Source organism: Stenotrophomonas sp. GbtcB23 (genome assembly GCF_019091045.1).
GTDB classification, from domain to species: domain Bacteria; phylum Pseudomonadota; class Gammaproteobacteria; order Xanthomonadales; family Xanthomonadaceae; genus Stenotrophomonas; species Stenotrophomonas rhizophila_A.
This window is the reverse complement of the sequence record NZ_JAGXKC010000011.1, coordinates 57,672-104,291: the sequence shown is the minus strand read 5'-3', so window position 1 is coordinate 104,291 and position 46,620 is coordinate 57,672. Positions and strand designations below refer to the sequence as shown.

General features: G+C 66.9%; 36 protein-coding genes (1 of these 36 cut by a window edge). 17 read left to right on the top strand and 19 right to left on the bottom strand.

What is annotated here, in order from left to right; genetic code table 11:
* Positions 1–754, top strand: a 754-nt coding sequence (locus KVS69_RS06840; RefSeq protein WP_302675361.1) for an SGNH hydrolase domain-containing protein, incomplete at its 5' end; no start/stop codon positions are given.
* Positions 755–791: 37 nt separating this feature from the next.
* Here the strand turns inward: KVS69_RS06840 and KVS69_RS06835 are convergent.
* Genes KVS69_RS06835 through KVS69_RS06820 form a run of 4 tightly spaced genes read right to left on the bottom strand, consistent with a single transcriptional unit; the run spans position 792 to position 6,699 of the window.
* Positions 792–1,976 carry an MFS transporter gene (locus KVS69_RS06835; RefSeq protein WP_217537570.1) on the bottom strand — a complete coding sequence of 395 codons (1,185 nt, stop codon included), beginning with the start codon at positions 1,974–1,976 and terminating at the stop codon, positions 792–794.
* Entirely contained in the window at positions 1,973–4,660 is a 2,688-nt protein-coding gene (gene metH / locus KVS69_RS06830; RefSeq protein ID WP_217537569.1) for a methionine synthase, read from the bottom strand. The genes KVS69_RS06835 and metH overlap by 4 nt, the downstream gene beginning before the upstream one ends.
* Positions 4,657–5,757, bottom strand: coding sequence for a homocysteine S-methyltransferase family protein (locus KVS69_RS06825; protein WP_217537568.1), 1,101 nt, complete (start codon positions 5,755–5,757; stop codon positions 4,657–4,659). The genes metH and KVS69_RS06825 overlap by 4 nt, the downstream gene beginning before the upstream one ends.
* 12 nt (positions 5,758–5,769) lie before the next feature.
* Complete coding sequence (locus KVS69_RS06820; protein ID WP_068852932.1) at positions 5,770–6,699, bottom strand: metalloregulator ArsR/SmtB family transcription factor; 930 nt, start codon at positions 6,697–6,699, stop codon at positions 5,770–5,772.
* 146 nt (positions 6,700–6,845) lie between these two features.
* Between KVS69_RS06820 and KVS69_RS06815 the strand changes: the two genes are divergently transcribed.
* Positions 6,846–7,994 carry an acyl-CoA dehydrogenase family protein gene (locus KVS69_RS06815; protein ID WP_093532534.1) on the top strand — a complete coding sequence of 383 codons (1,149 nt, stop codon included), beginning with the start codon at positions 6,846–6,848 and terminating at the stop codon, positions 7,992–7,994.
* A gap of 566 nt (positions 7,995–8,560) precedes the next feature.
* Here the strand turns inward: KVS69_RS06815 and KVS69_RS06810 are convergent.
* From KVS69_RS06810 to KVS69_RS06800, 3 genes are read right to left on the bottom strand one after another with little or no spacing between them, the layout of a single operon-like run.
* Positions 8,561–11,731: a multidrug efflux RND transporter permease subunit gene (locus KVS69_RS06810; protein ID WP_217537567.1), complete on the bottom strand. Its 3,171-nt coding sequence runs from the start codon at positions 11,729–11,731 to the stop codon at positions 8,561–8,563.
* A 14-nt stretch (positions 11,732–11,745) separates the two neighbouring features.
* Entirely contained in the window at positions 11,746–13,038 is a 1,293-nt protein-coding gene (locus KVS69_RS06805) for an efflux RND transporter periplasmic adaptor subunit (protein WP_217537566.1), read from the bottom strand.
* Positions 13,038–13,697, bottom strand: a complete 660-nt coding sequence (locus tag KVS69_RS06800) for a TetR/AcrR family transcriptional regulator (protein ID WP_184127090.1) — start codon at positions 13,695–13,697, stop codon at positions 13,038–13,040. The genes KVS69_RS06805 and KVS69_RS06800 overlap by 1 nt, the downstream gene beginning before the upstream one ends.
* A 171-nt stretch (positions 13,698–13,868) precedes the next feature.
* Here KVS69_RS06800 and KVS69_RS06795 point away from each other — a divergent pair, with 171 nt between their 5' ends.
* From KVS69_RS06795 to KVS69_RS06785, 3 genes are all read left to right on the top strand, one after another.
* Positions 13,869–18,845 (top strand): NAD-glutamate dehydrogenase domain-containing protein, encoded by a 4,977-nt coding sequence (locus KVS69_RS06795; RefSeq protein WP_217537565.1) that lies wholly within the window; start codon positions 13,869–13,871, stop codon positions 18,843–18,845.
* A gap of 317 nt (positions 18,846–19,162) precedes the next feature.
* Entirely contained in the window at positions 19,163–19,936 is a 774-nt protein-coding gene (locus tag KVS69_RS06790; RefSeq protein WP_068852913.1) for an NAD kinase, read from the top strand.
* Positions 19,937–19,952: 16 nt separating this feature from the next.
* Positions 19,953–20,897 carry a 5'-nucleotidase gene (locus tag KVS69_RS06785; protein WP_068852910.1) on the top strand — a complete coding sequence of 315 codons (945 nt, stop codon included), beginning with the start codon at positions 19,953–19,955 and terminating at the stop codon, positions 20,895–20,897.
* A gap of 79 nt (positions 20,898–20,976) precedes the next feature.
* Here KVS69_RS06785 and KVS69_RS06780 read toward each other — a convergent pair whose 3' ends face one another.
* The 11 genes from KVS69_RS06780 to asnS form a co-directional block, all read right to left on the bottom strand.
* Positions 20,977–21,516 (bottom strand): DUF2939 domain-containing protein, encoded by a 540-nt coding sequence (locus KVS69_RS06780; RefSeq protein WP_217537564.1) that lies wholly within the window; start codon positions 21,514–21,516, stop codon positions 20,977–20,979.
* A gap of 43 nt (positions 21,517–21,559) precedes the next feature.
* Positions 21,560–22,246, bottom strand: coding sequence for a DUF2461 domain-containing protein (locus KVS69_RS06775; RefSeq protein WP_095362739.1), 687 nt, complete (start codon positions 22,244–22,246; stop codon positions 21,560–21,562).
* Entirely contained in the window at positions 22,243–23,682 is a 1,440-nt protein-coding gene (gene sbcB / locus KVS69_RS06770; protein WP_217537563.1) for an exodeoxyribonuclease I, read from the bottom strand. The genes KVS69_RS06775 and sbcB overlap by 4 nt, the downstream gene beginning before the upstream one ends.
* Positions 23,682–25,049 (bottom strand): NAD(P)/FAD-dependent oxidoreductase, encoded by a 1,368-nt coding sequence (locus KVS69_RS06765; protein ID WP_217537562.1) that lies wholly within the window; start codon positions 25,047–25,049, stop codon positions 23,682–23,684. Before KVS69_RS06765 ends, sbcB begins: the two co-directional genes overlap by 1 nt.
* Before the next feature lie 32 nt (positions 25,050–25,081).
* Entirely contained in the window at positions 25,082–26,359 is a 1,278-nt protein-coding gene (kynU, locus tag KVS69_RS06760; RefSeq protein ID WP_184127038.1) for a kynureninase, read from the bottom strand.
* A gap of 120 nt (positions 26,360–26,479) precedes the next feature.
* Positions 26,480–26,992, bottom strand: coding sequence for a 3-hydroxyanthranilate 3,4-dioxygenase (locus KVS69_RS06755; protein ID WP_217537561.1), 513 nt, complete (start codon positions 26,990–26,992; stop codon positions 26,480–26,482).
* Positions 26,993–27,016: 24 nt separating this feature from the next.
* Positions 27,017–27,679, bottom strand: a complete 663-nt coding sequence (gene can, locus KVS69_RS06750) for a carbonate dehydratase (protein WP_068852892.1) — start codon at positions 27,677–27,679, stop codon at positions 27,017–27,019.
* Positions 27,679–28,308 carry an FMN-binding negative transcriptional regulator gene (locus KVS69_RS06745; RefSeq protein ID WP_217537560.1) on the bottom strand — a complete coding sequence of 210 codons (630 nt, stop codon included), beginning with the start codon at positions 28,306–28,308 and terminating at the stop codon, positions 27,679–27,681. Before KVS69_RS06745 ends, can begins: the two co-directional genes overlap by 1 nt.
* A 7-nt stretch (positions 28,309–28,315) precedes the next feature.
* Positions 28,316–28,630 (bottom strand): hypothetical protein, encoded by a 315-nt coding sequence (locus KVS69_RS06740; RefSeq protein WP_068852887.1) that lies wholly within the window; start codon positions 28,628–28,630, stop codon positions 28,316–28,318.
* A complete protein-coding gene (locus KVS69_RS06735) occupies positions 28,627–28,932 on the bottom strand; it encodes a hypothetical protein (protein ID WP_217537559.1) in 306 nt (101 codons plus the stop codon). Before KVS69_RS06735 ends, KVS69_RS06740 begins: the two co-directional genes overlap by 4 nt.
* Positions 28,933–28,954: 22 nt before the next feature.
* The gene (gene asnS, locus KVS69_RS06730) at positions 28,955–30,349 is read right to left on the bottom strand and encodes an asparagine--tRNA ligase (protein ID WP_184127034.1); all 1,395 of its coding nucleotides are present in this window, start codon (positions 30,347–30,349) and stop codon (positions 28,955–28,957) included.
* 129 nt (positions 30,350–30,478) lie between these two features.
* Here asnS and KVS69_RS06725 point away from each other — a divergent pair, with 129 nt between their 5' ends.
* The 6 genes from KVS69_RS06725 to zipA all read left to right on the top strand — a co-directional run bounded on the left by KVS69_RS06725 (position 30,479) and on the right by zipA (position 36,736).
* Positions 30,479–30,817, top strand: coding sequence for an iron-sulfur cluster assembly accessory protein (locus tag KVS69_RS06725; protein ID WP_068852879.1), 339 nt, complete (start codon positions 30,479–30,481; stop codon positions 30,815–30,817).
* 165 nt (positions 30,818–30,982) lie between these two features.
* Entirely contained in the window at positions 30,983–31,420 is a 438-nt protein-coding gene (gene rpsF, locus KVS69_RS06720; RefSeq protein WP_068852876.1) for a 30S ribosomal protein S6, read from the top strand.
* 11 nt (positions 31,421–31,431) lie between these two features.
* A complete protein-coding gene (rpsR, locus tag KVS69_RS06715) occupies positions 31,432–31,662 on the top strand; it encodes a 30S ribosomal protein S18 (RefSeq protein ID WP_002804494.1) in 231 nt (76 codons plus the stop codon).
* Between the two features lie 151 nt (positions 31,663–31,813).
* Positions 31,814–32,263: a 50S ribosomal protein L9 gene (gene rplI / locus KVS69_RS06710; protein ID WP_184127032.1), complete on the top strand. Its 450-nt coding sequence runs from the start codon at positions 31,814–31,816 to the stop codon at positions 32,261–32,263.
* Positions 32,264–32,454: 191 nt separating this feature from the next.
* Positions 32,455–35,958, top strand: a complete 3,504-nt coding sequence (gene smc, locus KVS69_RS06705; protein WP_217537558.1) for a chromosome segregation protein SMC — start codon at positions 32,455–32,457, stop codon at positions 35,956–35,958.
* Between the two features lie 43 nt (positions 35,959–36,001).
* Positions 36,002–36,736: a cell division protein ZipA gene (gene zipA, locus KVS69_RS06700; RefSeq protein ID WP_068852868.1), complete on the top strand. Its 735-nt coding sequence runs from the start codon at positions 36,002–36,004 to the stop codon at positions 36,734–36,736.
* A gap of 3 nt (positions 36,737–36,739) precedes the next feature.
* Here the strand turns inward: zipA and KVS69_RS06695 are convergent, their stop codons facing one another.
* Complete coding sequence (locus KVS69_RS06695; protein ID WP_217537557.1) at positions 36,740–37,861, bottom strand: pyridoxal phosphate-dependent aminotransferase; 1,122 nt, start codon at positions 37,859–37,861, stop codon at positions 36,740–36,742.
* A gap of 163 nt (positions 37,862–38,024) precedes the next feature.
* Between KVS69_RS06695 and ligA the strand changes: the two genes are divergently transcribed.
* The 6 genes from ligA to gyrA form a co-directional block, all read left to right on the top strand.
* On the top strand, positions 38,025–40,487 hold the full coding sequence (gene ligA / locus KVS69_RS06690) for an NAD-dependent DNA ligase LigA (RefSeq protein WP_217537556.1): 2,463 nt from the start codon (positions 38,025–38,027) through the stop codon (positions 40,485–40,487).
* Positions 40,488–40,505: 18 nt separating this feature from the next.
* Complete coding sequence (locus KVS69_RS06685) at positions 40,506–40,991, top strand: GNAT family N-acetyltransferase (RefSeq protein ID WP_217537555.1); 486 nt, start codon at positions 40,506–40,508, stop codon at positions 40,989–40,991.
* Complete coding sequence (gene epmA / locus KVS69_RS06680) at positions 40,988–41,932, top strand: EF-P lysine aminoacylase EpmA (RefSeq protein ID WP_217537554.1); 945 nt, start codon at positions 40,988–40,990, stop codon at positions 41,930–41,932. The genes KVS69_RS06685 and epmA overlap by 4 nt, the downstream gene beginning before the upstream one ends.
* Before the next feature lie 156 nt (positions 41,933–42,088).
* Positions 42,089–42,790, top strand: a complete 702-nt coding sequence (locus KVS69_RS06675) for a DUF3011 domain-containing protein (protein ID WP_184127086.1) — start codon at positions 42,089–42,091, stop codon at positions 42,788–42,790.
* A 20-nt stretch (positions 42,791–42,810) separates the two neighbouring features.
* A complete protein-coding gene (mtnA, locus tag KVS69_RS06670; RefSeq protein ID WP_217537553.1) occupies positions 42,811–43,872 on the top strand; it encodes an S-methyl-5-thioribose-1-phosphate isomerase in 1,062 nt (353 codons plus the stop codon).
* Between the two features lie 273 nt (positions 43,873–44,145).
* Positions 44,146–46,620, top strand: the 5' portion of a protein-coding gene (gene gyrA / locus KVS69_RS06665) for a DNA gyrase subunit A (RefSeq protein WP_217537552.1). 240 nt of this gene lie beyond the right edge of the window; 2,475 of the gene's 2,715 nt are visible here — the first part of the coding sequence; its start codon is at positions 44,146–44,148; its stop codon lies off the right edge, out of view.

The window sequence follows — 46,620 nt, the reverse complement described above, 5'->3', positions numbered from 1 at the left end:
GCGGGGCGAGTGCAAGGGCGGCAGCGGGGCGGCCGACGTGCTGTTCGTGGCCGGCGATTCGCACGCGCTGGTCTATAACGAGCTGCTGCGGCGCAAGGTGGTGCAGGACGGCGGGCAGGTTCGCCTGTACGGCAGTGGCGGTTGCGCGCTGGTGGGCATGCAGGCCTGGCGCGGTCCGAACCCGGGATGCGAGGTGTACACCCGTAACGTGCTGGAGGATATCCAGGCTGCCGCGCGTGCCGGTGACGTGCTGTTCCTGCCCGGGCTGCGCATTCCGCGCCTGGCCGAGCAGTACCAGCTGTTCGATGCGGCCCAGGTCACCGCCGATCTGGCGAGCCCGGCTGCGGTGCAAGGGCGGGCGGCCGAAGTAATCGCCTCGATCGAACAGCTGCGTCCCCTGGCCGAACGCGGCGTGCGGATCGTGCTGGAAGCGCCCAAGCCGGTGCTGCCTGCACCGCCGTACCGCTGCTCGGATGCGTTCAACCGCCACAACCCGATCTGCGTCAATGGCATGCAGATTCCGCGCGCGCAGGTGGAGGCAATGCGCGCGCCGGTGCTGGACAGCCTGCGTCAGGTTGCCGCCGCGTTGCCGGGTGCAAGCGTGTGGGATCCATTACCGGCGTTGTGCCCGGGCGACGTGTGCAGGCCCGATGCAGACGGCAGGCCGCTATATTTCGACGCCGATCACCTGAGCGGGTACGGCAACCGCGTCTTGTTGCCCGGTTTCCGCAGCCACCTGCAAGCGGTGCAGTAGGGCCGATAACGCCCATCTCTGCATTGACGCAGGAACCTCAGGCGGAAACGCGCCTTGGTTTGCGCAACAGTGGCAGGCTGATCGCGAAGAAGCACAGCAGTGCACCGGCGAACGCAAACCCCGCGCCGGCCAGGAATGCGGTGCGGCCCTGGTCGATGTTCCACAGCTGGCCGGCGATCAACGCGCCGAGCACGCCGCCGACGCCTGACGAGAAGCCATACAGCAGCCCCTGGCCGTGCCCGTTGAGCCGGCCCGGGAAGTAGGTCGCCAGCATCTGCATGGCCGCCGCGAAGAAGGCCGCAAATCCCAGCGCATGCGCGGTCTGCGCCACCAGCATCACCCCCAGGTGGTCCGGGAACAGTGCGGTGACGGTCCAGCGCAGGGTGGAGCTGACCAGGGCGATCAGCAGCATCCAGCTGGCGTCATAGCGGCGGAAGAAGCGGCCGATGGTGAAGAACACGCCGACCTCGAACACCACGCCGATCGTCCACAGCAGCCCCAGCGTGGAGGTCGCATAGCCGTGGTGATCCATGTAGACCGAAAAGAACGTGTAGTACGGCCCGAACGACAGCTGTTCCATGAACGCGGCCAGGAAGAACGCCAGCACCTGCGGTTTGCGCACGATCTGCCAGAAGCCGCTGGCATCACCATCCGCGCGATGGAAGTCGCGCGCGTAGTAGTTGGCAAACGCCGAGCCCACCAGCAACGCGAACAGCGGCAGCATCAGCCACGGCAGCAGGTACGCCTTCCCAGCTCCGCCGCCGCCTTCGATCAGCCAGCCAAAGCCCATCACCACCGCGATGAAGCCCAGCGAGCCCCACACCCGGATCAGCCCGTAGCGGTGGCTGTCGTTGCCCAGGTGGGTGAGGGTGATCGATTCGAATTGCGGCATCACCGCGTTGTAGAAGAAGCAGAACACCACCATGGCCGGGTACATCCACGGCAGGGGCAGCGGCAGCAGGAACGCGCAGAAGGTGAGCAGGGTCAGCACGCTGCCCACGCGCAGCCAGCGGATCGGGTGTGGCGAGGCGGCGGCAATCGAGGTCCACGTCGTGGGCGCCACGATGCGGGTGGCATACCAGATCCCCATCATCACGCTGATCGCGGTCACGCTCATCCCGCGCGCGGTCAGGAACAGCGACCAGTACGGAGTGAATGCGCCGAGCGCCGCGTAGTAGAACAGGTAGTAGCTGGAGAGGCGGGCGACCGGAACCGCGTTCATTCCGGATCGTAATCCAGGTTGGAGGCCAGCCAGCGTTCGACCTGCGCGCGTTCCACGCCCTTGCGTTTGGCGTAATCGCCGACCTGCTCGCGGGTGACCCGGCCCACCACGAAATACTGGCTCTGCGGGTGGCTGAAGTAATAGCCGGACACCGCCGCGGTGGGCAGCATCGCAAAGCTCTCGGTCAGCTGCATGTCCGCGTTGTTTTCCGCATCGAGCAGGCGGAACAGGGTGGCTTTTTCGCTGTGCTCGGGGCAGGCGGGGTAGCCCGGCGCCGGGCGGATGCCGCTGTACTGCTCGGCAATCAGCGCGTCGTTGTCCAGTGCCTCGTCCGGCTGGTAGCCCCAGTAATCGGTGCGCACCTGCTGGTGCAGGCGCTCGGCCAGGGCTTCGGCCAGGCGGTCGGCCAGCGCCTTGAGCAGGATCGCGTTGTAGTCGTCATGGTTGGCCTCGAAGCGGGCCACGTGCGGGTCGATGCCGATCCCGGCGGTGACCGCGAACGCGCCGATCCAGTCCTGGAGGCCGCTGTCGGCCGGCGCGATGAAATCGGCCAGGCAGAAGTCCGGGCGCTCCACCGGCTTGTCCACCTGCTGGCGCAGGAAGTGCAGTACGGCCGGCCCCTCCTCGGTGGTCAGGTGAACATCGTCGCCCACGCTGTTGGCCGGCCACACCCCGAACACCGCCTTGGCGGTCAGCCAACGCTCGTCGACGATGCGCTTGAGCATCGCGCGCGCATCGCGGTACAGCTCGCTGGCCTGGGTGCCCACGATCTCGTCGGTGAGGATGGCCGGGTACTTGCCGGCCAGTTCCCAGGCCTGGAAGAACGGGGTCCAGTCGATCACCCCCACCAGGTCGGCCAGCGGGTAGTCATCCAGCACGTGCAGGCCCGGGCGGCGTGGGGCCGGCGGCTGGTACTGCGCCCAGTTGCCGTCGAAACGCTGCGCGCGGGCCTTGGCCAGGGTCACCAGGCGTTTGGCATCGCCGCGGTTGCGGTGGCGCTGGCGGATGTCGGCGTAGTCGGCCTCGTTGGCGGCCACGAAGGCCTCGCGCAGCTCGCTGGAGATCAGCGACTGGGCCACGCCCACCGCCCGCGAAGCATCCTTCACCCACACCGTGGGCGCCTTGTAATGCGGGTCGATCTTCAGCGCGGTGTGCGCGCGCGAGGTGGTGGCGCCGCCGATCATCAAGGGCAGGGTGAAGCCCTGCCGTTCCATCTCGCGGGCCACGTGGCTCATTTCTTCCAGCGACGGGGTGATCAACCCGGACAGGCCGATGATGTCGGCGTTCTCGGCGCGGGCCGCGTCCAGGATCTTCTGTGCCGGCACCATCACGCCGAGGTCGATCACCTCGAAGTTGTTGCACGCCAGCACCACGCCGACGATGTTCTTGCCGATGTCATGCACATCACCCTTCACCGTGGCCATGATGATCTTGCCGTTGCTCTTGGCGGTATCGCCGCTGCGCGCCTTTTCGGCTTCGATGAAGGGCAGCAGGTAGGCCACGGCCTTCTTCATCACGCGCGCGGATTTGACCACCTGCGGCAGGAACATCTTGCCGGCGCCGAACAGGTCGCCGACCACGTTCATGCCGTCCATCAGCGGCCCTTCGATCACGTCCAGCGGGCGGCTGGAACGGATCCGTGCCTCCTCGGTATCGGCTTCGACCCAGGCATCCAGGCCGTGCACCAGCGCATGCGCCAGGCGCGCGTCGATCGGCTTTTCGCGCCAGGCCAGGTCTTCGCCCTTGATCTCGCCCTTCCTGCCCTTGTAGCGCTCGGCGATCTCCAGCAGGCGCTCGGTGCCATCCGGACGGCGGTTGAGGATCACGTCCTCCACGCGCTCGCGCAGTTCGGCATCCAGGTCGTCGTAGATCGGCATGGCGCCGGCGTTGACGATGCCCATGTCCATGCCCGCCGCGATGGCGTGGTACAGGAACACCGCGTGGATGGCCTGGCGCACCGTTTCGTTGCCACGGAACGAGAACGACACGTTGGACACGCCACCGGACACATGGCAATGCGGCAGTGTGCGCTTGATGATGCGGGTGGCTTCGATGAAGTCCACCGCGTAATTGTCGTGCTCCTCGATGCCGGTGGCCACGGCGAAGATGTTCGGGTCGAAGATGATGTCCTGGGGCGGGAAGCCGACCTGGTCGACCAGGATCCGGTAGGCACGGGTGCAGATTTCCACCTTGCGCGCGCAGGTATCGGCCTGGCCCTGCTCGTCGAAGGCCATCACCACCGCCGCCGCGCCGTAGCGCAGCACCTTGCGTGCGTGTTCGATGAACAGCGCCTCGCCTTCCTTGAGCGAGATCGAATTGACCACGCTCTTGCCCTGCAGGCACTTCAGCCCGGCTTCGATCACGCTCCACTTGGACGAATCGACCATCACCGGGATGCGCGCGATATCCGGCTCGGACATGATCAGGTTGAGATAGCGGGTCATCGCCTTCTCGGAATCGATCAGGCCCTCGTCCATGTTGACATCGAGGATCTGCGCGCCGCTGGCGACCTGCTGGCGGGCCACTTCCACCGCTTCTTCGTAGCGCTCTTCCTTGACCAGCTTGCGGAACTGCGCGCTGCCGGTGACGTTGGTGCGCTCGCCGATGTTGACGAACAGCAGGTCCGGGGTGATGACCAGCGGTTCCAGCCCGGACAGCCGGGTGTGGCGCGTAGGTGCGTTCATGCCGCCTGCTCCTGCGCGCCGGGCAGTGCGCGCGGCCGCAGGCCGGCCACGGCCTGGGCGATGGCACGGATGTGGTCGGGGGTGGAGCCGCAGCAGCCACCCACCAGGTTGAGCAGGCCGTCCTCGGCGAAACCGCGCAGGGTGGCGGCCATTTCGTCCGGGGTCTCGTCGTACTCACCGAAGGCGTTGGGCAGCCCGGCGTTGGGATGGGCGCTGACGTAACAGTCGGCCACCTGGCCCAGGGTTTCCACGTGCGGTCGCATCGCGTCGGCGCCGAGCGCGCAGTTCAGGCCGATCGACAGGGGACGCGCGTGGGCGAGCGACGCATGGAAGGCGTCGGCGGTCTGGCCCGACAGGGTGCGCCCGGAGGCGTCGGTGATGGTGCCGGAGATCATGATCGGCAGGCGCGCGCCGCGCGCATCGAAGGCTTCTTCGATGGCGAACAGCGCGGCCTTGGCATTGAGCGTGTCGAAGATGGTTTCCACCATCAGGGTGTCGGCGCCGCCGTCGATCAAACCATCGATGGCCTCGCGGTAGGTCTCGCGCAGCGCATCGAAGCTGGTGTTGCGGAAACCGGGATCGTTCACGTCGGGGCTGATCGAGGCGGTGCGGCTGGTCGGCCCCAGCACCCCGATGACGAAACGCGGTTTATCCGGGGTGTTGGCCTCGACCGCATCGCAGCAGGCGCGCGCGACGGCAGCGCCGGCCTTGTTCAACTCGTACACCAGGTGTTCCAGGTGGTAATCGGCCTGGCTTACCGAGGTGGCATTGAACGTGTTGGTTTCGATCAGGTCGGCCCCGGCCTGCAGGTAAGCGGTGTGGATCTCCGCGATCACCTCCGGGCGGGTCAGCAGCAGCAGGTCGTTGTTGCCTTTCAGGTCATGGCCTTCCGGGGTAGCGCTGCCCGCATCGTGCCCGCAGCCGGGCCGATGGGCGCTGTCGAAGCCGCCGGCGAAGCGTTCCCCGCGGTAATCGCCTTCCTCCAGCCCGTGCCGCTGGATCATGGTGCCCATCGCACCGTCGATGATCAGGATGCGCTGGGCCAGCGCGTCTTCGAGGGCGCGGACACGATCGGGGTGCAGCCAGGGCAGGGACATCGCGGGGAAACCTCAGGGCTTGCTGGCAATCAGCGAAATGACTTCAAAATGCGGCGGACGCTTTTCGCGGGTCACCGTTTCCAGGCTGGACACGACCAGCCCGGCCTTCTCGGCGAACTTACGCAGCTCTTTGTCCGAGAAACCCAGGTTGACGTGGCCATAGGCCTCGACGGCGGCCTTGTGCTCGTGGCGGGCCAGGCTGCAGAGCAACAGGCGGCCACCGGAGCGCAGCACGCGCGCGCCTTCTGCCACGGCCTGGGCCGGCTTGGCGGCGTAGGTCAGTGCATGCATCAGCACCACCAGGTCGAAGCTGCGGTCCTTGAAGGGCAGGGCATGCATGTCGCCCTCGCGCACTTCCACGTTGGCCAGGCGGCGCAGGCGTTCGCTGGCGGCGGCCACGACGCGGGCGCTGGTGTCGATGCAGACGTAGCGCTTGGCATGCGGGGCCACCAGTTCCGCCAGCACGCCATCGCCGGAGGCGATATCGAGCACGTCCCCGGTTTCCAGCAGCGGCAGCGCGGTGCGCGCCAGCGCTTCCCAGGTGCGGCCGGGCGAGTAGTGGCGTTCCATGTCGCCGGCCACGCTGTCGGCCCAGTTCTGGTCGGCGGCGCGGCTGGCCAGCACGCTGGCCACGCGTTCAGCATCCTGGCGCAGCAGCGGGTCGTCGCTGCCGGTGCTCAGGGCGTGCCACAATGCGCGTTGGGCAGGGTCCAGCGCGGCATCGTCGAAGCGGTAGTACGCCGACACGCCTGCGCGCCGGTCGCGCACCAGGCCGGCTTCCTTGAGGCGGGCCAGGTGGGTCGACACCCGCGGCTGGGCCAGGGTGGTGATGGCCGACAGCTCGGCCACGGTGAGTTCTTCCTGCTCCAGCAGCGCCAACAGGCGCACGCGGGTGGCGTCGGCGAACACTTTCAGCCGGACCGACCAGTCCTCGAGATCCATAAATATCTACCTATCGCGATATAGAGATATTTTCGTCCTTTGGCGCCTTCGCGGTCAAGTCAGCCCGGATTGGGTGGCCCCCGGTACAATCGCCGCACCTGGACGCGCCCGGCGCGGCCATATCGACATGTTCCTGGGAGGGTTTCGTGGATTTCAGTTTCACCGAAGAGCAGCTGATGCTGCAGGACGTTGCGCGCCGCATCGCGCAGGAAAAGATCGCGCCGAGCGCCGAGCACCATGACCGTACCGGCGAGTTCCCGCTGGACAACATCCGCCTGCTGGGCGAAAACGGCCTGATGGGCATCGAAGTGCCGGCCGAGTACGGCGGCGCGGGCATGGACCCGATTGCCTACGTGCTGGCGATGGTGGAGGTTGCCGCGGGCGACGCCGCGCATTCGACCATCATGTCGGTCAACAACTCGCTGTTCTGCAACGGCATCCTGACCCACGGCAGCGAGGCGCAGAAGCAGAAGTACGTGCGCGCCATCGCCGAGGGCGAGGCCATCGGCGCGTTCGCGTTGACCGAGCCGCAGTCCGGTTCGGACGCCACGGCCATGCGTTGCCGCGCGGTCAAGCAGGCCGACGGCACCTATGTGATCAACGGCAAGAAGAGCTGGATCACCTCCGGTCCGGTGGCCAAGTACATCGTGCTGTTTGCCATGACCGACCCGGAGCAGGGTGCGCGTGGCATCACTGCGTTCATGATCGACACCGACAAGGCCGGCTTCCACCGCGGCAAGACCGAGCCGAAGCTCGGCATCCGCGCCTCGGCCACCTGCGAGATCGAGTTCCAGGATTACGTGGCGGCGGCCGAAGACGTGGTGGGCAAGGAAGGCGAGGGCTTCAAGATCGCGATGGGCGTGCTGGACGCCGGCCGTATCGGCATCGCGTCGCAGGCAATCGGCATCGCACGTGCGGCCTATGAGGCCACGATCGAATACGTGAAGGACCGCAAGGCCTTCGGCGCGGCGATCGGCACGTTCCAGATGACCCAGGCCAAGATCGCCGACATGAAGTGCAAGCTGGATGCAGCACTGCTGCTGACCCTGCGCGCGGCATGGGTGAAGGGCCAGGGCAAGCGTTTCAGCAACGAAGCGGCCATCGCCAAGTTGACCGCCTCCGAAGCGGCGATGTGGATCACCCACCAGGCCGTGCAGATCCACGGCGGCATGGGTTACTCGAAGGAAATGCCGCTGGAGCGTTACTTCCGTGATGCCAAGATCACCGAGATCTATGAAGGCACCTCGGAAATCCAGCGCCTGGTCATCGCCCGCAACGAAACCGGTCTGCGCTGAGGCGGCTTCTCGCCTTACGGACCAAAGCATCGGGGCCCTATTGGGGCCCCGATTGCTTTTGGGGTGTCTGATTGCATGGTGTACCTGGGTACCGGGCTGCGCCCGGTAGCTTCATGCATCTGGGCGAACAGCCGTTGGCCACCGGTTTGCCGGAGTTGGCGAGCCGGTGCGGGTTTGCGGGGGGCGCCGTGAATCCATCCCTGGAGGCTCTTGCGAAACATCCATGTTTCGCAAAGCCCCCGCAAACCCGCCCCGGCTCGCCTATGACAGTGGGCAGGAGGCCACGGAAAAAGCACAGGGCGCGGTAGGGTTGGTTCCCAAACAACCGCCGTGAAGATTTCCACGTTCGATAACGCATTGAACTGATCGAAGCAGGTGCCGGCATCGCCGGCACACCGGCTTTTCCCGTGGCACCGACCCGCCTAGCCAGAGATCGTCCCAGCCACAGGCTGTTCGCACAAACGCATCAGCAGCCGGGCAACGCACGGCGACACGGCAAGCGGGCAACCGCAAAAAAAAAGGCCCCGGATCGCTCCAGGGCCTTTCGCGATTCAATCAAACAAAGATCAACGATCCGGACGATGCGCCGCGGAGGCTTCGCCCTGGCGTTCCAGGAACTCCTTGGACGGTTCGTCCAGCTTGTCGCCCAGCATGCGGCGGACCACCACGAAGAACACTGGGATCATCAGCAGGCCCAGGAAGGTGGCGAATACCATGCCGCCGATCACGCCCGTACCGATGGCGTGACGCGCGTTGGCGCCGGCACCGGTGGAGATCGCCATCGGGATCACGCCCATGATGAACGCGAACGAGGTCATCAGGATCGGCCGGAAGCGCAGGCGCGAGGCTTCGATGGTCGCCTCGCGCAGGTTCTTGCCTGCTGCGCGCTGCTCCACCGCGAACTCCACGATCAGGATCGCGTTCTTCGCCGCCAGGCCGATCACCGTGATCAGGCCGATCTTGAAGTACAGATCGTTGGGCAGGCCACGGGCGAGCGAGAACGACAGCGCACCCAGCACGCCCAGCGGCACCACCAGCAGCACCGCCACCGGGATCGACCAGCTTTCATACAGCGCCGCAAGGCACAGGAACACCACCACGATCGACAGCACCAGCAGCAGCGTGGCCGCGTTGCCCGCCAGGATTTCCTGGTAGGACATGCCCGACCAGTCGTAGCCGAAGCCCGCCGGCAGGTCATCCTGCACGATCCGCTCCATCGCCTGCATCGCCTCGCCCGAGCTCTTGCCCGGTGCCTGCGAACCGACGATGTTGATCGCCGAATAGCCGTTGTAGCGGCTCAGCGACGGCGGGGCGGACACCCACTCGGACTTCACCACGGTGCTCAGCGGAATCATTGCCGGCGTACCGTCGGCGTTGGTCTGCAGCGAGCTGGGGGTGTAGAAGCTGTTCAACGACTCCGCACCGGTGCGGAACGGACCATCGGCCTGCATGGTCACGCGCTTGATGCGGCCCTGGTAGAAGAAGTCGTTCACGTATACCGGCGCCAGCATCAGCTGGATGGTGCTGTACACGTCCGACACCGACAGGCCCATCGTCTGCGCCTGCACGCGGTCCACGTGCAGCTGCAGCTGCGGCGCGTTTTCCAGCCCGTTCGGGCGCACGCCGGTGAGCAGTTCCTTCTCCTCGGCCGCCTTGCCCAACAGAATGTTGCGCGCCTGCGTCAGCTGTTCGAAGCCGGCACCGCCGCGGTCCTGCAGCCACATGTCGAAGCCGCCGAACTGGCCCAGGCCCTGCACCGTGGGCAGGTTGACCACGAAGATCTGCGCCTCCTTGATGCCGTAGAACGCGCCGTTCATGTTCTGGATGAACTCGGGCACCGTGATGTCACGGTCCGCCCACGGCTTGAGCCGGATGAAGCCCATGCCCACGTTTTCGCCCGAGCCGACGAAGCTGAAACCGGCCACCTGCAGCATGCCTTCGAAGCCATCCTGCTTTTCCAGGATGCCGCGCATCTGCGCGAAGGTCGCATTGGTCTGCGCCTTGGTCGAGCCCGGCGGCAGCTGCACGATCGCCAGCGCATAGCCCTGGTCTTCTTCCGGCAGGAAGCTGCCCGGCATGCGGGTGAACAGGAAGCCGCACAGCACGGTAAGCACCACGAACAGGATCATCCAGCGCGGCGCATGCTTCACCGCCGAGGTGATGTGGCCCACGTAGGTGCCACTGATCTTGTCGTAGTACTTGTTGAAGGTGCGGTAGACCACGTTCGGTTCGCCGTGCGTGGCCTTCAGGAAGGTCGCGCACAGCGCCGGGGTGAAGCCCAGCGCCAGGAACGCCGAGAACGCCATCGCGATGGCGATGGTCAGCGCGAACTGCTTGTAGATCTCACCGGCGGCACCGCCCTGCAGCGCCGAGGGAATGAATACCGCCGCCAGCACCACGGTGATGGCCACCACCGCGCCGGTGATCTGGGTCATGGCCTTCTGGGTGGCGGCCTTCGGCGGCAGCTTCTCCTCGGTCATGATGCGTTCGACGTTCTCGATGACCACGATGGCGTCATCGACCACGATGCCGATCGCCAGCACCATCGCAAACAGGGTCAGCTGGTTGATGGTGAAGCCGATGATGCTCATGCCCAGGAAGGTGCCCAGCAGGGCGACCGGGATGACCAGCGTGGGGATCAGGGTGGCGCGGAAGTTCTGCAGGAAGATCAGCATCACCAGGAAGACCAGCACGATCGCTTCGATCAGGGTCTTGACCACTTCCTCGATCGAGATCTTCACGAACGTGGTGCTGTCGTACGGCGAGAACCAGGTGACCCCGGTCGGGAAGGTGGATTCCAGTTCATCCATCTTCGCGGTGACCGCGTTGGCCACGTTCAGGGCGTTGGCGCCCGGCAGCAGCTGGATCGCGAAGGCGCCGGTCGGCTTGCCGTTGTACTGGGTATCGAAGCCGTAGTTGTTGGCACCGAAGGCGATGCGCGCCACGTCCTTGAGCAGTACGCGCGAACCGTCCGCGTTGGCCCGCAGGATGATGTTCTCGAACTGGTCAGGCGAGCTGAAGCGGCCCTCCGCCGACACCGTGGCGGTGAAGTAGTGGCCTGCCGGCGACGGATCGGCGCCCAGCGAACCGGCCGCGAACTGCACGTTCTGGGCCTTGATCGCCGCCAGTACCTGGGTGGCCGAGAGGTTGTAGCCCTGCATGCGTTCCGGGTTGAGCCAGATGTTCATGGCGTACTCGGAACCGAACTGCTGGGTGCTGCCCACGCCGGGAATGCGCGAGATCTGGTCGAGCACGCGCGAACCCACGATGTCGTTGAGCGCATCGCGGGTGATCGCTTCGCTGTCCGACTGCAGCGCCACCACCATCAGGAAGCCGGCGTTGGCCTTGGCCACCACCACGCCCTGCTGGGTCACTTCGGTGGGCAGGCGCGGCGTGGCCAGCGACACCTTGTTCTGCACCTGCACCTGGGCGATGTCCGCGTCGGTACCGGTTTCGAAGGTCAGGGTGATGGTCGCGCGGCCGTTGGAGGCCGACGAGGAGCTGAAGTACAGCAGGTGATCGATACCGGTCAGCTGCTGCTCGATCACCTGGGTGACCGACTTTTCGGTGGTGTCGGCGCTGGCGCCGGGGTAGGTGGCGCTCACCGTCACCTGGGGCGGTGCGATGCTCGGGTAGGACTCCACGCCCAGACCCAGGATCGAGATCACGCCCGCAAGCGAGATCAGGATCGCGACCACCCAGGCGAATACCGGGTGTTCAATGAAAAATTTAGGCATGACGGAAGGTCCCGTTATTGCTTGGTCGGTTCGGCAGCCGGAGCGCCATCGGAGGGCTTGGCGGCCGGATCAGCGGCGGCATCGGCCGGCGCGGTGCCCGCGGCAGCGGGGGCGCCCGCAGCCGGAGTGGCACCCGCGGCCGGTGCAGCACCCGCAGGCGCTGCGCCAGGTCCGTTGGCGGCGGTCGGGGTCCACGGCTTGGCCGAGGCCGGCGAGCCTTCCTTGACCTTCTGCACGCCAGCCACGATCACCTGGTCGCCCGGTTCGATGCCGCTGGTGACCAGCCAGTTGCTGCCCTGCTGGCCTTCGGTGACCACGTTCTTGCGCACCACCTTGCCATCCTTGCCGACCACCATCACGAAGCCGCCGGTGGTGTCGCGCTGCAGGGCCTGCAGCGGGACGAGGAACGCATTTTTGCGCTCACCCAGTACGGCCTGGAAGCTGACGAAGGCGCCCGGCAGCAGGATCTGCTGCGGGTTGGGCAGTACTGCGCGCAGCGTCACCGCGCCGGTGGAGGGGTCGACCACGGCCGAGGAGTAATCCAGCGTGCCCGGCTGGTCGTACATCGTGCCGTCGGACAGCTTCACCTGCACGGTCGACTTGCCATCGCCGCTCAGCGACACCGCGCCGGCGGCCTGCGCACGGCGCAGCTGGGTCAGCTCGTCGGAGCTCATCGAGAAGTTGACGAACAGCGGGTCCAGTTGGTCCACGGTGGTCAGCAGGGTGATGTCGCCCTGGCCGACCAGCGCGCCTTCGGTGACCTGCTGCTTGCCGGCGCGGCCGGCGATGGGCGAGGTGACCTGGGCATAGCCGAGGTTGATCTTCGCGTTGGCCAGCGAGGCCTGCGCCTGCTGCACGGCAGCGGCGGCGGTGCGCTCGGTGGCTTCGGCGGCGTCCAGGTCGGATTTGGAGACGAACTGGTTGGGGGCCAGCGAGCGGGCGCGCGCGGCGGCGGCCTTGGCGTTGGCATAGGTGGCCTGGGCCGACGCGAGCTCAGCCTGCGATGCATTCAATGCGGCCTGCAGCGGCGCCGGGTCGATCAGGAACAGCACCTGGCCCTGTTTGACGTCCTGGCCTTCCTGGTAGACGCGCTTGAGCAGCACGCCCGGCACGCGGGCGCGCACGTCGGCGCTGCGGTACGGCGACAGGCGGCCCACCAGCTCACGCTGCAGCGGCAGCGTATCGGCCTTGGCTTCGATCACGCCCACTTCCGGCGGCGGGGGCGTCTGTTGTTCCGGCTTCTTGCAGGCGGTCAACGCAACGGCGACAGCGCACGTCAGGGCGAGGGTGCGGAGTGGGGCGATCATCAGGAGAAACTCCGGTGTTGGTTTGAATGCGGTAAGCGGATCGCCTCGGGCGCAGCGAACGCGCGCAGGAAACTGTCCACGGAAAATTCGGCCCACCGGCGCCGCTGTGACGCGTCGGCACGGTGGGGGGTGTGAAAGCGCTGCTTCTCGAAATCCTGTCCCGCGATCATGCTCAATAGCAGTTCGGCCATGAAGTGCGGGTCGTCATGGCGCAGAAGCCCCTCGTGGATGCGATGTTGGATCCATTCAGCAAGGTGAAACGTCAATGCTTCCGCCCCATCCCGATACAGGGAACGTGCCTCATCGGGAAAACGGGCCGCCTCTCCGGCGATCAGCCGGCGGGTCTGGACCACGTGCGGCTCGTTGAAGTGGTCCAGGTAGTCGAAGGCGAACTGCAGCAGGCAGCCGCGCAGGTCATCGCCTTCCAGTGCCCGAAGCCCGGCCGTGGCCCGGCACAGGTGCCGCTGCAGCACCCGGCGCAGCAGTTCCTGCTTGCTGCCGTAGCGGCTGTAGAGGGTCTGCTTGGAACATCCGGCCTGTTGGGCCACCGACTCCATGCTCAGCTGCATGCCCTGGGTGGCCATCAGATCGCGCACGGCATCGAACACGCGATGATCGCGCGCGTCCAGCGAGGCGGCGGCAGGAGAGGGGGAGTTCACGCGGTGGACTATACCGTCCAGTTCAGAATTGGAGAAGCGTTGTGTTCGGTACTGGCATGCGATGTAAACGCCACCCAACTGAAAAACCTTATTCCGTCCTGCAGCAAGGCCTTTTCATGCGGTAGGGCTACAATTTCATCTTTCCAACTGGGCAACACGCACCGCTCTGCCATGAATCCGCAAAAAACAGCAGCCAAGACCGTGAAAAAAACGACCAAACCAGCCGATACGCAGACTGTTTCACCAGTGGGCTTCTCGCTGGAACCGGTGTACACGGCCTTGCGCAAGCGTTACCCGGCGGCCGGGCAGGCCGAGGCAGTGGCGTTCGCCGCAGACTTCTACAAGCGCATGGAAGCGGACGAGTTCCCGCACCACACCGCGGAAGAATGGGCCGCACTGGCCGGCGACACCCTCGAATTCGCCCGCGTGCGCAAGGCCGGCAAGGCCAACGTGCGCGTGTTCAACCCGACCCTGAAGGCCAACGGCTGGGAATCTGCCCACACCGTGCTGCAGATCGTCAACGACGACATGCCGTTCCTGGTCGACACCGTGACCATGACCCTGGCCGAACATGGCGTGGGCGTGCACGTGCTGGGCCACCCGGTGATCCGTTTCACCCGCGACAAGGCCGGCAAGCTGTCGACCGTGGGCGAAGGCACCGCCGAATCGGTGATGCTGCTGGAAATCGACCGCCAGCCGGCCGACGCCATGGCCGATGTCGAACAGGCCATCGTCAAGGCGCTGGATGAAGTGCGCGCCATCGTCGGCGACTGGGAGGCGATGCGCAGCAAGGCGCTGGCCCTGGCCGACGACCTCGGCACCCGCCAGCTGCCGGTCGACGACGCCTCGCGCGCCGAAGCCCAGGCGTTCCTGCGCTGGGCCGCCGAAAACCACTTCACCTTCTTCGGTTACCGCGAATACCGCGTGGAGAAGCAGGGCAAGGAAGACGTGCTGGCGCCGTTGAACGACACCGGCCTGGGCCTGATGCGCGGCAAGGACAAGTCCGCTGCACGCCCGGTCAAGACCCTGGCCGCACAGGGCCTCAACGCCACCACCGGGTTGAAGGACGCGCTGATCCTGACCAAGACCAATGCGCGTTCGCGCGTGCACCGCGCCGGCTACATGGATTACATCGGCGTGCTGGAATTCGACGCCAAGGGCAGGATCATCGGCGAGCAGCGCTTCCTGGGCCTGTTCACCTCCAGCGCCTACAACCGCCGTCCGTGGGAAATCCCGCTGGTGCGCCAGCGCCACGAATACGTGATGAGCAAGTCGGGCCTGGCCCCGGCCAGCCACAGCGGCAAGGCACTGCGCCATATCCTGGAAACCCTGCCGCGCGAGGAGCTGTTCCAGTCCAGCGAGGAAGAGCTGTACCGCACCGCCATCGGCGTGCTGGGCCTGCAGGAGCGCGTGCGCAGCCGCCTGTTCCTGCGCCGTGACAAGTACAGCCGTTTCATCTCCGCGCTGGTGTACCTGCCGCGCGAGCGTTTCAACACCGACGTGCGCCTGCGCATCGAAGCGATGCTCAAGGACGCGCTGCAGGGCGAATACGTGGACAGCTCGGTGGTGCTGGGCGAATCGCCGCTGGCCCAGGTGCACCTGATCGTGCGCCCGAAGGCTGGCCAGACCCTGGAAGTGGATACCAGCGCACTGGAACAGAAGCTGGCCCAGGTGCTGCGCAACTGGCAGGACGACCTGCGCGAAGCGCTGGTGGCCCGCCATGGTGAAAGCGAAGGCCTGCGCATTGCCGCCCGCATCGGCAAGGCACTGCCGGCCGGTTACATCGAAGACTCGAGCACCGAGATCGCGGCCAACGACGTCAGCCAGCTCGACGCGCTGACCGGTCCGGACGACCTGCGCCTGAGCCTGCAGGCCGTGCACCGCGAAGAAGGCGATGGCCTGCGCCTGAAGCTGTACCGCCAGCTGGATGACATTCCGCTGTCGGACGCGCTGCCGATGATGGAAAACATGGGCCTGCGCGTGATCGCCGAGCGCCCGTACCGCCTGAGCGTGGACAACGCGCCGGTGTACGTGCAGGACTTCGAAGTGGAATCGCTGGCCGGCGCGATCGACGCTGCTGCCGCCGATGCCGCCTTCGGTGAAACCTTTGCCCGCGTCTGGCACGGCGATGCCGAGAACGACGGCTTCAACCGCCTGGTGCTGGCCGCTGGCCTGCATTGGCGCCAGGTTGCGATGCTGCGCGGTTACTGCAAGTACCTGCTGCAGACCGGCGTGCCGTTCTCGCAGGCCTACGTCGAAGCCACCTTCACCCGTTACCCGCTGCTGGCCCGCCTGCTGGTGGAGCTGTTCGAAGCCCGCTTCGACCCGGCCACCGGGCATGAGGACAAGGTCGCCATCGCCGATGGCCAGGCCGACCTGCGCGCGCACCTGACCGTGCTGGCCGGTGGCGACGAAGCCACCCTGAAGGTCATCAGTACCGTGGTCGATGCCCGCAAGGGTGACCGCAAGGCGCAGATGGACGCGGCGCGCGACGCGCTGGTCAAGCTGATGGACCGCGTCTCCAGCCTCGACGAAGACCGCATCCTGCGCAGCTTCATGGGCGTGATCGACGCCACCCTGCGCACCAGCTACTACCAGACCGATGCACAGGGCCGCCCGGGCCACGTGATCAGCTTCAAGTTCGATTCGGCGCTGGTGCCGGACCTGCCCAAGCCGCGCCCGTACCGCGAAATCTTCGTGTACGGCCCGCGCGTGGAAGGTACCCACCTGCGCTTCGGCGCGGTTGCCCGTGGCGGCCTGCGCTGGTCGGACCGTCGCGAAGACTTCCGCACCGAAGTGCTGGGCCTGGTCAAGGCGCAGATGGTCAAGAACACGGTGATCGTGCCGGTCGGTGCCAAGGGCGGCTTCTTCGCCAAGACCCCGCCGGCCAGCGGTGACCGCGATGCGGTGTTCGCCAACGGCGTGGCCTGCTACAAGCTGTTCATCCAGGGCCTGCTGGACATCACCGACAACATCGTCAACAACAAGATCGTGCCGCCGGTGGACGTGGTCCGCCACGACATGGACGACCCGTACCTGGTGGTGGCCGCCGACAAGGGCACCGCGACCTTCTCCGACATCGCCAACGGTTTGGCCATCGACCACGGCTTCTGGATGGGCGATGCATTTGCGTCCGGTGGTTCGGTTGGTTACGACCACAAGGGCATGGGCATCACCGCACGCGGTGCGTGGGAGTCGGTCAAGCGCCACTTCCGTGCGCTGGGCCGTGACAGCCAGACCCAGGACTTCACCACGGTCGGTGTCGGCGACATGTCCGGCGACGTGTTCGGCAACGGCATGCTGCTGTCGCGCCACATCCGCCTGGTTGCCGCGTTCGACCACCGCCACATCTTCCTGGACCCGAATCCGGATGCGGCCACCTCGTTCATCGAACGTGAGCGCATGTTCACCGTGCCGCGGTCGAGCTGGGCGGACTACGACACCAAGCTGATCAGCAAGGGTGGCGGCGTGTTCCCGCGTACCCTGAAGTCGATCGAGATCACCCCGCAGGTGCGTGAAGCGCTGGGCCTGGACGACAGCATCAAGGCGCTGTCGCCCAACGATCTGATGAGTGCCATCCTGAAGGCGCCGGTGGATCTGCTGTGGAATGGCGGCATCGGCACCTACGTCAAGGCCGCCACCGAACAGCACAGCGACGTGGGCGACCGCGCCAACAACGCGCTGCGCGTCAACGGTGGCGACCTGCGCTGCAAGGTGGTGGGCGAGGGCGGCAACCTGGGCATGACCCAGCTGGGCCGCATCGAAGCCGCCCAGGCGGGCGTGCTGCTCAACACCGACTTCATCGACAACTCGGCCGGCGTGGATACCTCCGACCACGAAGTCAACATCAAGATCCTGCTCAACGATGTGGTGCGGGCCAAGAAGCTGACCGTGGACGCACGCAACAAGCTGCTGGCGTCGATGACCGACGAAGTGGCCGACCTGGTCCTCAACGACAACTACCGCCAGAACCAGGCCCTGAGCCTGATGGAGCGGATGGCGGTCAAGCGCCTGGGTTCCAAGCAGCACTTCATCCGTACGCTGGAAAAGCAGGGGCTGCTGGATCGCCAGATCGAGTTCCTGCCGACCGATGCCGAGCTCTCGGCACGCAAGGCGCGTGGCCAGGGCCTGACCCGTCCGGAGCTGTCGGTGCTGCTGTCGTATTCCAAGCTGGTGGCGTTCCAGCAGCTGCTGGAATCGGACATCCCGGAAGACCCGTACCTGTCCAAGGAACTGCTGCGTTACTTCCCGACGCCGCTGCAGAAGAAGTATGCCGATGCGATGGAGCGTCACCGCCTGAAGCGCGAGATCATCGCCACGGCCGTGACCAACCAGACCATCAACCGCATGGGCGCCACGTTCCTGATGCGCATGCAGGAAGACACCGGCCGCACCATCGCCGAGGTCGCCAAGGCCTACACCATCAGCCGCGAAACGCTGGATGCACGTGCCCTGTGGGCGCAGATCGATGCGCTGGACGGCACCCTGCCGGAGTCGGTGCAGATCGATGCGCTGGAAGTGATCTGGAAGCTGCAGCGTTCGTTCGTGCGCTGGCTGCTGTTCCGCCCCGGCGCGATGCCGGGCATCACCGAGGCGGTGAACCGCTACCAGGCCCCGTTCAACGACATCCGTGTCGCCTCGGGCGTGCTGCCGGACGCACAGCGCCCGGCGTACGAAGCCAGCGTGCAGGAGTGGAAGGAGAAGGGCCTGCCGCCGGCACTGGCGCAGCAGCTGTCCGAGCTGCAGTTCCTGGAACCGGCGTTCGACATCATCGAACTGGCGCGTACCCGCAAGCTCAAGCCGGTGGATGTGTCCAAGGTCCACTTCCGCCTGGGCGACGCGCTGCAGCTGCCGTGGCTGTTCGAGCAGATCGACGCGCTGGAGGTCAACGGCCGCTGGCACGCCGTGGCCCGTGGCGTGCTGCGCGACGAGCTGGCCGCCCACCACCGCAACCTGGCCGCCCAGGTGCTGTCGATGAAGGGGGGCAGTGCCGAAGCCAAGGTTGCGGCTTGGATCGGCCGTGACGACAGCAGCCTGCGCTTCACCCTGTCGATGCTGCAGGAGCTGGCCGAGCAGAAGACGCTCGACTACCCGACGGTCTCGGTGGCGGTACAGCGCCTGGGCCAGCTGGCAGCCCACGGCGCGTAACCTGCGCTGATGCGTGAAAGAAAAAGGCCCCGCCATTGGCGGGGCCTTTTTGTTGGCGCTTCGATCCGGTTTGAACGTCGGGACGTTTGTTGCGGGCTTGGGTATCCGGGTTCGGAGGCTTGGGCCGCGCTGCGCGCGGTGTCCGGCCAACGGCCGGGGCTACGAATTGCTGAGGGCCCATGGGGATCTGGATAAATCCACGTGGGCTCCGGACGCGTTTCGGTAGCGCCGGCCGTTGGCCGGCCCTGGGAACGCCGAAGGCGGCCGATCACCTGCACGAACCGGTATGCTTCGCGGGTATCTCCGGTGGATCTTTTATGACCGACACCCCCCGCATCGCGTTCCTTGCCAGCAACACCGAGGCGGCCCAGTCGGCCCGCGCGGCCGCGGTGGCACGCTATGGCGACCACGCGCCGGACGCTGCCGAGGTGCTGTGTCCCCTGGGCGGCGACGGTTTCATGCTGCAGACCCTGCACCGGCATGGGCATCTTGGCCTGCCGGTGTTTGGCATGAAGCTGGGCACCGTGGGCTTCCTGATGAACCAGTACAGGGCCGAGGACGACATCCAGGCGCGCATCGCCCGTGCCGAGCCGGCCAACCTGCGCCCGCTGGAAATGCTGGCGCTGACCGAATCGGGCACCACCACCGGCTCGCTGGCCTATAACGACGTGTCGCTGCTGCGCCAGACCCGCCAGGCCGCGCACATCGGGGTCGACCTCAACGGCCAGGAGCGGGTGGCCGAGCTGATCGGCGATGGGGTGCTGGTGGCGACCCCGGCCGGCAGCACCGCCTACAATTACTCCGCACACGGCCCGATCCTGCCGCTGGGCTCGCACACCATCGCACTGACCCCGCTGGCGCCGTACCGGCCGCGGCGCTGGCGTGGCGCGATCCTGAAGGCCGATACCGAGGTGCGCTTCCGCGTACTCGACCCCTACAAGCGCCCGGTCAGCGTGACCGCCGATTCGCACGAGACCCGCGACGTGGTCGAAGTGACCATCCGCGAGTCGCGCGAGCGCCGGGTGACCCTGCTGTTCGATCCGGAACACAACCTGGAAGACCGGATCCTCAGCGAACAGTTCATGTTTTGAAGGATTTTTGACCGCCATGGGCGACAACACCCCCCGTTTGCTGACCGTTGCCGTGACCTCGCGCGCGCTGTTCGACCTGGAAGAGGGTCACGCGCTGTTCGAGGCCGAAGGCGTGGACGCCTATGCCGAGTACCAGCGCAAGCACGAGGACGATGTGCTGCGCCCCGGCGTGGCCTTCCCGGTGGTGCGCAAGCTGCTGGCGCTCAACCAGGGCCAGTCGCCGGAATCGCCGCGGGTGGAGGTCATCCTGCTGTCGCGCAATTCCGCCGATACCGGTCTCCGCATCTTCAATTCCATCCAGCATTACGACCTGGGCATCATCCGCGCCACCTTCACCGCCGGCGAGCCGACCTGGCCGTACGTGAAGCCGTTCGGGACCGATCTGTTCCTGTCGGCCAACCCGGAATCGGTGCGGCGTGCGCTGCGGCATGGCATCGCCGCGGCCACGATCCTGCCCAAGCCGCACGGCGAGACCCTGGCGGCGGCCGAACCGGTCGACATGAGCCAGCCGCTGGGCCAGCTGCGCATCGCCTTCGATGGTGACGCGGTGATCTTCGGCGATGAAAGCGAGCGCATCTCGCGCGAGCAGGGCGTGGAAGCGTTTGGCCGGCACGAGCGCGAAAACGCCCGCGAGCCGCTCAGTGGCGGTCCGTTCCGCAACTTCCTGTCGGCGCTGCACACCCTGCAGGCGGTGTTCCCGTCGGGCGAGGATGCGCCGATCCGGACCGCGCTGGTCACCGCGCGCTCGGCCCCGGCCCATGAGCGGGTGATCCGTACGTTGCGCGAATGGGGCGTGCGCCTGGACGAAGCGCTGTTCCTGGGCGGCCGCCACAAGGGCCCGTTCCTGGAAGCGTTCGGCGCAGACATCTTCTTCGACGATTCGCAGCACAACATCGACAGCGCGCGCCAGCACCTCAGCGTCGCCGCCGGCCATGTACCCCACGGCGTGGCCAACGATTGACGGCGGTCACGACCAACGGTCGTGACCTACCGGTCGGGCGGATACATGGGTAGGTCACGACCGTTGGTCGTGACACCGACTAATCGAGCGGCAGCTCGATATTGACCAATTTCCAGCGCAACCCCTGCCGCTGCAGCACGAACACCACCGGCGCGCCCTGCGCCGTATGGGTGGTGGCGGTGAACCGTGACGTGGACTCGAACCGGTGCGTAGCGCCCTCCAGCGGCCGCGCCGCCCGCGGCGCCGCGTAGGCGTCATTGCTCTCCAGGTCATTGCTGGCCCGCTTCCACAGCGTATGGCCTTCCATCAGCGCGCCGATCCCGGTCGGCGTGACCATCGCATCCACTGCCGTGCCGCTCAGCTTCTGCCCGGCGGTGAGCAGCAGCGCGCCGACCAGGTTGGACTGCACGTCCGGCCCGGCCCGGCGCACCACGTAATCGTCCAGCTGCGCGCGCAGGTTGGCGCGCAGCATCGGGAAGTCCACGTAGCGGTCCAGCTGGGAGGTATCGCGCTGCTCGATCGCCCCGGCCAGCCCGCGCAGGGTCAGATACGGACCGCTGACCAGCCAGCCTGCCAGCAGCACCACGACCAGCCCCAGCAGCAGAAGCAGCTTTTTCATGCCGCCACCTTGCCGAAGCCCACGTCAAGGCGGGGTAGAGTGCTCAAAACTCCAGATCCAGCGCCGCGCACAGATAATCGACAAACGGCCCCAACGCCACCAGATCCTTCGCCAGCGTCTGCCGCAGCTTCGGCCCGGTCATGGTCGCATCATCCAGCGAGCGCCAGAACACCCAGTTGCGATGCTTCAGGTCGTCGATGAACTCGAAATCCGGCTCGAACCCACGCGGTGCCCGCACCAGCTTCTCGCTTTCCTCGAAATCGAACTTCTTCCGCAGCGCCGGCGCATGCGCCGCCGCCTTCCACGCGCCGGGGTTGTCCACGATGAAATGGCGCACCTTGCGCTGGGTGGCCGGCTCGGGATGCCACAGGCCAGCGCCAACGAAGCACCCGCCCGGTTGCAGGTGGATGTAGAACGACGGCGCCGGTACCTGCTTGCGCCGCTCATGGAACAGCCGCGCGCCCTGCCAGGTCTTGTACGGCGACTTGTCGTTGGAGAACCGCGCATCACGGTAGATGCGGAACAGCGAGCCGCCCACGCCGCGCGGGTCGGCGCGGAAGTGCCCGCTCACCGCCGCCAGGTCCGGCTGCAGGTCGCTGATCAGCTGCAGGAACGGCTGGCGCACGTGCTCTTCGTACTTCGGCTTGTGCGCGTTGAACCAGGTCTTGTCGTTGTTGCGCGCCAGCCCGCGCAGGAAGGTGAAGCTGGCGGGAGTGAAATAGGTGCTCACAGGCTCTGCTCCAGATCGGTGCCCCAGTCGCGCAGGTGCTGCAACAGGGCAAGTTTGGCCGGGTCGGCGGCATGCTCCAGCGCCAGCGTGTCCAGCTGCGCGCGGAAGTCGGGCAGGGTCTGCTCGCCCAGCCCGGCATCGCCGAGCAGGCGCTGCCGCCGGTAGTCGTTCCAGCGCCCGCGTTCGCCGGCATCCAGCGTCTGCGGGTGGTTGCGCGCGCGGTAGCGGAACAGCAGCTCCGGCATGCGCGGGTCTTTCAGCCGCTCGGCGAAACCGGCCAGCTCGGCCGGCGGGCTGGTGCGCAGGCGGGACATCAGCGCCTTGTCGCCGTCGGCCAGGAAGCCGTCGTACAGCGAGGCATCCACATCGCTCACCGTGGCCACGCGCTCGCCGCCGTACACCTGCCGCACCTTCTCGACCAGCGCCGGGCCGGCCTCGCGCACGCGTGCGGCATTGGCGTCCACCGTGGCCGCGTCGATGCCCAGCCGGGCATGGTCGGCCGGGCGCAGGTGGTTCCAGGCCACCAGCGCGGGCACTTTGTTCAAGTGCACTTCCTTGAGCGGTACGCGCTGTTCGCCCTCGGCCAGGTCGGCGGCGCGCGTGTACAGGCGCGCGGCCAGCGTTTCGGCCGGCAGGGTCAGCAACCCATCGATGTCGCCTTCCAGGTCCAGCGCGATGACCCGGTTGTTGATGTACGGGTGGCGCGCGATCGGCATCACCGGCGCGGCGCACATGCGCTGGGCCGGGTAGCGCATGGAGATGTGCAGCACCGGCTGCATCGCGTCCACGTCAAGCAGGCTGCCGACGAAGCGCTTGTCGCGCAGCTTCAGGGCGTAATCCCACAGCCGGGGTTGGGCCTGCTTGAAGAGACGCGCCATGCCGATGGTGGCGTGCACGTCGGACAGTGCCTCGTGCGCGTCGCCCTGGCGCACGTCGTTGGCCAGCGCCAGGTGCTCAAGCTTGAACGAGGTCGCGCCATCCTCGCGCTGCGGCCAGGCGATGCCGTCCGGGCGCAGCGCGTGCACCAGCCGCAGCATGTCCAGCAGGTCCCAGCGTGAGTTGCCGTTGCGCCACTCGCGTTCGTAGGGATCGAAGAAATTGCGGAACAGGCCGTGGCGCACGAACTCGTCGTCGAAGCGCAGCGTGTTGTAGCCCAGCGTGCAGGTGCCCGGGCGCGCCATCAGGTCGTTGATCCGCGAAAACGCCTCGGCTTCGCTGACCCCTTCGGCCAGCGCATGCTGCGGGGTGATGCCGGTGATCAGCGTGGCAATCGGCGAGGGCAGCAGGTCGTCGGCCGGCTTCACGTAGAAGCTCACTGGCGCGTCGATCATGTTCAGGTCGGCGTCGGTGCGGATCGCTGCGAACTGCGCCACGCGGGTGCGGCGCGGGTCCTGGCCGAAGGTTTCCAGGTCGTAGAACAGGAAGCTGTCGGCCATCAGTGCGCGCCCTCCAGCACGGTCAGCTGTTCGTGGACCACGCGTTCCAGCGCGGCCCAGTCGATGTGCTCCAGGCTGTCGTGGCCGGCGGTGGCCGTTTCCAGGATGCGCCGCTGCAGCTCGGTGCGTTCCAGCGCCACCGCGTACGGCGTGTGCAGGAAGGTCACCATGGTGTAGTGCGGCACGAAGCGGGTGGGCCAGCGCGCCTGCAGCTGCTGCTCCAGCTCGCGCTGCAGCAGGAAGGCCGGGTCGGCCACGCGGTCGCGCATTTCCAGGTAGTTTTCCAGCGCCATCTGCTGGATCGCTTCGGCGTTGGGCTTGCGCTCGGCCTCGAAGGCGGCGAAGGCCTGGGTCAGCGAATCCTGCTCCAGCAGGTGGCGGGCCAGCGCAACGCAGTCCTCGAACGCGCAGTTCATGCCCTGGCCGTGGAACGGCACCATGGCGTGGGCAGCATCGCCGAGCAGCACCGCACGGCCCTGCAGGTGCCACTGGCGCAGGTGCAGGGTGCCGAGCAGGCCGGGCGGGTGTTCTTCCCAATCGCGGCGCAGGTTTGGAATCAGCGCCAGCGCATCGGGAAAATCGCGCGCGAACAACGCCTCGGCTTCGGCGCCGCTGTTGGTGGTGGCGAAGCTGGGGTTGCCTTCGTTGGGCAGGAACAGGGTGACGGTGAAGGTGCCTTCGTCATTGGGCAGCGCGATGCACATGTAGTTGCCGCGCGGCCAGATGTGCAGGGCATTGGCCTCGATCCGGAAGCCGCCGTCGTCGGTGGGCGGGATTTCCAGCTCCTTGTAGGAGTGGTCGAGGAACTCGATGCGCTCGTCCAGCGGGTGCTTGCGGTTCATGGCCGCGCGCAGCGCCGAACCGGCGCCGTCGGCGCCGATCAGCGTATCGAAGCGGATGTCGTGTGGATGGTCGTTGCGGTCATCAATGAAGCGTGCGTAGCCGGCATCGAAATCCACGGTGTGCAGGCGGCGGTGGAAGTGCACCTGCGCCCCCGCATCTTCGGCCAGCTGCAGCAGGGTGGTGTTGAGGTCCTTGCGGTGGATGGACCAGATCACTTCGCTGTCGTCGCGGCCATAGCGCTGCAGCTGCGGCGCGCCCTCGCGCGGGTGCACCATGCGGCCGCGCATCATCACCGCCTTGGCCATCACCGCGTCTTCGACCCCGGCCTGGCGCAGCGCGTTGCGGCCGCGTTCGGCCAGGGCCAGGTTGATCGAGCGGCCGGACTCGTAATCGGCGATGCGCGGATCGCCGCGGCGTTCGTAAAGGGTGATCCGCCAGCCCTGGCGGGACAGCAGGATGGCCAGCAGGGAGCCGGCCAGGCCTGCGCCGATGATGCTCAGGGAGCGATGGGGGGTAGCGATCAAGGCGGTTCCGCGCAGGGGTGGTGGAGGGCGGCTTACAGGCCGGCCCAGGATTCCACTTCCTCGACGAAGTGGTGCAGGTCAAGGTAGCGGTTGTACAACGGGGTGGGCGAGATGCGGATCACATCGGGTTCGCGCCAGTCGCCCAGCACGCCCACGGTCTGCAGGTACTCGAACAGGTTGCGGCCGCGTTCACGGCCGGCCACCACCCGCAGCGACAGCTGGCAGCCACGGCGTTCCGGCTCGCTGGGGGTAAGTACTTCAAGCACGCCGGGCAGGCGGGCGCGGACCAGCGCATCAAGCAGGCCGGTGAGCTGCAGCGACTTGTCGCGAAGGGCCTGGATGCCGCCGGCCTTGTCGATCACGTCAAGCGCGGCCCGCAGCGGGGCCAGGCCCAGCACCGGCGGGTTGCTCAGCTGCCAGCCTTCGGCGCCCACCGCCGGCACGAACTGCGGGGCCATCTTGAAGCGGGTGGCTTCCTCATGCCCCCACCAGCCGGCGAAGCGCGGCAGGCTGGTGTCGCGGTGGTGGCGTTCGTGCACGAAGCAGCCGGCCACGGCACCGGGGCCGCTGTTGAGGTACTTGTAATGGCACCACACGGCGAAGTCCGGCGCGATGTCGTGCAGCTGCAGCGGCACGTTGCCGACCGAGTGGGCCAGGTCGAAGCCGACCCGGGCGCCCTGCAGGCGGGCCATGCGGGTGATCGCATCCAGGTCGAATACCTGGCCGCTGCGGTACTGGACCCCGGGCCACAGCACCAGCGCCAGGCGCGGGCCGTGCTCGGTGATGGCGCGTTCGATGGCCTGCAGCGAGATGGTGCCGTTGGGCTCATCCGGCTGGACTTCGACCAGGTCGGTGGCCGGGTCGAAGCCGTGGAAGCGGAGCTGCGATTCCACCGCGTGGCGGTCGGTCGGGAAGGCGCCGGCTTCCATCAGGATCACCGGGCGTTCGGCGCTGGGCCGGTAGAAGCTGACCATCATCAGGTGCAGGTTCACGCTCAGCGTGTTCATGGCGACCACTTCGCTGGGCAGGGCGCCCACTACCTGGGCCAGCTGCCGATTGACCAGGCGGTGGTAGCCCAGCCACTGAGTCTCGCCGGTGAAGTGGCCTTCCACGGCGAGCGCGCCCCATTTGTCCATGACCTCCTGCACCGCCGCCTTGGCCCCGCGCGGCTGCAGGCCCAGCGAATTACCCACGAAGTAGGTCTGGTCGCGGTGGTTGTGCTGGGGAAAGACGAATTCAGCACGCAGCGCGCGCAGCGGGTCGGCGGCGTCCAGGGCGGTGGCATGGGTGCGGCTGAGGAGCTCGGACATTGGACGATAGATGTTGTCTGTGAAAGCACAGTTTATCTATCTGTTTGACCTATGGGATGAATCCGACATAGGGGCCGAAAACGGCGTGGCATGGCGCCAGATAGCCGGTTTCGGTCCAAATCAGGTCGCCGGCAACGGATCCACATGCCCGCACGCGTCGCACGTGCGCAGCTCCAAGGATGTCTGGTATTCGGCAAACACCTTCGGCAGGTCGGTCTCGATGTTCTCGAGGGTGAAAAACACCTCGTACAGCTTGTGGTTGCAGCGCTCGCAGAACCACATCACGCCGTCGCGTTCGTGCGCCAGCCGCTTGCGCTCCACCACCAGGCCGACGCCGCCGGGCGGGCGGCGTGGCGAATGCGGCACCTTGCCCGGCAGCAGGAAGATCTCGCCGGCGCGGATCGGAATATCCCGCACCGCGCCGTCTTCCTGCACCTTCAGCAGCATCTCGCCTTCCAGCTGGTAGAACCACTCCGGGCCTTCGTCGTAATGGAAGTCGGTGCGGCTGTTCGGCCCGCCCACCACCATGATGATGAAGTCACCGTTCTCGATCATCTTGTTGCCCACCGGCGGCTTGAGCAGGTGGCGGTTCTCTTCGATCCAGCCCAGCAGGTTGATCGGGGGCGCAAGCATGGCGGTGGGTTCCTGCAGGAAGGGTCAGTCGCGTCGGCCGTGGCGCGGAACGTAGGAGAGGGCCTTTTCATAGGCCGGCTGCAGTTCCTCGGGACTGCCCACGTCGATGCCCATCTCGCGCACCCGGCCGTCCTTCAGGCTGTATACCCAGCCGTGCACCATCAGCTTCTGGCCGCGCGCCCAGGCGTCCTGCACGATGGTCGAGCGGCAGGCATTGACCACCTGCTCGATCACGTTGAGTTCGCACAGCCGCGCGTGCTTCAGTTCCGGCTCTTCGATCGCATCCATGATGGCAGCGTGCTTCTGTGCCACATCACCCACATGGCGCAGCCAGTTGTCGGCCAGGCCCACGCGGGTGTTGTTGAGGCTGGCATGCACGCCACCGCAGCCGTAATGGCCCACGATCAGGATGTGCTTCACCTTCAGCTGGTCCACCGCGTACTGGATCACGCTCAGGCAGTTCAGGTCGGTGTGCACCACCACGTTGGCCACATTGCGGTGCACGAATACCTCGCCCGGTGCCATGCCGATGATCTGGTTGGCCGGCACGCGCGAATCGGAACACCCGATCCACAGGTATTCCGGGTGCTGTTGCTTGGCCAGCTGGTGGAAGAACTCGGGGTCTTCCTTCTCGATCCGGTCGGCCCAGTCGCGGTTGTTCTGCAGCAGCTTGTGGATGTCTTTCATCAGTGCGGTACCTCAAGTTTCCAGCGCATCCACTGCGCCAGCTCATGCGAAGGAGGGGAATCGAGGGCCGACAGCGCGTCGATCACGCCGTGCTGGTTGGCCTGGGGATGGTTCTGGCTCAGTTTGAGCTTGATCTGCACCTGCTGGGCGCGGAAGCGGAAGCCGACGATGCCGGCCAGCATCCGCCGCTGGCGGGGCTCGATCGGCAGCAGGTCCCAGTCGCCGCCGACCTGCGCTTCGTACCTGGCGCTGAGCCGGTCCAGCATGTCGATCAGGGCGTCCGGATCGGTCACCGGTTCCAGCGTGCCGCGCAGTTCGGCGGCCGCGTAGTTCCAGGTCGGTACGCGGGCCATTGCCTCCTTGTCCGGATACCAGCCCGGCGACACGTAGCCGTGCGGGCCGTGCACCAGTACCAGCGCGGGTCCGGCGTGGCCGGCCTGCGGGTTCGGCCGGGCCCAGTGGCCTTCGATCAGGATGTCATCGCCGTCGCGCCGGTACACCACCGGCAGCAGGGTCACCTGCGGCAGGCCGTCGCTGCCGGTGGTGACCACGGTGACGAACGCATCGCGTTTCAGCAGGCGGTCCAGCCAGGCCAGGTCGGTCTCAACGAAGTCGGCCGGGATGAACATGGTCGGCTCAGGCGCGCGCGCCGAGGCTGACCACCATGTGGCCGCGCAGCGCGTCGTCGCTGTCGGCCTGGGGCGGGCTGACTTCGTGCAGGCTGAAGCCGCGGATCAGCGCGTCTTCCTCGTCCAGGCCATCAAACGCCACGAACTCGGCGTCGAACAGCTGCGACCGGGCAGTGTCCTCGCTGTCGTAGCTGAGGGTATTGCCGTCGCTGTCGAGTACTTCGGCGGTGCCGCCCGGGCGGACCCGCAGGCGTGCCCAGATCAGGGTGTTGCCCAGGCTGGCGAGGAACCACTGGTCGTGGTGGGCGGTGATGTCAGTCATGTCAGTACCATCGAAAGCAGCCAGAGCAGGGCGGCCATGCCCAGTCCGGCCAGCAGGGTGAGCAGCGACAGCCAGGCCGGCGTGGCCAGCCCCGAGAGCGAACGGTCGGGGGTGTCGCGGTAATCGCGGCCGAGCAGCCAGCGCAGCGCGTCCGGGCGCAGGAAGGCACTACTGCCGAAGCGGTCGGCCAGGGCAGGGTGGCGGTCGCGGATATGCACCAGCGTCAGCGGCCAGAAGATCACGAAGGCACTGAACCCGGCGATCGCCACGCCGACGAAGCACAGCGCGAAGAACAGGGTCATGGGCGTGCCTCCGTGGGAAGAATCAGAACTCGGCGCTGCCCGGTGCGCGCGGGTAGGGGATCGCATCGCGGATGTTGCCCAGCCCGCACACGTATACCACCAGGCGCTCGAAGCCCAGGCCGAAACCGGCGTGCGGCACCGAGCCGTAGCGGCGGAAATCGCGGTACCAGCCGTAGTGGGCCGGGTCCAGGCCGAACTGCGCCATGCGCGCGTCGAGCACGTCCAGGCGCTCTTCGCGCTGGCTGCCGCCGATGATCTCGCCGATGCCCGGGGCCAGCACGTCCATCGCGGCCACGGTCTTGCCGTCGTCGTTCAGGCGCATGTAGAAGGCCTTGATGTGCTCGGGGTAGTTGGTCACCACCACCGGGCGGCCGATGTGTTCCTCGGTCAGCCAGCGCTCGTGCTCGGTCTGCAGGTCCAGGCCCCATTCGACCGGGAAGTCGAACTTCCTGCCGGAGTTCTGCAGCAGCTTCACCGCTTCGCTGTAGTCGATCTGTTCGAACGGCGCGTTGATGAAGTCTTCCAGCTTTTTGATCGCGTTCTTGTCCACGCGCTCGGCCAGGAAGGCCAGGTCGTCGCCGCGCTCATCGAGCACCGCGCGGAACAGGTACTTCAGGAACTGCTCGGCCAGGCGCGCGTCTTCGGCCAGGTCGGCGAAGGCGATTTCCGGCTCGATCATCCAGAACTCCGCCAGGTGGCGGGTGGTGTTGGAGTTCTCGGCGCGGAAGGTCGGCCCGAAGGTGTACACCTTGCTCAGCGCCAGGCAGTAGGCCTCGACATTGAGCTGGCCGGACACGGTCAGGAAGGTTTCCTTGCCGAAGAAGTCGCGGCTGAAATCGACCTCGCCCTGCGCGGTGCGCGGCAGGTTCACCATGTCCAGCGTGGAGACGCGGAACATCTGCCCGGCGCCTTCGGCGTCGGAGGTGGTGATGATCGGGGTGCTGATCCAGTTGAACCCGTTCTGGTGGAAGAACCGGTGCACGGCCTGGGCCAGGCAGTTGCGGATGCGGGTGACCGCGCCGAACAGGTTGGTGCGCGGGCGCAGGTGGGCCACTTCGCGCAGGAACTCGGCGCTCATCGGCTTGGGCTGGATCGGATAGGTCAGCGGGTCTTCGACCAGGCCGACGATCTCGATGTCGCTGGCCTGGATCTCGAACGACTGGCCCTTGCCCTGGGATTTGACCAGGGTGCCGCGGGCGATGACCGAGCAGCCCGGGGTCAGCGCCTTCACCGCGTCGAAGTTGCCCAGGGTGTCATTGGCCACCACCTGGATGGGGGCGAAGCAGGAGCCATCGGTGACATTGACGAAGGCAAGCGCCGCAGACCCGCGCACCGTACGCACCCAGCCCCGTACTGTTGCCTCGCCGCCTTCCGGGATCTTCCCGGCAAGCGCATGTTCAACGCTGACCACCGTCATGACTTGAATCCTCTGTTGATCGACTCGATCTCTGAACGAGGAGTTTAACGGTTGCAGCGTTCTGCTTGCGAGGCATTTCTGACTGGGCCGTGGACCTATAATGTGCCCCATCTGCTGGAGTCGTCCGTCATGGCTGTCACCCTTACCCCTGTTGCCTTCACCCGTGTCGAAAAGTTCGTGGCCCAGACCCCGGGTGCCCTGGGCCTGCGCTTCGGCGTGACCCGCACCGGCTGTTCGGGCTGGGGCCACGTCACCGACCTGGCCCGCGACGAGCGCCCCGGCGACACCGTGTTCGAGCAGGAGGGGGTGCGGATCTACGTGGACGCCGACAGCCTGGCCCTGGTCGACGGCACCGAAATCGACTTCGGCAAGCAGGGGCTGAGCGAAACCTTCACGTTCAGGAACCCGAACGCCACTGCCGAATGTGGCTGCGGCGAAAGCTTCACCACCGAGGCCGACAAGGCCTGAATCCGGCCCCGGTGGCCCTGCGCCGCCGCCTGGCTTGCCCGGAACCGCTTCTGCTGCGATAATGCCCGGCTTCCTGCCTGATTCCTGGCAGGACCCTTGCTCCACCGCGTTCACCTGCGGGGGGCTGTCCGGCCCGAAAGGGCCACATCCGAAAGGTAAATACACATGAGTCGTCATTACGAAGTCGTGTTCATGGTCCACCCGGACCAGAGCGAGCAGGTTCCGGCCATGATCGAGCGCTACAAGGCGCTGGTCGAGAACGGCAACGGCACCATCCACCGTCTGGAAGACTGGGGCCGTCGTCAGCTGGCCTACCCGATCCAGAACCTGGTGAAGGCCCACTACGTCATGCTCAACATCGAAGTTGACCAGGCCGTGCTGAGCGAACTGACCGAAAGCTTCCGCTTCAACGACGCCGTGCTGCGCAACCTGGTCATCGTGCGCCCGGGCGCCGACACCGAGCAGTCGCTGATCATGAAGAGCAAGGACGAGAAGGGCGACAAGCCCGAGCGTGGTGAGCGTCGTCGTCGTGATGACGAAGAAGGCGAAACCACCCCCGCCGCTGACAACGATGCCGGCGACGACGCCGCTTCGGCCGCTTAAGGAGCACTGACATGTCCAAGTTCTTCCGTCGCCGCAAGTTCTGCAAGTTCACGGCCGAAGGTGTCAAGGAGATCGATTACAAGGATCTCAACACCCTGCGCCAGTACCTCACCGAGAACGGCAAGATCGTGCCGAGCCGCGTGACCGGTACCAAGTCGAAGTACCAGCGCCAGCTGGCAACGGCCGTCAAGCGCGCCCGTTTCCTGGCCCTGATTCCGTACACCGACAACCACGACGTCTGATGAAGGCCGGCGACCGCGGTCGCCGCTTTCGTAGTCCCCACCGCCCGCGCCGTTTGGCAGCGGGCGGTGCCGGGTCTACCGTTCGGATATTCGGACAGCCAAACGCTGCGGGGCCTGCCTCGCTAACGAATACATATATTGGAGCTGCACCATGAAGCTGATTCTCATCCAGAAGGTCACCAACCTCGGCGGCCTGGGCGACCAGGTTGAAGTGAAGCCGGGCTACGGCCGCAACTTCCTCGTCCCGACCGGCAAGGCCGTTCCGGCCACCGCCGCCAACGTGGCCGAGTTCGAGGCCAAGCGCGCCGAGTACCAGGCGAAGGCCGACTCGATCCTGGCCGAGGCCGAAGCCCGCAAGGCTGCGCTGGAAGGCAAGAGCGTCACCGTTGCCGCCAATGCATCGACCGAAGGCAAGCTGTTCGGTTCGGTTGGCCCGCGTGACATCGCCGAAGCCTTCACCAAGGCCGGCCTGCCGCTGGAAAAGAGCGAAGTCATCCTGGGCGAAGGCGCCTTCCGCAACGTGGGCGAGTACGAGGTGGTCATCCACCTGCACGCCGACGTCGAGACCACCGTCAAGGTGGTGGTGGAAGCCGAAGCCTGATCCCTGCCGCAAGGCTGGAATCGCTGAAACGGGCGCCCGCGAGGGTGCCCGTTTTTGTTTCCGGGCGGCTGACACCCGGTAGCGCCGACCGTTGGTCGGCCTCGGAAACTGCCCGCTCGCCCCTAACCGCCCGCAAAACACCCGCGCCGTTATACTCGGCCCATCGCGACTGTCCTAAAGCCAACCACGCCATGCGTCTGTCCACGATCAAGTTGTCCGGCTTCAAGTCCTTCGTAGACCCGACCACCCTGCATCTGCCCACCAACATGACCGGCGTGGTCGGGCCCAATGGTTGTGGCAAGTCCAACATCATCGATGCGGTGCGCTGGGTCATGGGCGAGAGCTCGGCCAGCCGCCTTCGTGGCGATTCGCTTACCGACGTGATCTTCTCCGGCTCGTCCGCGCGCAAGCCTGTGTCGCAGGCGACTGTCGAACTGATCTTCGACAATACCGACCACACCATCAGTGGCGAGTACGCCTCGTTCAACGAAATCTCGGTCAAGCGCACCGTCAGCCGCGATGGCAGCAGCAACTATTACCTCAACGGCACCAAGTGCCGCCGCCGCGACATCACCGACCTGTTCCTCGGGACCGGCCTGGGCCCGCGCAGTTACTCCATCATCGAACAGGGCATGATCAGCCAGATCATCGAAGCCCGCCCCGAAGACCTGCGCGTTTACCTGGAAGAAGCCGCCGGCATCTCCAAGTACAAGGAGCGCCGCAAGGAAACCGAGACCCGCATCCGCCACACCCGCGAGAACCTCGACCGCCTGGGCGACCTGCGCGAGGAAATCGGCAAGCAGCTCGAACACCTCAAGCGCCAGGCCCGCCAGGCCGAGCAGTACCAGGGCCTGCAGGAAGAGCGCCGGGTCAAGGATGCCGAGTGGAAGGCGCTCGAGTTCCGCAACCTCGATACCCGCCTCAGCGGCCTGCGCGAAGCGCTGTCCCAGGAAGAAACCCGGCTGCAGCAGTTCATCGCCGAACAGCGCGACGCCGAAGCCCGCATCGAAACCAGCCGCGTGCGCCGCGAAGAAGCCGCCGATGCCCTGAGCACCGCCCAGGCCGAGGTCTACCAGGTGGGCAGCACCCTGGCCCGGCTGGAACAGCAGATCCAGCACCAGCGCGAAATGTCCCAGCGCCTGCACAAGGCCCGCGACGAAACCCAGCAGGCGCTGGCCGAACTGGGCCAGCACATCAGCGGCGACGAAGCCCGGCTGATGGTTCTGCGCGAAGCGGTGGAGCTGGCCGAGCCGCAGCTGGAACAGCTGCAGGAAGAAAACGAGATCAAGCAGGAAGCCCTGCGCGACGCCGAGGCCAGACTGGCCGACTGGCAGGCGCGCTGGGAAGCACATACCCGCACGACCTCCGAAGCCTCGCGCGCCGGTGAAGTCGAGCGCACCCGCGTCGACTACCTTGACCGCCAGGTGCTCGAAGCCGATCGCCGCCGCGAAGCCCTCACTGGCGAGCGCACCGGGCTGGACCTGGACGCGCTGGCCGAAGTGTTCGAAGCGCTGCAGCTGCAGCACGAAACCCAGAAAGCCTCGCTGGACGGCCTCACCGAGCAGGTGGAAGCCCGCAAGGAAGCCGTGGCCGGCCTGCAGGAGCGCCAGCGCACCGGGCAGACCGAACTCGCCGAGATCCGCAAGCAGGCCCAGGCCGCGCGTGGCCGGCTGTCCTCGCTGGAAACCCTGCAGCAGGCCGCGCTCGGCCAGGAGCAGGGCGCGGCGGTGGCGTGGCTCAAGCAGCACGGGCTGGATTCGGGCGCGCGCGTCGGCGAACGCCTCACGGTGGAGAGCGGCTGGGAAAACGCCGTGGAAAGCGCGCTGGGGCAGCTGATCGAAGGCGTGCTGGTCGATGCACCGGAACAGCTGGTGGGCGCACTGGCCGAGCTGGGTGACGGGCGCATCGCGCTGGTCTCCGCCGACCAGAGCCCGCTGCAGGTCGCCCCGACCTCGCTGGCGGCCAAGGTGGAGGGCCCCACCGCCATCCGCCGCCTGCTGGCCCGCCTGCATGCCGCCGAAGACCTGGAACAGGCGCGTGCGCTGCAGGCCTCGCTGGGCGAGGGCGATTCGGTGATCACCCGGGGCGGCGAACGCCTGGGCGAAGGCTGGGTGCGCGTGTCGCGCTCGGGCGCGGCCAAGCAGGGCGCGCTGCTGCGCGAACGCGAGATCGTCAGCCTGCGCGAACAGATCGATACCCTGCAGGAACGCGAAGCCGAGCTGGAGAACCGCTTGGCCGAATTCCGTGACCAGCTGCTGGCCGGCGAACAACAGCGCGAAGACGCCCAGCGCCAGCTCTACGTTGCCCACCGCAGCGTGTCCGAACTGGGTGGCCAGCTGCAGAGCCAGCAGGGCAAGGTCGACGCCGCGCGTAACCGCATCGACCGCATCGAAGGCGAGCTCTCGCAGCTGCTGGAGACGTTGGACGCCAGCCGCGAACAGGTGCGCGAAGCGCGTGCGCGCCTGGATGAGGCGGTCAACAGCATGGGCGACCTGGAATCGGTCCGCCATGCGCTGGAAAGCGAGCGCCGCCAGCTCGGCGAAGCCCGCGACCGCGCCCGCGAAGCCGCGCGCAGCGTGCGCGAGAGTGCGCATTCGCTGGCCCTGACCCTTGAATCGCAGCGCACCCAGGTAGCCTCGCTGAGCCAGGCGCTGGAGCGCATGAGCACCCAGCGTGGCCAGCTTGACTCGCGCCTGGGCGAACTGCATTCCCAGCTCGACGACGGCGATTCGCCGGTGCTGACCCTGGAAGCCGAACACCAGAACGCCCTTGGCGAGCGCGTGCGTGCCGACCGCGTGCTGGGCGAAGCGCGCACGCTGCTGGAAGGCATCGACGCCGAACTGCGCACCTTCGAACAGACCCGCCACCAGCGCGACGAACAGGCCCTGGCGCAGCGCGAGCGCATTTCCCAGCGCAAGCTCGACCAGCAGGCGCTGGTGCTCAGCGCGGAACAGCTCACCGCTTCGGTCGAGAAGGCCGGGTTCGTGCTGCAGGATGTGATCAACACCCTGCCCGAAGATGCCCGCATCAGCGACTGGGAACAGACCGTGCACCAGATCGATGGCCGCATGCGCCGGCTCGAGCCGGTCAACCTGGCCGCCATCCAGGAGTACGGCGAGGCCTCGCAGCGTTCGGAGTACCTGGATGCGCAGAACACCGACCTGACCACCGCGCTGGAAACCCTGGAAGACGCCATCCGCAAGATCGACCGCGAGACCCGCGGTCGCTTCAAGGACACCTTCGACCGCGTCAACGCCGGGGTCCAGCAGCTGTATCCGCGCCTGTTTGGTGGCGGCCACGCGTACCTGGAACTGACCGGTGAAGACCTTCTCGACACGGGTGTGACCATCATGGCGCGCCCGCCTGGAAAGCGGGTGTCCAGCATCTCGCTGCTGTCCGGCGGCGAGAAGGCGATGACTGCGGTGGCGCTGGTATTTGCGATCTTCCAGCTCAACCCCGCGCCGTTCTGCCTGCTGGACGAAGTGGACGCGCCATTGGATGAAGCCAACGTGGGCCGCCTGGCCAACATGGTCAAGGAAATGAGCGAGAAGGTGCAGTTCCTCTTCGTGAGCCACAACAAGGCCACGATGGAGGCAGCGCACCAGCTCTCGGGCGTGACCATGCGCGAGCCGGGCGTCAGCCGCCTGGTCAGCGTGGACCTGGAAGAGGCGGCACGATTGGCGGGCGCGGCCTGACGTGCCATGCTTACCTGAACGTATTTAGCCGGAGACCCCTCGAATGTCCGACATGGCAATGCTCCGCATCGGCATCCTGGCCGCCGGCCTGCTGCTGATTGCTGCGATCTTCCTGTTTGGCCGGCCGCGTAAAAAATCGCAGGGCCGCCGCGTGGAAGGTGCCGACGGTGCTGCAGGCCAGCGCCGTGAACCGCTGCTGGGCGAACAGGAAGCGGGTGCCGCCGGCGCCGGCTTCACTGATGAGAACGGCGTAACCCAGGCCGAACTGGGCCTGCCCGAGGTGGATGCCAGCCCCGCCAGCGACCTGGGCAAGCGCGCCAGCCAGGATTTCGACAAGATCGTGTCCTTGTTCGTGGCCGCGCGCGCCGGCGAGATGCTGCGCGGCGAAGACATCGTGGTGGCCGCCGAAAAGACCGGCCTGGTGTTCGGTCACATGAACGTGTTCCACCGGCTGGTGGAAGGCCACCCCGAGCGCGGCCCGATCTTCTCCATGGCCAGCATCATGAAGCCGGGCAGTTTCGACATGGCCACCATCCGCGAGATGGAGACCCCGGCCATTGCCTTCTTCCTGACCCTGCCGGCGCCGATGACCGCACTGGATGCCTGGGAAAAGATGCTGCCGACGGTGGAGCGCATGGCCGAGCTGCTCGATGCGGTCGTGCTTGACGACAGCAAGGCCAGCCTCGGCCGCCAGCGCATCGCGCACATCCGTGACGAGCTGCGTGCCTACGACCGGCAGCACCAGGCGCCGCCACTGACCAAAGCCCCGCGCTGGTAACCGTCAACCTTTCAATCCAACTACCGCTGAGAATGCGTCGCGGAACGCGGCCATCTCCGCTTCGGTGCCCACGCTCACGCGGACAACCTGCGGCCAGATCGGCCAGCTGCGGCCGATCACCACGCCACGTTCGGCCATCGCCCTGGTGAATGCCGCGCCATCGCGCTGCACATCGACCATGAAGCAGTTGGCCTCTGTCGGCAGGCAGCGGAAACCGCGCTTCTGCAGCCATTCCACGGTGGCCTGCCGCACCCGTGTGTTCTGCTCGCGCCGCTGTTCCACCAGCCCAGGCTCACGCAGGCTCGCCAGCCCTGCCGCCAACGCCGTCACCGGCAGCGGGTTGTCGCCCAGGCTGGCCAGTTCGCGCAACCGGTCCGGATGCGCGGCGGCCACGCCCAGGCGCAACCCGGCCATGCCGTACAACTTGGAGAACGTGCGCAGCACGATCACGTCATCGCGCTGCATCACCTGCGCGATCACCGAGCGCTGCGCGCTGAACTGCAGGTAGGCCTCGTCCACCAGCAGGCGCGTCTGCACCGGCTTGTTCGCCAGCAACCAGGCAATGTCGTCGGCGGGCGTGATCGAGCCGGTGGGATTGTTGGGATTGCACAGGTACAGCAACCCGGCGTTGACCTGCCTGGCCGCATCCACCATCGCCCGCACATCGTGCGCACCATCGGGCCGCAGCGGCACCTTCACCACCGTGGCACCGCGCGCGGCGGCCAGGTCCCCCAGGCTTTCGAAGGTCGGGTCGGCCACTACCAGCCCGGCGCTGGGCGAGGTCCAGACCACGGCGGCGCGGTTCAACGGTTCGCTGGAGCCGGGAAACAGCCGCACGCGATCGGCAGCCAGGCCTTCCTGCTGCGCGAACGCATCGCGCAGCTCGCCCGCCAGGGCGAACAGGTAGCGCCCGCTGTCGGCCACGATCGCGCGCGCGGCGGCCTGCGCGGCAGGCGACGGACCGTACGGGCTTTCATTGAAGTTGAGCAGCACCGGGCCGGTACCTGCAGCGCGGGCGGGCAGGGCGACGCTGGAAACCGCAGGACCCAGGCCGATACCGGACAGGGCCAGGCCGGTACCGGCCAGCTGCAGGAAGGAACGGCGGGACGTGACGGTCGATGACATGGCGGGAACACCCAAGGCGGGACAATTCCGGCACGCTAGCGCCACGCGGCGGGGCCGGCAAGCCACTTCGGCGGTAGTGCGTCGGAATCCGACGCGGACCGCGCGGGTGGTCGTTGTTTACGGCAGCGCCTAGAATTCACAGCCCTACCAGGATGCCTGTCGCATGAGTCCCAGTCCCGCCCAACGTGCCGAGATCCTGCGCCGCCAGATCGACGAGGCCGGCAAGGCTTACTACGACCGCGATGAGCAGCTGATTCCCGACGCCGAGTACGACCGCCTGGTGCGCGAACTCGAAGCGCTGGAACAGGCCCACCCGGAGCTGGTCAATGCCGATTCGCCCACGCAGCGGGTCGGTGGCAAGGCGGCCTCGCGCTTTGCCGAGGTGCGCCATGCAGTGCCGATGCTGTCGCTGGGCAACGCCTTCAGCGATGAGGAAGTGCAGGATTTCGTGCGCCGCATCAGTGAGCGCCTGCGCCGCGATACCGTGCGCTTCTCGGCCGAACCCAAGCTCGATGGCCTGGCCATCAGCCTGCGCTACGAAGACGGCCGCATCGTGCAGGGCGCCACCCGCGGCGACGGCACCACGGGCGAGGACGTCAGCGCCAACCTGCGCCAGATCAAGGTGATCCCGCACACGCTGCAGGGCAGTGGCTGGCCGCAGGTGCTGGAAGTGCGCGGCGAGGTGTACATGGCCCGCGCCGATTTCGAGGCCTACAACGCCGATGCGCGCCTGCACGAAGGCAAGGTGCTGGCCAACCCGCGCAACGCCGCCGCCGGCTCGCTGCGCCAGCTCGATCCGAAGATGAGCGCGCGGCGCAAGCTGAGCTTCTATGCCTACGGCATCGGCGAAGTGCGGGGCGGTGAACTGCCGCCGACCCATTCGGCCACGCTGGCCCAGCTCAAGGAGTGGGGTTTCCCGGTCAGCGAGCTGTGCCAGGTAGTGGAGGGCGGCGAGGGCCTGCTGGCCTATTACCGTGACATCGGCGAACGCCGCGACGGCCTGGCCTTCGATATCGACGGCGTGGTCTACAAGCTCGACGACCGTGCCGGGCAGGAACAGATGGGCTTTGTGTCGCGCGCTCCGCGCTGGGCCATCGCGCACAAGTTCCCGGCGCAGGAGCAGACCACCACGGTGGAGGCGATCGAAATCCAGATCGGCCGTACCGGCGCGGCCACCCCGGTGGCGCGCCTGCACCCGGTTGCCGTGGCCGGGGTGATCGTCTCCAACGCCACCCTGCACAACGCCGACCAGATCGAGCGGCTGGACGTGCGCGTGGGCGATACGGTGATCGTACGCCGCGCCGGCGATGTGATTCCCGAAGTGGTCAGCGTCATCGCCGACCGCCGCCCGGCGGGTACCTCGCCGTGGCGCATGCCGACCCAGTGCCCGGTATGCGGCTCGGAGATCGTGCGCGAGGAGGGCGCGGCCGCCTGGCGCTGCTCGGGCGAGCTGAGCTGCCCGGCGCAGCGCAAGGAAGCCATCGCGCACTTCGCCTCGCGCCGCGCGATGGATATCGACGGGCTGGGTGGCAAGTACGTTGAAACCCTGGTCGATGCCGGCATCGTGCGGGGCGTGGCCGACCTGTACCGGATCACCCGCGACCAGCTGCTGCAGCTGAAGCTGGTGCTGGATGCCGAATCGCCGCAGGCATTGGCCAACCAGATCGGCCTGCACCTGCCGCCCGAAGGCAGTGGCCAGTACCTGCGCGAGGTGTTGGCGCTGGATGCCACCGACGACAGCTGGCGCGCCCGTGCCCTTGCCCTGGAAGCGACCTTCAGCTGGAACACGAAGAAGATCGCCACCAGGTGGGCCGACAACCTGATCGCCGCGATCGACGCCAGCCGCACCACCACGCTGGAACGGCTGCTGTTCGCGCTGGGTATCGAACACGTGGGCGAAAGCACGGCCAAGGCGCTGGCCACCTGGTTCGGTGACCTGGAACTGATCCGCCACCTGCCGTGGCCGCTGTTCAAGCGCGTGCCGGACATCGGCGGTGAAGTGGCGCGCTCGCTGGGCCACTTCTTCGAGCAGCCGGGCAACCAGGAGGCCATCGACGCGTTGCTGCAGGTCGGGCAGGTGCGCATCAGCGACGCCCATCCGCCCAGCGCCAAGCTGCGCGACGGGCTGGACTTCGCGCAGCTGCTGGTCGAGGCTGAAATCCCCGGGATCACCCGCCTGCGCGCGGAGAAACTGGCCGCCATGCTGCCCGATGCCGCCAGCGTGCTGGATGCCGAACCGGTGCAGCTGGTCGCCGCGGGCCTGCCCAATGAAGTGGCGCTGGGCGTGGCCGACTGGCTCGACCACGATGGGCATGGGCCGATGCTGCTCAAGGCCGATGAATACCGGCGCACCCTGCTGGAGCGCGCCCCTGAGGCCACCAGCCAAAGCGAAGGACCGCTTGAAGGCCAGACCGTGGTGTTGACCGGCACGCTCGCCCAGATGACCCGCGACGAAGCCAAGGAGCGCCTGGAAGCGCTGGGCGCCAAAGTCGCCGGCAGCGTCTCGAAAAAGACCTCGTTCGTCGTCGCCGGCACCGAGGCAGGCTCCAAACTCACCAAGGCCACCGAACTGGGCATCGATGTCTGGGACGAAGACCGCCTGGTCGCGTTCCTGGCGGCCCACTGAAAACGGATTGAATCCTCCATGCAGACGTCCCCCCTCGACTTCCGCCTCGCCACCGTCGCCGACACCGAACTGGTGGTCGGCTTGATGCGCGAGTTCTATGCCGAAGACCAGCTGGACTTCGACGAAGCGCGCGTGCGCCGCGCCCTGGCCGCACTGCTGGAAGACCCGCGCAACGGCGAAGTGCTGCTGTGGCTGTCCGAAACCGGTGAGGTCGTTGGCCACGCCGCGCTGGCCATGGGCTTCAGCCTGGAGCAGGGCGGTGATTTCGCGCTGCTCGACGAGCTGTACCTGAGTCATGCCGCATGCGGCCGTGGCCGCGGCAAGCAGGCGCTGGCCATCCTGGAACAGCGCGCCAACGCGCGCGGGGTGGAGCGCATGCGGCTGGAGGTGAACCACCACAACGAGCTGGCGCGCCGGCTGTACCTGGCCACCGGCTATGTTGATGACACCCGCAGCCTGCTCACCCTGCAGCTGGCCAGCCGCCTGCGGGACGCACGCGCGTGATTGCCGCGCTGCGCCAGCGTGCGGCGTTGAACGCGCTGATCCGCGCCTTCTTTGCCGAACGCGACGTGCTGGAAGTGGAAACGCCGATCCTCTCGGCGGCCGGCAATACCGAACCCAACATCGACAGTTTCCACACGCGTTTCAGTGGCCACGTCGATGCAGGCAGCGCCCAGCGGTGGCTGCGCACCTCGCCGGAGTACCCGCTCAAGCGGCTGCTCGCCGCGGGCGTGGGCGACTGCTACGAGCTGGGCCGGGTATTCCGCAACGGCGAAGCGGGGGGGCGCCACAATCCCGAGTTCACCATGCTCGAGTGGTACAGGGTGGGCTGGGATCATCACCGCTTGATCGATGAAACCGTGGCGCTGGTGCGCGCGGCACTGGCGCTGGTCGGACGCGACGCGACACTGCAGGTGCTCGACTATCGCAGTCTGTACCAGGCGCACGTGGGGCTGGATCCGTTCGAGGCCAGCCTTGAGCAGCTGCAGGCACCGCTGGCCGAGGTTCGCATCGATGCCGACGGGCTGACCCGCGACGACTGGCTGGACCTGCTGATGACCCACTGCATCCAGCCGCATTTCGGTGATGACCAGATGACGGTGGTGCATGACTGGCCGGCCAGCCAGGCCGCATTGGCGCGGGTGCGTCCGGGTACGCCGCCGCTGGCCGAACGTTTCGAGCTGTACCTGGGCGCGGTCGAGCTGGCCAACGGCTACCACGAGCTCAACGACGCCGACGAACAACGCGCCCGCTTCGTGCGCGACCACGCGGTGCGGCAGGCGCGCGGCAGCGTGCTGCCGCCGCTGGACGAGCGCCTGCTTGATGCATTGCCCGCGCTGCCGGATTGCGCAGGCGTGGCGGTAGGCGTGGACCGCCTGTTGATGGCGATGAACCGTACCGGCCGGATTGCCGATGTGCTGGCATTCGATTTCGCCCACGCCTGAACGTAGTGAAGTCTCCATGAAAGTGTCTTGCGCGGGTTGCGTGATGATGCTCTGATCACACCCGATGTCGGATGGTGGCGACGTAATCGTTCAGTGGCGGCGTGTATGGAGTTGATGAAACGGGTGGAAGCTGCTGCACCAACGCCGTCCGCCCCGATGTGGCGCCTGCCGGCGTTGGGGCTGGTGCTGTTCGCCTCCTGCCTGCCGCTGTCGGCGTGGGCCGAAACCGGCTATGCCGGGCAGGTGGTGCGCTGCCAGTCGCGCGACATGGAATGGGTGCATTGCGACATGCCGGTCGCCAACGGCGTCGACCTGGTCCGCCAACTGTCCGACAACAGCTGCGTGCGCGGCTCGGAATGGGGCACCGATCGCACCGGGGTGTGGGTCACGCTCGGCTGTCGGGCCGAATTCCGCAGCCGTGGCGCTCCCGGTGCCAGCAGCGGTGGTGAACGCAAGGTGCGCCGGGTGCTGCGCTGCGAATCCAATGGCCGCCCGCAGAGCTGCCCGGTGATCCTGCAGGGCGCGCCGGTGCGGCTGCTGCGCCAGTTGTCGGCGATGCCGTGTCGGGAAGGGCACAGCTGGGGCGTCAAGCGCAACGAGGTGTGGGTTACCCGTGGCTGCCAGGGCGACTTCGAGGTGGGCGCGGCCGACGGCAGTGGTTTCCTCGATGTACCGCGCCCGCTGGTCTGCGAATCCAAGTCGCGCCAGCGCCGGTTCTGCGGGGCCGGCATCAGCAAGAGCGCCACGCTGGTCAAGCAGCTGTCCGGCAGCCCCTGCGAGGAAGGCCGCGACTGGGGCTGGGATGCCCGCGGGGTATGGGTGGACAACGGGTGCCGCGCCGAATTCCATGTGAATTGAGCGCCCGTTACAATGACGGGATGAACGCATCCCCCGACATCGATTACGCCCGCTACGACCACATCCGTCCGATCCTGTGGACCGGTGATTCCCTGCAGCTGCTCGACCAGCGCAAGCTGCCGTTCGTGGTCGAACACGTGGAATGCCATGACAGCGACGCGGTGGCCGAGGCCATCCATGCCTTGACCGTGCGCGGCGCGCCGGCCATCGGCATCGCCGCGGCCTGGGGCGTGGTCCTGGCTGCGCAGCAGGTGCAGGCCGATGATGGGGCGCAGGCGCTGGCCAAGCTGGAACCGGCGCTGCAACGCCTGAACGCGTCACGCCCGACCGCGGTGAACCTGGCCTGGGCGCTGGCCCGGATGCGCCGTGCGCTGGCCCCGAGCGGTGCCGACTGGGCGCAGGTGCTGACCGACGAGGCCCAGGCCATCGCCGACGAAGACCTGGCCGCCAACCGCCACATGGGCGCGCTCGGCGCCGGCCTGATCGACGCGGGCAGCGGCGTGCTCACCCACTGCAACACCGGCTCGCTGGCGACTGCCGGCTTCGGGACCGCGCTGGGGGTGATCCGCGCGGGCATGGCCCAGCATCGCATCGCCAAGGTGTTTGCCGGCGAAACCCGGCCGTGGCTGCAGGGCGCGCGCCTGACCGTGTGGGAGCTGCAGCAGGACGGCATCGACGCCACGCTGATCGCCGATTCGGCCGCTTCGCACCTGATGAAGACCGGGGCGGTGCATTGGGTGATCGTCGGCGCCGACCGCATCTGTGCCAACGGCGACACCGCCAACAAGATCGGCACCTACCAGCTGGCCATCGCCGCCCGCCACCACGGGGTGAAGTTCATGGTGGTGGCACCGTCGTCCACGGTGGACATGGACACCGCCGACGGTGCGCAGATCGAGATCGAGCAGCGCGACCCGGGCGAGCTGTATGGCGTGGGCGGTACCCGCACCGTGGCCGAGGGCATTGCCGCCTGGAATCCGGTATTCGATGTGACCCCGGGCGAGCTGATCGACGCCATCGTGACCGAGAAGGGCGTGATCCTGAATCCCACCGTGGCCAACATGCAGGCTGCGTTCGGTTGACCGTAGGCCGGCCAACGGCCAACGGCCGGCGGTTGCGGTAGCGCCGACCGTTGGTCGGCCCCAGGCGGTGCCGATTGGCCCTCACATCGGCGGTCTTGCGCAATTGTCCCGAAGCCGCACCTAAGTCCCTGATTCCTGCAGGTAAAAACACCGTAAACGGCGGCGGAAAGGGCCCCGTTGTGGTAGACTCCGTCAGTTAATCGAGATTCCGACGCCGCCGCCCCGCAAGGGCCGGCGCGACGGACTGGACCGCTACCAGACAACGGAACCCGAATGGCAGAAAACGCCAAGGAAATCATCCAGGTCAACCTGGAAGACGAGATGCGCAAGAGCTACCTCGATTACGCCATGAGCGTGATCGTGGGGCGCGCCCTCCCGGATGCGCGCGATGGCCTCAAGCCGGTGCATCGCCGCGTGCTGTACGCGATGAACGAGCTGAACGCGCACAGCAACAAGCCTTACTACAAGTCGGCGCGTATCGTCGGTGACGTCATCGGCAAGTACCACCCGCATGGCGACCAGTCGGTGTACGACACCCTGGTGCGCATGGCGCAGCCGTTCTCGCTGCGCTACATGCTGGTCGATGGCCAGGGTAACTTCGGCTCGGTCGACGGCGACTCCGCCGCGGCGATGCGTTACACCGAAGCGCGCATGTCGCGGCTCACCCATGAGCTGATGGCGGACATCGACAAGGAAACCGTCGATTTCCAGCCCAACTACGACGAAAAGGAACTGGAGCCGACGGTCATGCCGACCCGGTTCCCGAACCTGCTGGTCAACGGTTCGGCCGGTATCGCGGTGGGCATGGCGACCAACATCCCGCCGCACAACCTGACCGAGGCGATCAACGCCTGCATCGCGCTGATCGAGAACCCCGAGATCGACGTTGACGGCCTGATGGAGTACATCCCGGGCCCGGATTTCCCCACCGCCGGCATCATCAACGGTACCGCCGGCATCGTCGCCGGCTACCGCACCGGTCGTGGCCGGGTGCGCATCCGCGCCAAGGCCGATATCGAAGTGGCCGACAACGGCCGCGAATCGATCATCGTCACCGAGATCCCGTACCAGGTGAACAAGGCCCGGTTGATCGAAAAGATCGCCGAGCTGGTCAAGGAAAAGAAGCTCGAAGGCATCAGCGAGCTGCGCGATGAGTCCGACAAGGACGGCATGCGCATCTACATCGAAATCAAGCGCGGCGAGTCGGCGGAAGTTGTGTTGAACAACCTCTACCAGCAGACCCAGATGGAATCGGTGTTCGGCATCAACATGGTGGCGCTGGTCGATGGCCGCCCGCAGTTGATGAACCTCAAGCAGATGCTCGAGGCCTTCGTGCGCCACCGCCGCGAAGTGGTCACCCGCCGCACCGTGTTCGAGCTGCGCAAGGCGCGCGCCCGTGCCCACGTGCTGGAAGGCCTGACCGTTGCGCTGGCCAACATCGACGAGATGATCGAACTGATCAAGACCTCGCCCAATCCCAATGAAGCCCGCGAGCGCATGCTCGCGCGCCTGTGGGAACCGGGCCTGGTCGGTTCGATGCTGGGGGCGGCCGGTGCGGAAACCTCGCGTCCGGAAGACCTGCCCAAGGGCGTGGGCCTGATCGAGGGCGGCTACCAGCTGACCGAGATCCAGGCCACCCAGATCCTGGAAATGCGCCTGCACCGCCTGACCGGGCTGGAGCAGGACCGCCTGACCGAAGAGTACAAGCTGCTGCTGGAAACCATCGCCGGGTTGATCCACATCCTGGAAGATCCGGACCGCCTGCTGCAGGTCATCCGCGAAGAGCTGGTCAACGTGCGCACCGAGTTCGGCGACGAACGCCGCACCGAGATCCGCCACAGCGAAGAAGACCTGGACATCCTGGACCTGATCGCGCCGGAAGACGTGGTGGTCACCGTGTCGCACGCCGGCTACGTCAAGCGCCAGCCGGTCAGTGCCTACCGTGCCCAGCGTCGCGGCGGCCGTGGTCGCAGCGCGGCGTCGACCAAGGAAGAGGATTTCATCGAACAGCTGTGGCTGGTCAACACCCATGACACCCTGCTGACCTTCACCAGCTCGGGCAAGGTGTTCTGGCTGCCGGTACACCAGCTGCCCGAAGCCGGTTCGAATGCGCGCGGGCGCCCGATCATCAACTGGATTCCGCTGGAATCCGGTGAGCGGGTGCAGGCCGTGCTGCCGGTACGCGAGTACGCCGAAGGCCAGTTCGTGTTCTTCGCCACCCGCAACGGCACCGTCAAGAAGACCCCGCTCAGCGAGTTCGCGTTCCGCCTGGCGCGCGGCAAGATCGCGATCAACCTCGACGAGGGTGACGCGCTGGTCGGCGTCGGCCTGACCGATGGCGACCGCGACATCCTGCTGTTCGCCTCCAACGGCAAGACCGTGCGCTTCGGCGAGGACCGGGTCCGCTCGATGGGCCGTACCGCCACCGGCGTGCGCGGCATCAAGATGGCCAAGGGCGAGGAAGTGGTCAGCCTGATCGTGGCCGAACGTGCCGGCGGCAGCGAGGACGAGAGCGAAGACGACGTGCAGGTGGAAGAGACCACGGTCGAGAACGGCGATGCCGTGATCGAAGGTGGCGACGACGACGGCATGCTGTACATCCTGACCGCCACCGAGAACGGCTACGGCAAGCGCACCCCGCTGCCGGATTACCCGCGCAAGGGTCGTGGCACCCAGGGCGTGATCGGCATCCAGACCACCGAGCGCAACGGCAAGCTGGTCAGCGCGGTGCTGATGGGCTCGCGCGAC

Excerpts from the sequence above, each read along its gene's own strand:
- smc (WP_217537558.1), top strand. The coding sequence starts at position 32,455 with ATGCGTCTGTCCACGATCAAGTTGTCCGGCTTCAAGTCCTTCGTAGAC.
- KVS69_RS06675 (WP_184127086.1), top strand. The coding sequence starts at position 42,089 with ATGTGGCGCCTGCCGGCGTTGGGGCTGGTGCTGTTCGCCTCCTGCCTG.
- KVS69_RS06685 (WP_217537555.1), top strand. The coding sequence starts at position 40,506 with ATGCAGACGTCCCCCCTCGACTTCCGCCTCGCCACCGTCGCCGACACC.
- KVS69_RS06725 (WP_068852879.1), top strand. The coding sequence starts at position 30,479 with ATGGCTGTCACCCTTACCCCTGTTGCCTTCACCCGTGTCGAAAAGTTC.
- KVS69_RS06740 (WP_068852887.1), bottom strand. The coding sequence starts at position 28,630 with ATGACTGACATCACCGCCCACCACGACCAGTGGTTCCTCGCCAGCCTG.
- KVS69_RS06755 (WP_217537561.1), bottom strand. The coding sequence starts at position 26,992 with ATGCTTGCGCCCCCGATCAACCTGCTGGGCTGGATCGAAGAGAACCGC.
- KVS69_RS06810 (WP_217537567.1), bottom strand. The coding sequence starts at position 11,731 with ATGCCTAAATTTTTCATTGAACACCCGGTATTCGCCTGGGTGGTCGCG.
- KVS69_RS06735 (WP_217537559.1), bottom strand. The coding sequence starts at position 28,932 with ATGACCCTGTTCTTCGCGCTGTGCTTCGTCGGCGTGGCGATCGCCGGG.
- asnS (WP_184127034.1), bottom strand. The coding sequence starts at position 30,349 with ATGACGGTGGTCAGCGTTGAACATGCGCTTGCCGGGAAGATCCCGGAA.
- KVS69_RS06745 (WP_217537560.1), bottom strand. The coding sequence starts at position 28,308 with ATGTTCATCCCGGCCGACTTCGTTGAGACCGACCTGGCCTGGCTGGAC.
- KVS69_RS06835 (WP_217537570.1), bottom strand. The coding sequence starts at position 1,976 with ATGAACGCGGTTCCGGTCGCCCGCCTCTCCAGCTACTACCTGTTCTAC.
- KVS69_RS06805 (WP_217537566.1), bottom strand. The coding sequence starts at position 13,038 with ATGATCGCCCCACTCCGCACCCTCGCCCTGACGTGCGCTGTCGCCGTT.
- KVS69_RS06795 (WP_217537565.1), top strand. The coding sequence starts at position 13,869 with ATGAATCCGCAAAAAACAGCAGCCAAGACCGTGAAAAAAACGACCAAA.
- rpsR (WP_002804494.1), top strand. The coding sequence starts at position 31,432 with ATGTCCAAGTTCTTCCGTCGCCGCAAGTTCTGCAAGTTCACGGCCGAA.
- mtnA (WP_217537553.1), top strand. The coding sequence starts at position 42,811 with ATGAACGCATCCCCCGACATCGATTACGCCCGCTACGACCACATCCGT.
- KVS69_RS06825 (WP_217537568.1), bottom strand. The coding sequence starts at position 5,757 with ATGTCCCTGCCCTGGCTGCACCCCGATCGTGTCCGCGCCCTCGAAGAC.
- rplI (WP_184127032.1), top strand. The coding sequence starts at position 31,814 with ATGAAGCTGATTCTCATCCAGAAGGTCACCAACCTCGGCGGCCTGGGC.
- ligA (WP_217537556.1), top strand. The coding sequence starts at position 38,025 with ATGAGTCCCAGTCCCGCCCAACGTGCCGAGATCCTGCGCCGCCAGATC.
- zipA (WP_068852868.1), top strand. The coding sequence starts at position 36,002 with ATGTCCGACATGGCAATGCTCCGCATCGGCATCCTGGCCGCCGGCCTG.
- kynU (WP_184127038.1), bottom strand. The coding sequence starts at position 26,359 with ATGTCCGAGCTCCTCAGCCGCACCCATGCCACCGCCCTGGACGCCGCC.
- KVS69_RS06785 (WP_068852910.1), top strand. The coding sequence starts at position 19,953 with ATGGGCGACAACACCCCCCGTTTGCTGACCGTTGCCGTGACCTCGCGC.
- KVS69_RS06820 (WP_068852932.1), bottom strand. The coding sequence starts at position 6,699 with ATGGATCTCGAGGACTGGTCGGTCCGGCTGAAAGTGTTCGCCGACGCC.
- KVS69_RS06790 (WP_068852913.1), top strand. The coding sequence starts at position 19,163 with ATGACCGACACCCCCCGCATCGCGTTCCTTGCCAGCAACACCGAGGCG.
- rpsF (WP_068852876.1), top strand. The coding sequence starts at position 30,983 with ATGAGTCGTCATTACGAAGTCGTGTTCATGGTCCACCCGGACCAGAGC.
- sbcB (WP_217537563.1), bottom strand. The coding sequence starts at position 23,682 with ATGGCCGACAGCTTCCTGTTCTACGACCTGGAAACCTTCGGCCAGGAC.
- metH (WP_217537569.1), bottom strand. The coding sequence starts at position 4,660 with ATGAACGCACCTACGCGCCACACCCGGCTGTCCGGGCTGGAACCGCTG.
- KVS69_RS06780 (WP_217537564.1), bottom strand. The coding sequence starts at position 21,516 with ATGAAAAAGCTGCTTCTGCTGCTGGGGCTGGTCGTGGTGCTGCTGGCA.
- can (WP_068852892.1), bottom strand. The coding sequence starts at position 27,679 with ATGAAAGACATCCACAAGCTGCTGCAGAACAACCGCGACTGGGCCGAC.
- KVS69_RS06695 (WP_217537557.1), bottom strand. The coding sequence starts at position 37,861 with ATGTCATCGACCGTCACGTCCCGCCGTTCCTTCCTGCAGCTGGCCGGT.